General features: G+C 54.9%; 54 protein-coding genes (1 of these 54 running past the window's edge). 26 read left to right on the forward strand and 28 right to left on the reverse strand.

Going from position 1 to position 57,671, the window contains the following annotated elements; translation table 11 throughout:
• Positions 1-291: 291 nt before the first annotated feature.
• From fixX to OGY35_RS04345, 4 genes are read right to left on the reverse strand one after another with little or no spacing between them, the layout of a single operon-like run.
• The gene (fixX, locus tag OGY35_RS04330) at positions 292-579 is read right to left on the reverse strand and encodes a ferredoxin-like protein FixX (RefSeq protein WP_152405908.1); all 288 of its coding nucleotides are present in this window, start codon (positions 577-579) and stop codon (positions 292-294) included.
• Positions 576-1,862 (reverse strand): FAD-dependent oxidoreductase, encoded by a 1,287-nt coding sequence (locus OGY35_RS04335; protein WP_286631510.1) that lies wholly within the window; start codon positions 1,860-1,862, stop codon positions 576-578. The genes fixX and OGY35_RS04335 overlap by 4 nt, the downstream gene beginning before the upstream one ends.
• 22 nt (positions 1,863-1,884) lie before the next feature.
• Positions 1,885-2,826 carry an electron transfer flavoprotein subunit alpha/FixB family protein gene (locus OGY35_RS04340; RefSeq protein WP_286631511.1) on the reverse strand — a complete coding sequence of 314 codons (942 nt, stop codon included), beginning with the start codon at positions 2,824-2,826 and terminating at the stop codon, positions 1,885-1,887.
• Positions 2,827-2,838: 12 nt separating this feature from the next.
• Positions 2,839-3,612: an electron transfer flavoprotein FixA gene (locus tag OGY35_RS04345; RefSeq protein ID WP_286631512.1), complete on the reverse strand. Its 774-nt coding sequence runs from the start codon at positions 3,610-3,612 to the stop codon at positions 2,839-2,841.
• Positions 3,613-4,090: 478 nt separating this feature from the next.
• Here OGY35_RS04345 and caiT point away from each other — a divergent pair, with 478 nt between their 5' ends.
• The 6 genes from caiT to caiE all read left to right on the forward strand — a co-directional run bounded on the left by caiT (position 4,091) and on the right by caiE (position 11,537).
• The gene (gene caiT, locus OGY35_RS04350) at positions 4,091-5,608 is read left to right on the forward strand and encodes an L-carnitine/gamma-butyrobetaine antiporter (RefSeq protein WP_152405912.1); all 1,518 of its coding nucleotides are present in this window, start codon (positions 4,091-4,093) and stop codon (positions 5,606-5,608) included.
• 32 nt (positions 5,609-5,640) lie between these two features.
• Positions 5,641-6,783 (forward strand): crotonobetainyl-CoA dehydrogenase, encoded by a 1,143-nt coding sequence (gene caiA, locus OGY35_RS04355; protein ID WP_152405913.1) that lies wholly within the window; start codon positions 5,641-5,643, stop codon positions 6,781-6,783.
• A 143-nt stretch (positions 6,784-6,926) separates the two neighbouring features.
• Positions 6,927-8,144, forward strand: coding sequence for an L-carnitine CoA-transferase (gene caiB, locus OGY35_RS04360; RefSeq protein ID WP_286631513.1), 1,218 nt, complete (start codon positions 6,927-6,929; stop codon positions 8,142-8,144).
• A gap of 62 nt (positions 8,145-8,206) precedes the next feature.
• Entirely contained in the window at positions 8,207-9,760 is a 1,554-nt protein-coding gene (gene caiC, locus OGY35_RS04365; RefSeq protein WP_286631514.1) for a crotonobetaine/carnitine-CoA ligase, read from the forward strand.
• A 51-nt stretch (positions 9,761-9,811) separates the two neighbouring features.
• Positions 9,812-10,597: a crotonobetainyl-CoA hydratase gene (caiD, locus tag OGY35_RS04370; protein ID WP_286631515.1), complete on the forward strand. Its 786-nt coding sequence runs from the start codon at positions 9,812-9,814 to the stop codon at positions 10,595-10,597.
• Positions 10,598-10,940: 343 nt separating this feature from the next.
• Positions 10,941-11,537 (forward strand): carnitine operon protein CaiE, encoded by a 597-nt coding sequence (gene caiE / locus OGY35_RS04375; protein ID WP_286631516.1) that lies wholly within the window; start codon positions 10,941-10,943, stop codon positions 11,535-11,537.
• Between the two features lie 39 nt (positions 11,538-11,576).
• Here caiE and caiF read toward each other — a convergent pair whose 3' ends face one another.
• The 5 genes from caiF to OGY35_RS04400 form a co-directional block, all read right to left on the reverse strand.
• A complete protein-coding gene (gene caiF, locus OGY35_RS04380; RefSeq protein WP_152405918.1) occupies positions 11,577-11,966 on the reverse strand; it encodes a carnitine metabolism transcriptional regulator CaiF in 390 nt (129 codons plus the stop codon).
• Positions 11,967-12,215: 249 nt separating this feature from the next.
• On the reverse strand, positions 12,216-15,440 hold the full coding sequence (carB, locus tag OGY35_RS04385) for a carbamoyl-phosphate synthase large subunit (RefSeq protein ID WP_286631517.1): 3,225 nt from the start codon (positions 15,438-15,440) through the stop codon (positions 12,216-12,218).
• Positions 15,441-15,458: 18 nt separating this feature from the next.
• Positions 15,459-16,607 (reverse strand): glutamine-hydrolyzing carbamoyl-phosphate synthase small subunit, encoded by a 1,149-nt coding sequence (gene carA / locus OGY35_RS04390; protein WP_286631518.1) that lies wholly within the window; start codon positions 16,605-16,607, stop codon positions 15,459-15,461.
• 457 nt (positions 16,608-17,064) lie between these two features.
• Positions 17,065-17,886 carry a 4-hydroxy-tetrahydrodipicolinate reductase gene (gene dapB, locus OGY35_RS04395; protein WP_286631519.1) on the reverse strand — a complete coding sequence of 274 codons (822 nt, stop codon included), beginning with the start codon at positions 17,884-17,886 and terminating at the stop codon, positions 17,065-17,067.
• A 133-nt stretch (positions 17,887-18,019) separates the two neighbouring features.
• Positions 18,020-19,027: a LacI family DNA-binding transcriptional regulator gene (locus OGY35_RS04400; protein WP_152405922.1), complete on the reverse strand. Its 1,008-nt coding sequence runs from the start codon at positions 19,025-19,027 to the stop codon at positions 18,020-18,022.
• A 187-nt stretch (positions 19,028-19,214) separates the two neighbouring features.
• Here OGY35_RS04400 and OGY35_RS04405 point away from each other — a divergent pair, with 187 nt between their 5' ends.
• From OGY35_RS04405 to OGY35_RS04425, 5 genes are read left to right on the forward strand one after another with little or no spacing between them, the layout of a single operon-like run.
• Positions 19,215-20,960, forward strand: a complete 1,746-nt coding sequence (locus OGY35_RS04405) for a class I mannose-6-phosphate isomerase (protein ID WP_286631520.1) — start codon at positions 19,215-19,217, stop codon at positions 20,958-20,960.
• A gap of 4 nt (positions 20,961-20,964) precedes the next feature.
• A complete protein-coding gene (locus tag OGY35_RS04410; protein WP_152405924.1) occupies positions 20,965-21,393 on the forward strand; it encodes a PTS sugar transporter subunit IIA in 429 nt (142 codons plus the stop codon).
• 11 nt (positions 21,394-21,404) lie between these two features.
• Complete coding sequence (locus tag OGY35_RS04415; protein ID WP_042323970.1) at positions 21,405-21,899, forward strand: PTS sugar transporter subunit IIB; 495 nt, start codon at positions 21,405-21,407, stop codon at positions 21,897-21,899.
• A 10-nt stretch (positions 21,900-21,909) separates the two neighbouring features.
• Entirely contained in the window at positions 21,910-22,710 is an 801-nt protein-coding gene (locus OGY35_RS04420; protein WP_152405925.1) for a PTS mannose/fructose/sorbose/N-acetylgalactosamine transporter subunit IIC, read from the forward strand.
• The gene (locus tag OGY35_RS04425; RefSeq protein ID WP_152405926.1) at positions 22,710-23,528 is read left to right on the forward strand and encodes a PTS system mannose/fructose/sorbose family transporter subunit IID; all 819 of its coding nucleotides are present in this window, start codon (positions 22,710-22,712) and stop codon (positions 23,526-23,528) included. The genes OGY35_RS04420 and OGY35_RS04425 overlap by 1 nt, the downstream gene beginning before the upstream one ends.
• Before the next feature lie 39 nt (positions 23,529-23,567).
• Here OGY35_RS04425 and OGY35_RS04430 read toward each other — a convergent pair whose 3' ends face one another.
• The 3 genes from OGY35_RS04430 to rihC form a co-directional block, all read right to left on the reverse strand.
• On the reverse strand, positions 23,568-24,350 hold the full coding sequence (locus tag OGY35_RS04430) for a glucose-6-phosphate isomerase family protein (RefSeq protein WP_286631521.1): 783 nt from the start codon (positions 24,348-24,350) through the stop codon (positions 23,568-23,570).
• Complete coding sequence (locus tag OGY35_RS04435) at positions 24,343-24,906, reverse strand: glucose-6-phosphate isomerase family protein (RefSeq protein ID WP_286631522.1); 564 nt, start codon at positions 24,904-24,906, stop codon at positions 24,343-24,345. Before OGY35_RS04435 ends, OGY35_RS04430 begins: the two co-directional genes overlap by 8 nt.
• Positions 24,907-25,004: 98 nt before the next feature.
• Positions 25,005-25,922, reverse strand: coding sequence for a ribonucleoside hydrolase RihC (rihC, locus tag OGY35_RS04440; protein ID WP_286631523.1), 918 nt, complete (start codon positions 25,920-25,922; stop codon positions 25,005-25,007).
• Positions 25,923-26,016: 94 nt separating this feature from the next.
• Between rihC and OGY35_RS04445 the strand changes: the two genes are divergently transcribed.
• From OGY35_RS04445 to OGY35_RS04485, 9 genes are all read left to right on the forward strand, one after another.
• Positions 26,017-26,748 carry a FadR/GntR family transcriptional regulator gene (locus OGY35_RS04445; RefSeq protein ID WP_286631524.1) on the forward strand — a complete coding sequence of 244 codons (732 nt, stop codon included), beginning with the start codon at positions 26,017-26,019 and terminating at the stop codon, positions 26,746-26,748.
• 98 nt (positions 26,749-26,846) lie between these two features.
• Positions 26,847-27,749 carry a 2-dehydro-3-deoxygalactonokinase gene (locus tag OGY35_RS04450; protein ID WP_286631525.1) on the forward strand — a complete coding sequence of 301 codons (903 nt, stop codon included), beginning with the start codon at positions 26,847-26,849 and terminating at the stop codon, positions 27,747-27,749.
• A complete protein-coding gene (locus OGY35_RS04455) occupies positions 27,746-28,390 on the forward strand; it encodes a 2-dehydro-3-deoxy-6-phosphogalactonate aldolase (protein WP_286631526.1) in 645 nt (214 codons plus the stop codon). The genes OGY35_RS04450 and OGY35_RS04455 overlap by 4 nt, the downstream gene beginning before the upstream one ends.
• A 2-nt stretch (positions 28,391-28,392) precedes the next feature.
• Positions 28,393-29,259: an SMP-30/gluconolactonase/LRE family protein gene (locus OGY35_RS04460; protein WP_286631527.1), complete on the forward strand. Its 867-nt coding sequence runs from the start codon at positions 28,393-28,395 to the stop codon at positions 29,257-29,259.
• Positions 29,260-29,283: 24 nt separating this feature from the next.
• Entirely contained in the window at positions 29,284-30,717 is a 1,434-nt protein-coding gene (locus tag OGY35_RS04465) for a sugar porter family MFS transporter (protein ID WP_286631528.1), read from the forward strand.
• Complete coding sequence (locus OGY35_RS04470) at positions 30,714-32,069, forward strand: MFS transporter (RefSeq protein ID WP_286631529.1); 1,356 nt, start codon at positions 30,714-30,716, stop codon at positions 32,067-32,069. Before OGY35_RS04465 ends, OGY35_RS04470 begins: the two co-directional genes overlap by 4 nt.
• A 20-nt stretch (positions 32,070-32,089) precedes the next feature.
• On the forward strand, positions 32,090-33,802 hold the full coding sequence (gene ilvD / locus OGY35_RS04475; protein WP_286631530.1) for a dihydroxy-acid dehydratase: 1,713 nt from the start codon (positions 32,090-32,092) through the stop codon (positions 33,800-33,802).
• Entirely contained in the window at positions 33,799-34,707 is a 909-nt protein-coding gene (locus OGY35_RS04480) for a dihydrodipicolinate synthase family protein (RefSeq protein ID WP_286631531.1), read from the forward strand. The genes ilvD and OGY35_RS04480 overlap by 4 nt, the downstream gene beginning before the upstream one ends.
• Before the next feature lie 9 nt (positions 34,708-34,716).
• Positions 34,717-35,499, forward strand: a complete 783-nt coding sequence (locus tag OGY35_RS04485; protein WP_286631532.1) for an SDR family NAD(P)-dependent oxidoreductase — start codon at positions 34,717-34,719, stop codon at positions 35,497-35,499.
• A 29-nt stretch (positions 35,500-35,528) separates the two neighbouring features.
• On the opposite strand, the gene ispH is transcribed toward OGY35_RS04485, so the two are convergent.
• From ispH to OGY35_RS04515, 6 genes are all read right to left on the reverse strand, one after another.
• Positions 35,529-36,479, reverse strand: coding sequence for a 4-hydroxy-3-methylbut-2-enyl diphosphate reductase (gene ispH / locus OGY35_RS04490; RefSeq protein ID WP_178825938.1), 951 nt, complete (start codon positions 36,477-36,479; stop codon positions 35,529-35,531).
• A 1-nt stretch (position 36,480) separates the two neighbouring features.
• Positions 36,481-36,930, reverse strand: coding sequence for an FKBP-type peptidyl-prolyl cis-trans isomerase (fkpB, locus tag OGY35_RS04495; protein ID WP_042998001.1), 450 nt, complete (start codon positions 36,928-36,930; stop codon positions 36,481-36,483).
• Between the two features lie 397 nt (positions 36,931-37,327).
• Complete coding sequence (gene lspA / locus OGY35_RS04500) at positions 37,328-37,825, reverse strand: signal peptidase II (protein ID WP_152405931.1); 498 nt, start codon at positions 37,823-37,825, stop codon at positions 37,328-37,330.
• Positions 37,825-40,641, reverse strand: coding sequence for an isoleucine--tRNA ligase (gene ileS / locus OGY35_RS04505; RefSeq protein ID WP_286631533.1), 2,817 nt, complete (start codon positions 40,639-40,641; stop codon positions 37,825-37,827). The genes lspA and ileS overlap by 1 nt, the downstream gene beginning before the upstream one ends.
• 34 nt (positions 40,642-40,675) lie before the next feature.
• The gene (ribF, locus tag OGY35_RS04510) at positions 40,676-41,614 is read right to left on the reverse strand and encodes a bifunctional riboflavin kinase/FAD synthetase (protein ID WP_152405933.1); all 939 of its coding nucleotides are present in this window, start codon (positions 41,612-41,614) and stop codon (positions 40,676-40,678) included.
• A 7-nt stretch (positions 41,615-41,621) separates the two neighbouring features.
• Positions 41,622-41,819, reverse strand: a complete 198-nt coding sequence (locus OGY35_RS04515; RefSeq protein WP_052746862.1) for a DUF2575 family protein — start codon at positions 41,817-41,819, stop codon at positions 41,622-41,624.
• A gap of 124 nt (positions 41,820-41,943) precedes the next feature.
• Between OGY35_RS04515 and rpsT the strand changes: the two genes are divergently transcribed.
• The gene (rpsT, locus tag OGY35_RS04520; protein WP_003018940.1) at positions 41,944-42,207 is read left to right on the forward strand and encodes a 30S ribosomal protein S20; all 264 of its coding nucleotides are present in this window, start codon (positions 41,944-41,946) and stop codon (positions 42,205-42,207) included.
• Positions 42,208-42,267: 60 nt separating this feature from the next.
• Here rpsT and nhaR read toward each other — a convergent pair whose 3' ends face one another.
• From nhaR to dnaK, 4 genes are all read right to left on the reverse strand, one after another.
• A complete protein-coding gene (gene nhaR, locus OGY35_RS04525; protein WP_152405934.1) occupies positions 42,268-43,167 on the reverse strand; it encodes a transcriptional activator NhaR in 900 nt (299 codons plus the stop codon).
• A 66-nt stretch (positions 43,168-43,233) separates the two neighbouring features.
• Positions 43,234-44,400, reverse strand: coding sequence for a Na+/H+ antiporter NhaA (nhaA, locus tag OGY35_RS04530; protein ID WP_286631534.1), 1,167 nt, complete (start codon positions 44,398-44,400; stop codon positions 43,234-43,236).
• Positions 44,401-44,572: 172 nt separating this feature from the next.
• Complete coding sequence (dnaJ, locus tag OGY35_RS04535) at positions 44,573-45,706, reverse strand: molecular chaperone DnaJ (protein WP_061076371.1); 1,134 nt, start codon at positions 45,704-45,706, stop codon at positions 44,573-44,575.
• Positions 45,707-45,790: 84 nt separating this feature from the next.
• Positions 45,791-47,707, reverse strand: coding sequence for a molecular chaperone DnaK (gene dnaK, locus OGY35_RS04540; RefSeq protein ID WP_042323997.1), 1,917 nt, complete (start codon positions 47,705-47,707; stop codon positions 45,791-45,793).
• 379 nt (positions 47,708-48,086) lie between these two features.
• On the opposite strand from dnaK, the gene OGY35_RS04545 reads away from it, so the two are divergent.
• The 3 genes from OGY35_RS04545 to satP all read left to right on the forward strand — a co-directional run bounded on the left by OGY35_RS04545 (position 48,087) and on the right by satP (position 49,963).
• A complete protein-coding gene (locus OGY35_RS04545; protein ID WP_178826715.1) occupies positions 48,087-48,491 on the forward strand; it encodes a DUF2541 family protein in 405 nt (134 codons plus the stop codon).
• 41 nt (positions 48,492-48,532) lie between these two features.
• A complete protein-coding gene (msyB, locus tag OGY35_RS04550; protein WP_286631535.1) occupies positions 48,533-49,246 on the forward strand; it encodes an acidic protein MsyB in 714 nt (237 codons plus the stop codon).
• A gap of 150 nt (positions 49,247-49,396) precedes the next feature.
• Positions 49,397-49,963: an acetate uptake transporter gene (gene satP / locus OGY35_RS04555; protein WP_286631536.1), complete on the forward strand. Its 567-nt coding sequence runs from the start codon at positions 49,397-49,399 to the stop codon at positions 49,961-49,963.
• 34 nt (positions 49,964-49,997) lie between these two features.
• Here satP and OGY35_RS04560 read toward each other — a convergent pair whose 3' ends face one another.
• The 3 genes from OGY35_RS04560 to tal form a co-directional block, all read right to left on the reverse strand.
• Positions 49,998-51,305: an MFS transporter gene (locus OGY35_RS04560; protein ID WP_286631537.1), complete on the reverse strand. Its 1,308-nt coding sequence runs from the start codon at positions 51,303-51,305 to the stop codon at positions 49,998-50,000.
• Positions 51,306-51,428: 123 nt separating this feature from the next.
• Positions 51,429-52,016, reverse strand: coding sequence for a molybdopterin adenylyltransferase (gene mog, locus OGY35_RS04565; RefSeq protein WP_152405940.1), 588 nt, complete (start codon positions 52,014-52,016; stop codon positions 51,429-51,431).
• 120 nt (positions 52,017-52,136) lie between these two features.
• Positions 52,137-53,090, reverse strand: a complete 954-nt coding sequence (tal, locus tag OGY35_RS04570) for a transaldolase (RefSeq protein WP_152405941.1) — start codon at positions 53,088-53,090, stop codon at positions 52,137-52,139.
• Between the two features lie 407 nt (positions 53,091-53,497).
• Between tal and OGY35_RS04575 the strand changes: the two genes are divergently transcribed.
• A complete protein-coding gene (locus OGY35_RS04575) occupies positions 53,498-54,928 on the forward strand; it encodes an alanine/glycine:cation symporter family protein (RefSeq protein WP_286631538.1) in 1,431 nt (476 codons plus the stop codon).
• A 69-nt stretch (positions 54,929-54,997) separates the two neighbouring features.
• Positions 54,998-55,771, forward strand: a complete 774-nt coding sequence (gene yaaA, locus OGY35_RS04580; RefSeq protein WP_152405943.1) for a peroxide stress protein YaaA — start codon at positions 54,998-55,000, stop codon at positions 55,769-55,771.
• Positions 55,772-55,809: 38 nt separating this feature from the next.
• On the opposite strand, the gene OGY35_RS04585 is transcribed toward yaaA, so the two are convergent.
• From OGY35_RS04585 to thrB, 3 genes are all read right to left on the reverse strand, one after another.
• Positions 55,810-56,109 carry a DUF2502 domain-containing protein gene (locus OGY35_RS04585; protein WP_286631539.1) on the reverse strand — a complete coding sequence of 100 codons (300 nt, stop codon included), beginning with the start codon at positions 56,107-56,109 and terminating at the stop codon, positions 55,810-55,812.
• A gap of 201 nt (positions 56,110-56,310) precedes the next feature.
• Positions 56,311-57,597: a threonine synthase gene (gene thrC / locus OGY35_RS04590; protein WP_286631540.1), complete on the reverse strand. Its 1,287-nt coding sequence runs from the start codon at positions 57,595-57,597 to the stop codon at positions 56,311-56,313.
• Positions 57,598-57,600: 3 nt separating this feature from the next.
• Positions 57,601-57,671: the final stretch of a homoserine kinase gene (gene thrB / locus OGY35_RS04595; protein WP_152405946.1), read on the reverse strand. 859 nt of this gene lie beyond the right edge of the window; the window shows 71 of its 930 coding nt (coding positions 860-930); its start codon lies off the right edge, out of view; its stop codon occupies positions 57,601-57,603.

Genomic DNA, 57,671 nt, shown 5'->3' on the forward strand with positions numbered 1-57,671 from the left:
CGCTGCGCTTATCAGGCCTACTTATCCCCCGTAGGCCGGATAAGGCGTTTTCGCCGCCCTCCGGCAGTGGAGTGTCTACCTGTACTGTTTTATTTACCTTAATGCCTGATGACACTGCGCTTATCAGGCCTACATAATCCCCTGTAGGCCGGATAAGGCGAAGCCGCCCTCCGGCAGTGGAGTGTCTACCTGTACTGTTTTATTTACCTTAATGCCTGATGACGCTGCGCTTATCAGGCCTATTTATCTTCCGTAGGCCGGATAAGGCGAAGCCGCCATCCGGCACCCGGTTTAACCGTAACGGAACTCCACACCGAAGGTACCGCGCGGGTATTCCCACTTCTCCAGCGCCGTATCGAGTCCCAGGATCCGACAGGTGCCGCACTCCAGACATCCGGCGTAATCAAAGCGCACGCTGCCATCATCCTGCTTTTTGTATAACCCGGCCGGACAGGCCTTGATCAACACCTCCAGCACCTGTTTGTCCGGTACCGCCTTCATGATGATGTGCGGATGCTCTTCATCGACATTGAATTTGTTGACGCCCAGTTTGACGTCCACGTTGACGGGAGAAGTCATAATACGGTCACTCCTTTAATGCCATCCTTCATCAGGTTGATGAAGCCCACCTTCTTCGCATGGCGCAGGATCTTCTTACGCATCGGCACCGGCGCACTGCCGTCGACGGTAAAGAGGTCGCGTGCGATACCGACGACCATTTCCGGATAACGGGTAAACATGCGCGGGTTATCGAGGAACGCGGGCAGCCGCTGGTACATGCGCATATCGCGCATCGGACCGTTGTCGAGATGCTGGCGATACTCCGCCAGCCCCTGACGGCTAAAGTCGTTGCTTTGCATGGCGGAGAGCACCGTTTTCGCCGCCGCTTCGCCAGCCGCCACCGCGAGATCCATCCCGCGAATCGTAAAGCCGAGGTTCATACACATGCCCGCCGCGTCGCCGGCAATCAGCACGCCGTCGCCCACCAGTTCAGGCTGCATGTTCATCCCTGCTTCCGGCACCACGTGCGCGGCGTACTCCACCAGCTTGCCACCCGCGATCAGCGGCGCAACCGCCGGATGCTGCTTGAAATCTTCCAGCATTTGCGGGACTGATTTTTTCGCCTCTTTCAGGTGATGAAGACCGCACACCAGCCCCAGTGACAGGGTGTTTTCGTTGGTATAGAGGAAGCCACCGCCCATCAGGCCATCCGTGGGCGATCCGGCGAACAGACAGGCCGCCCCTTCGTTACCCTGCAACTGGAAGCGATCTTCAATCACCGACTTCGGCAGTTCGATCAGCTCTTTCACACCGACCGCCACGTGCGCCGCCTCAACGCGTTTCGCCATCCCCAATTTTTCTGCCAGCAGGGAGTTGACGCCATCGGCGAGGATGACCACCCTGGATTCAATGATGTCGCCGTCCGCTTCCACGCCAACCACGTTGCCATCGCGCTGAACGACGTTATCCACGCGGATCCCGGTGATCAACTGCGCGCCAGCGTCTTCCGCCTGCGCCATCAGCCAGGCATCAAATTTACTGCGCAACACCGAATAAGAGACCTGCGACGGGTCCGCCTTTTCACCGTTGAGATAGTCCACGGTCATCGCCCCGTTATCGGTCATAAAAGCAAGCTTTTCGTGGGTGATGACCCGCTCAACAGGGGCCTGCTCAGCAAAGCCTGGAATAATGCGCTCCAGGCTGTGGGCGTAAATGCGCCCACCGGTAACATTCTTCGCGCCAGCGGAATTTCCGCGCTCGATAACCAACACCTGGGCCCCTTCACGGGCGAGCACCAGGGCCGCGACGGAACCGGCAAGCCCGGCGCCCACGATGATGGCATCAAAGATATCTTCGGACATACGTACTCCCTGCCTGAATGGATTAGCGTGCCAGTGCGGTCGTCAGCGCGGGCAGGATCTTCAGCGCGTCGCCGACAATGCCGTAATCCGCATACTGAAAGATCGGCGCATTTTTGTCTTTGTTGATGGCAAAAATGGTCTGCGCGCCGTTCGCCCCCACCATGTGCTGGATCTGCCCGGAGATCCCCACCGCCAGGTACAGTTCCGGTTTGAGCATCAGGTTCGAGATCCCGACGTAGCGCTCATGCTCCATCCACTTCTCGTTTTCGGCGACCGGGCGCGAACAAGCCAGTTCTGCGCCAATGGCCTGGCACAGCGCTTGCGCCAGTGAGATATTCTCTTTGCTGCCTATGCCGCGTCCGACGCTGACCACCAGTCGGGCTTTATCGAGATCGACGCTGTTACTCTGACGTGGTTGGGTGGCGGTGCGCGTGACGGTAATCTCCGGCGCCTGCCATGCCACGCCGTGCGTCTCGCCGCTGCGTGCGGCATCCAGCTGCAGCGCCTCAAAGGTGCCGCTGCTGAGCGTCAGTACCGCAAACGGCGTAGAGAGCGTCTCTTCACCCATCGCCAGACCGCCATACACCATATGTTTGACCGTCGCCCGGCCATCCTGCTGCGTTACCGCGCTGGCGTCATTAGAGACCGCTGCCGCAAGGCGATAGCCCAGTTTTGCCGCCAGCAGTTTGCCGCGACGCGTGTTAGGCAGCAGCACGAGGCCAGAATCGCTCTGCTGACGAACGGTCTGTGCCATCACGTGCGCATAGTCTTCCACCATGCGATCGTCCGGTTTGCCGCTCAGTTGCCAGACGTGATGCGCGCCCAACTGAATGGCGGTGGTCGCCTCGTCGGCGTTTTGCACAAATGCGTTAACCTGTTCACCTAAAACCTGCGCGCCGCTCATCAGTTCCGGCAGACGAGACGCGGTATCGCTGAATACCCAGACGCTGGAAAACTTGCTCATAACATCCCCTTCTTAATTAATGATTTTGCGCAGGCTATCGGCAAACGCAGCAATCTGATCTTCACCATCGCCTTCAATCACAATGCGCTGGCGCTCACGTTGTTTTGGCGCGGCCACCGTTTGTGTGGACCACGCGTCCCCGCCGCTGAAGCCAATATCGGCCGCTGACCAGACCTGAACCGGTTTTTTCGCCGCCCCCAGAATGGCTTTCATGGACGGAATTTGTGGGGAGTTAATGTCGGTGGAGACGGCCACGACCGCCGGAAGAGGGATGCTCAGCGTTTCGATTTCATCCTCCAGTTCACGTTCAACGGTCAGCGTGCTTTCCGTCAGGGAGAGGATTTTACTCACGCCGTTGATGGCGGGAATGTTCAGTGTTTCACCCACCAGCAGGCTGACCTGCTGCGCGTAGAGATCGGAAGAGCCATCGCCGCAAATCATCAGGTCAAATCCCGACTTTTGTGCGGCAGCGGCCAGCGCCGCAGCGGTCTGCTGTGGCAGCGCCTGCTCGAACTGGTCGTCAATGACCACCACCAGTTCGTCCGGACCGCGGGAGAGGACATCCTTACGCCCTTTTGCGTTGGTTAACGCTTTGCCTCCTACGCTCAGGGCAATCACCTGCGCATCGCTGGCCTGCTGTTTCAACTGACAGGCCGCTTCAATCGCGTTCAAATCGTACTGGCTGATTTTGCCATCTGCTTTGCTGAAATCTAATGAACCATCTGCGTGATTGACGACAATATCCTGTTCATCAGGTACACACTTGTAGCAAGTAATTATCTTCATTGCATCTCCAGATATCATGAAGGAAACGTATTTATATCGGCGGTGTTAAATACAGATATCACGCTCTTTAATTCGGAAATAAAACCATAATCACCAATATTGAAAATGTCACACACTGATATTCGCAACTTTCAATATTGTTAAGCGCCTCACCAATATTGAAACCCAGCGCCAAAAAGAAAGATTTTCAATATTGCCTGGCAGATCACCAATATTGAACGACAAACGATGTAAAACCGAACAATCACATCATTAACCTAATGATTTATATTTATTTTATTGTAATTTTGGCGCCAAAACGCCCCAACCCAGAAGTGTGACGAACGTTACAGAATGCCGCAAAATGAATACCCATTATGAGTTACTTGCCAACGCGTCCTGAGGTTAAACGGGTATCAACAAATATTTAATAAAAATAAACAAAAATAAAACAAACGGGAACGCTAAATAAATTTCGTTTTCAACCTGGAATTCACTCATGAAAAATGAAAAAAGAAAGTCTGGAATTGAGCCAAAGGTTTTTTTCCCGCCGCTAATAATAGTCGGGATACTTTGCTGGCTAACGGTACGCGATCTCGATGCCGCAAACGTCGTTATTAATGCCGTCTTCAGTTATGTCACCAATGTCTGGGGATGGGCATTTGAGTGGTATATGGTCATTATGCTCATCGGCTGGTTCTGGCTGGTGTTTGGCCCCTACGCGAAAAAGAAATTAGGTGACGAGAAACCGGAGTTCAGCACCGCCAGCTGGATTTTCATGATGTTCGCCTCCTGTACCTCAGCCGCCGTGCTGTTCTGGGGATCGATAGAGATTTACTACTACATCTCCACGCCGCCGTTCGCGCTGACGCCGGGCTCAACGCCGGCGAAAGAGATAGGTCTGGCCTACAGTCTGTTCCACTGGGGGCCGCTGCCGTGGGCAACGTACAGCTTCCTTTCCGTGGCCTTCGCCTACTTCTTCTTTGTACGCAAAATGGACGTTATTCGCCCAAGTTCAACATTGGTTCCACTGGTTGGCGAAAAACATGCGAAAGGGCTATTCGGCACTATCGTTGATAACTTCTACCTGGTGGCGCTGATCTTCGCGATGGGAACCAGCCTTGGGCTGGCGACACCGCTGGTGACCGAGTGCATGCAGTGGCTGTTTGGTATTCCGCACACCCTGGAACTTGACGCTATCATCATCACCTGCTGGATAATTCTGAACGCCATTTGCGTGGCCTGCGGCCTGCAAAAAGGGGTCAAAATCGCCAGCGACGTGCGCAGCTATTTGAGCTTCCTGATGCTCGGCTGGGTATTCATCGTCAGCGGTGCCAGCTTCATCATGAACTACTTCACCGACTCCGTCGGGATGCTGTTGATGTACCTGCCACGCATGCTGTTCTATACCGATGCCATCGGCAAAGGCGGTTTCCCGCAGGGCTGGACGGTCTTCTACTGGGCATGGTGGGTGATTTACGCCATCCAGATGAGTATCTTCCTGGCGCGTATCTCTCGCGGTCGTACCGTGCGCGAACTGTGCTTCGGCATGGTGTTGGGCCTGACGGCATCGACCTGGATCCTGTGGACAGTGCTGGGCAGTAACACCCTGCTGCTGATGGATAAAAACATCATCAACATTCCGCAACTGATTGCCGATCACGGCGTGCCGCGCGCAATTATCGAAACCTGGGCCGCCCTGCCGCTCAGCACCGCCACGATGTGGGGATTCTTTATCCTCTGCTTTATTGCCACCGTCACATTGATCAACGCCTGTTCTTACACCCTGGCGATGTCGACCTGTCGTGAAGTTCGCGATGGTGAAGAGCCGCCGCTGCTGGTGCGTATCGGCTGGTCCGTGCTGGTCGGCGTGATTGGCATCGTGCTGCTGGCGCTCGGCGGCCTGAAGCCGATACAAACCGCGATTATCGCCGGGGGCTGCCCGCTGTTCTTCGTCAACATTATGGTGACGCTCTCCTTTATCAAAGACGCCAAAGTGCACTGGAAAGATAAATAAACCTAATTACCCCATGACATAGAGGTTAGAAGATGGATTTCAATTTCAATGATGAGCAGGAACTGTTTGTCGCCGGTATTCGTGAACTGATGGCCAGTGAGAACTGGGAAGCCTATTTTGCCGAGTGCGATCGCGACAGCGTGTATCCGGAGCGTTTCGTGAAAGCGCTGGCGGATATGGGCATCGATAGCCTGCTGATCCCGGAAGAACATGGCGGCCTGGAAGCCGGATTCGTCACCGTGGCTGCCGTCTGGATGGAGTTGGGACGCCTCGGCGCACCTACCTACGTGCTGTACCAGTTGCCGGGCGGTTTTAATACCTTCCTGCGCGAAGGCACCCAGGAGCAGATCGATAAAATCATGGCGTTCCAGGGAACGGGGAAACAAATGTGGAACTCCGCCATCACCGAACCGGGAGCGGGATCGGATGTTGGGAGTTTGAAAACCACTTATACCCGCAAAAATGGTAAGGTTTATCTTAATGGTAGTAAGTGTTTTATCACCAGTAGCGCCTACACCCCTTATATCGTGGTCATGGCAAGAGACGGCGCTTCCCCGGATAAACCCATCTATACCGAATGGTTTGTCGACATGAGTAAACCCGGCATCAAGGTCAACAAACTTGAGAAGTTGGGTCTGCGCATGGACAGCTGCTGTGAAATCAACTTTGACGATGTCGAGCTGGACGAAAAAGACATGTTCGGTCGGGAAGGTAACGGCTTTAACCGCGTAAAAGAAGAGTTCGACCACGAACGTTTCCTCGTCGCCCTCACCAACTACGGTACGGCAATGTGCGCCTTTGAAGATGCCGCGCGCTACGCCAACCAGCGCGTGCAGTTTGGTGAAACCATCGGTCGTTTCCAGTTGATCCAGGAGAAATTCGCCCATATGGCGATCAAATTAAACTCCATGAAAAACATGCTGCTGGAAGCGGCGTGGAAAGCAGACAACGGCACCATCACCTCGGGTGATGCGGCGATGTGCAAATACTTCTGCGCCAATGCCGCGTTTGACGTAGTGGACACTGCCATGCAGGTTCTTGGCGGCGTGGGGATTGCGGGCAACCACCGTATCACCCGCTTCTGGCGTGACCTGCGCGTTGACCGCGTATCCGGTGGCTCTGACGAAATGCAGATCCTGACGCTCGGCCGTGCCGTACTGAAGCAATACCGTTAAGACAGCGACATGCCCGGTGACGCTGCGCTTACCGGGCCCATGTTTTGTAGGCCGGATAAGGCGTTTACGCCGCCATCCGGCGTCGATTGCCTGATGGCGACCCTTGCGTCTTATCAGGCCTACAAATTATTCAGGAGTATTTTATGGATCGTCTACCAATGCCGGCTTTTGGGCCGCTTGCCGGGCTACGGGTGGTTTTCTCCGGGATCGAAATCGCCGGGCCGTTCGCCGGACAGATGTTTGCCGAATGGGGCGCTGAAGTTATCTGGATCGAAAACGTCGCCTGGGCCGATACCATCCGCGTTCAGCCAAACTATCCGCAATTGTCGCGGCGTAATCTGCACGCGCTCTCGCTGAATATTTTTAAAGATGAAGGTCGGGAAGCGTTTCTGAAGCTGATGGAAACCACCGATATCTTCATTGAGGCCAGTAAAGGGCCGGCATTTGCCCGTCGGGGAATTACCGATGACGTCCTGTGGCAACATAACCCGAAACTGGTTATCGCTCACCTGTCCGGCTTCGGCCAGTACGGTACTGAGGAGTACACCAACCTTCCGGCCTATAACACCATTGCTCAGGCCTTCAGCGGCTATCTGATCCAAAACGGCGACGTCGACCAGCCCATGCCCGCATTCCCCTACACCGCCGACTACTTCTCTGGCATGACGGCCACCACAGCCGCGCTGGCGGCATTGCATAAGGTGCGGGAAACCGGCAAAGGCGAAAGTATCGATGTCGCAATGTACGAAGTGATGCTGCGCATGGGTCAGTACTTCATGATGGATTACTTCAACGGCGGCGAAATTTGCCCACGTATGACCAAAGGTAAAGACCCCTACTACGCCGGCTGTGGGCTGTATAAATGCGCCGACGGCTACATCGTGATGGAGCTGGTCGGGATTACGCAGGTCACCGAATGCTTTAAAGACATCGGCCTGGCCCACATTCTCGGTACGCCGGAAGTGCCGGAAGGAACACAGTTAATTCATCGCGTCGAGTGTCCGTACGGACCGCTGGTCGAAGAGAAACTGGATGCGTGGCTGGGCGTACACACCATCGCGGAAGTCCAGGCGCGTTTCGCTGAGCTGAACATCGCCTGCGCCAAAGTGCTGACCATTCCTGAACTGGAAGGCAATCCGCAGTACGTTGCCCGCGAATCCATCACCCAGTGGCAAACGATGGATGGCCGCACCTGCAAAGGGCCAAACATCATGCCGAAATTCAAAAACAACCCGGGGAAAATCTGGCGTGGCATGCCGTCGCATGGCATGGATACGGCCGCCATTCTGAAAAATATCGGTTACAACGACGCAGACATTAAGGAACTGGTCAGTAAAGGTCTGGCCAAGGTTGAGAACTAAACGCGACGCGCTGACCGGGCAGTCTGGTTAGCGCATCGCCAGTGAAGATGGACAGGAGTGCAATGGATATCGTTGGCGGACAACACCTACGTCAGATGTGGGACGACCTGGCCGGGGTATATGGCAGTAAAACGGCGTTGATTTGCGAATCCAGTGAAGGGGTCGTGCGCCAGTACAGCTACGCCTCGCTTAACGAGGAAATCAATCGGACGGCAAACCTTTTCCACGCGTTGGGCATTCGCAAAGGCGATAAGGTTGCCCTGCATCTGGATAACTGCCCGGAGTTTTTCTTTTGCTGGTTCGGGCTGGCAAAAATTGGCGCGGTCATGGTGCCAATTAATGCCCGCCTGCTGCGCGACGAAAGCACGTGGATCCTGCAAAACAGCGAGGTTCAGCTGCTGGTGACCAGCGCGGCTTTTTATCCGATGTATCGCCAGATTCAACAGGAAAACGCAACGCTGCTTAACCATATCTGCCTGATTGGCGAGGCGTTACCTGTGGCTGACGGCGTAAGCCATTTTACGCCGTTGAAGGACCAGCAGCCGACGACATTGCGCGATACCCCAGCGTTGTCCACGGACGACATGGCCGAAATCCTGTTTACCTCCGGCACCACCTCCCGACCTAAGGGGGTGGTGATCACCCACTACAACCTGCGTTTTGCCGGCTACTACTCGTCATGGCAATGCGCCCTGCGAGATGACGACGTTTACCTGACGGTGATGCCTGCGTTTCACATCGACTGCCAGTGCACTGCCGCCATGGCCGCCTTTTCGGCAGGCGCAACCTTTGTGCTGATTGAGAAGTACAGCGCCCGCGCCTTTTGGGGACAGATACGTAAATACCGTGCGACCGTCACGGAATGTATTCCGATGATGATCAGAACGCTGATGGTTCAACCCGCCTCGCCGCTGGACAAAGAGCACCGCTTACGGGAAGTGATGTACTATCTCAATCTGTCGGTGCAGGAAAAAGACGCGTTTCTTGAGCGCTTCGGGGTGCGTCTGTTGACCTCGTACGGCATGACGGAAACCATCGTCGGCATCATCGGCGATCGCCCCGGCGATAAGCGACGCTGGCCCTCCATCGGACGTCCCGGTTTTTGTTACGAAGCGGAAATTCGCGATGAGCAGAACCGCGCGCTGCCCGCAGGTGAAATCGGGGAAATCTGCATCAAGGGCGTGCCGGGTAAAACGATTTTCAAAGAGTACTACGGCAAACCAGACGCGACGGCCAAAACGCTTGAACCAACCGGCTGGCTGCATACCGGTGATTCCGGCTATCGCGATGAGGACGGTTTTTTCTATTTCGTCGACCGTCGCTGCAACATGATTAAGCGCGGAGGGGAAAACGTCTCCTGCGTAGAGCTGGAAAATATTATTTCAGCACATCCTAAAATTCAGGACATTGTCGTTATCGGAATTAAAGATTCAATTCGCGATGAGGCAATAAAAGCTTTTGTGGTACTCAACGAAGGTGAAACGCTCAGTGAAGAGGAATTTTTCAGCTTCTGTGAAAAAAATATGGCGAAATTTAAAGTCCCTTCAATTATGGAGATTAGAACCGACCTGCCGCGAAATTGTTCAGGAAAAATAATCAAAAAAAATCTGAAATAACCCTACAGGCAGGAATAGCCCTGCCAGACATCCTATTTTTGGAGATGAACCATGAGTGAATCTTTACATTTAACCCGCAATGGGCCGATTCTGGAAATTATGCTGGACAGGCCAAAAGCGAATGCCATTGATGCAAAAACCAGTTTTCAAATGGGCGAGGTTTTTCTTAATTTCCGTGACGATCCCGAGCTGCGCGTGGCGATCGTCACGGGCGCAGGTGAAAAATTCTTTTCCGCCGGCTGGGATTTAAAAGCCGCCGCGGAAGGTGAAGCGCCGGACGCAGATTTTGGCCCTGGTGGATTCGCTGGTCTGACCGAAATATTCAATCTCGACAAACCGGTGATCGCCGCCGTCAATGGCTATGCCTTCGGCGGTGGTTTTGAACTGGCGCTGGCGGCAGACTTTATTGTTTGTGCCGATAACGCCAGTTTTGCGCTCCCTGAAGCCAAACTTGGCATCGTACCGGACAGCGGCGGCGTTCTGCGCCTGCCGAAAATATTGCCCCCGGCAATCGTCAACGAAATGGTCATGACCGGCAGACGCATGAATGCGCAAGAAGCTCAGCGCTGGGGGATAGTCAACCGCGTGGTCAGCCAGCAAGAGCTGATGGCCAGCGCACGTGAACTGGCACAACAGCTGGTGAACAGCGCCCCGCTGGCGATCGCCGCACTGAAAGAGATTTACCGCGCAACCAGTGAAATGCCGGTGGAAGAGGCTTATCGCTTCATCCGCAGCGGCGTGCTGAAGCACTATCCTTCCGTGCTGCATTCTGAAGATGCGTTCGAAGGGCCGTTGGCGTTTGCTGAAAAACGCGATCCGGTCTGGAAGGGACGGTAATGCCTGATGGCGCTGCGCTTATCAGGCCTACGCCGCCCATATGTTCACACCGCCATCCGGCAAAATATACGCAGCCCTGTAGGCCGGATAAGGCGTTCACACCGCCATCCGGCAAAATATACGCTGTCCTGTAGGCCGGATAAGGCGTTCACGCCGCCATCCGGCAAAACATACGCGGCCCTGTAGGCCGGATAAGGCGTTCACACCGCCATCCGACAAAACATACGCGGCCCTGTAGGCCGGATAAGGCGTTCACGACGCCATCCGGCAAAATATACGCTGCCCTGTAGGCCGGATAAGGCGTTTACGCCGCCATCCGGCAAAAAACAATTGAGGTATGTCGATGAGTTGCTACGCCTTTGAAGGCTTAATTCCCGTGGTCCATCCCGAGGCGTATGTGCATCCCAGCGCGGTACTGATTGGCGATGTGATCGTGGGGGCTGGCGTTTACGTCGGCCCGCTCGCCTCGCTGCGCGGTGACTATGGCCGCTTGATCCTCGAAGCGGGTTCCAACCTCCAGGACGGTTGCATCATGCATGGCTACTGCGATACGGACACGGTGGTACGTGAGAACGGACACATCGGACACGGCGCCATCCTGCACGGCTGTGTGATTGGCCGGGACGCGCTGGTTGGAATGAACAGCGTAATCATGGACGGTGCGATGATCGGTGACGAAAGCATTGTCGCCGCCATGAGCTTCGTCAAAGCCGGATTTACCGGTGCCGCGCGGCAGTTGCTGGTCGGCACGCCGGCCCGCGTCGTTCGTGACGTCAGCGAACAGGAACTGTACTGGAAACGGCTGAATACGCAGGAATATCAGGATCTCGCCGTGCGCTGTCGGGCATCGCTACGGGAAACGTCGCCGTTAACGGCGGTGGAAGCAAACCGACCGCGCCTGAAGGGCACGACCGAGGTGAAGCCCAAATCGGCAATGTAATCATGCCGGATGGCACTGCGCCATCCGGCAAACAAAAGATTACCGACGCATACTTTTTGACAGCATCATCTGCCATTTCTGCTCGCGGTTCAGTTCTGACGGCGGCACCGCCGACATCCGCGGCGATTTGTTGACCATCTTCTCCTGCGCGCTATGCCCCAGACGAGCATACAGTTGCGGATCAATGTGTGTCACTCTGACCAGTCGCTGGCACTGACATCCACGACCTTCCAGTTGATTAGGGATAGTCTTAGTCTCGCAATTAATTTCCCCGACCTCAGCGAGAATATAAGAGACGGTATTGATCGCTTTGCAGTGATCCATATTAAAGTGCTTCGCAATCTCTTTCGCACTCACCCAACGCTTTTCTGCCATCACCCAATCAGCGATCAACAGGTAAAGCGGTTTTTCAACATATTCTTCACACATAAGCACACCATTTCACAAATTAAAAATCTTGCTATGCCCTGTCCATCAAATACAAAACAAGACCATATTGAAATTGTGGGATTAAATAATAGTAAGCAACTTAGCGGCGCATTAGTGTGAGCCAAATCTTGCTTGTTACATTGAAAGTCGCCCTGGCGTGCAATATACCCCCAGGAATGAACTGAGTGCATAAAAAAACGGCTCCGTTTCCGGAACCGTTTTTAAAACAAAGGCTAATGCTGCCGCCGCTTATTTTTTAATTTGCGCGTGCATTTCCTGAACGGAGGTCACTTTCTCCGTCGCATCAGCATTCAGCGCCATCGCCGTGGCAAAACCCCCGTTCAGCGTGGTGTCGTAATGCACTTTGTATTGCAGCGCGCTACGGCGAATCACCCTGGAGTCTTCAATTGCACGACGGCCTGCGGTGGTGTTGATGATGTAGGTATATTCGCCATTCTTGATACGGTCCTGAATGTGCGGACGACCTTCGTGCACCTTGTTCACCAGACGCGGGTTGATTCCGGCTTCACCCAGCACAATCGCAGTACCGTGGGTAGCATCCAGCTCAAATCCCTGCTTCAGCAGTTTCGCGGCCAGGTCCACCACGCGCTCTTTATCACCTTCGCGTACGGAGAGCAGCGCTCGGCCCTGTTTCTTCATCGTGGAGTTGCTGCCCAGTTGCGCCTTGGCGAACGCTTCCGCAAAGGTACGGCCTACGCCCATCACTTCCCCGGTGGAGCGCATTTCTGGCCCTAACAGCGGGTCGACGCCCGGGAACTTGTTGAACGGCAGCACCACTTCTTTCACCGAGTAGTACGGCGGGATAATTTCTTTGGTCACGCCCTGCTCGGTCAGCGATTTGCCCGCCATCACGCGCGCCGCCACTTTCGCCAGCGGTACGCCGGTCGCTTTGGAGACAAACGGTACGGTACGCGCCGCACGCGGGTTAACTTCAATCAGGTAGACTTCGTTATCTTTCACCGCAAACTGAACGTTCATCAAACCGCGCACCTGCAGTTCGAAGGCCAGTTTCTGCACCTGCTGGCGCATCACATCCTGAATTTCCTGACTCAGCGTGTAGGCTGGCAGAGAACAGGCGGAGTCGCCGGAGTGGACGCCCGCTTGTTCAATGTGCTCCATGATGCCGCCAATCAGCACCATTTCGCCGTCGCAGATTGCATCCACATCCACTTCAATCGCGTCATCAAGGAAGCGGTCGAGCAGAACCGGCGCATCGTTGGAAACGCTGACTGCGGTCTGGAAGTAGCGGCGCAGGTCAGCTTCGTCGTAGACGATTTCCATCGCGCGGCCACCCAGCACGTAGGACGGGCGCACCACCAGCGGGTAGCCAATCTCTTTCGCCTTTTCAACCGCCATTTCAATCGCGGTCACGGTAGCGTTCGCCGGTTGTTTCAGCTTCAGACGGTCAACGGCCTGCTGGAAACGCTCACGGTCTTCCGCACGGTCAATCGCATCCGGGCTGGTGCCGATAACCGGTACGCCTGCCGCTTCCAGCGCACGCGCCAGTTTCAGCGGGGTCTGACCGCCGTACTGTACGATCACGCCCTTTGGCTTCTCGATGCGCACAATTTCCAGCACGTCTTCCAGCGTTACCGGCTCAAAGTAGAGGCGGTCGGAGGTGTCATAGTCGGTGGAGACCGTTTCCGGGTTACAGTTGACCATGATGGTTTCGTAACCGTCTTCACGCAGCGCCAGAGAGGCGTGTACGCAGCAGTAATCAAACTCGATCCCCTGGCCGATACGGTTTGGACCACCGCCGAGCACCATGATTTTGTCGCGGTCAACGGACGGGTTCGCCTCGCACTCATCTTCATAAGTGGAGTACATGTAGGCGGTATCGGTGGCGAATTCTGCCGCACAGGTGTCCACACGCTTGTAGACCGGGTGCAGGTTGTACTGGTCACGCAGTTTGCGTACTTCCGCTTCACGCACACCGGCCAGTTTAGCCAGACGCGCATCGGCAAAGCCTTTGCGTTTCAGGGCGCGCAGGAAGTCAGGGGTCAGGCCGTTGATGCCCAACTCCACGACTTTTTCTTCCAGACGTACCAGCTCTTCAATCTGTACCAGGAACCAGCGATCGATGTTGGTCAGGTTGAACACGCCGTCAACGGACAGGCCCGCACGGAACGCATCGGCGATATACCAGATACGCTCGGCGCCAGCATCTTTCAGCTCGCGGCGGATTTTGGTCAGCGCTTCCGGGTCATCCAGGCTTACTTTCGGGTCGAAGCCGGTGGCACCCACTTCCAGACCGCGCAGCGCTTTTTGCAGAGATTCCTGCTGGGTGCGGCCAATCGCCATCACTTCACCGACAGATTTCATCTGGGTGGTCAGACGGTCATTAGCGCCGACGAATTTTTCGAAGTTGAAGCGAGGGATTTTAGTGACCACATAGTCGATAGACGGCTCAAACGACGCCGGGGTACGACCGCCGGTGATGTCATTCATCAGTTCATCAAGGGTGTAACCCACCGCCAGTTTCGCCGCCACTTTTGCAATCGGGAACCCAGTCGCTTTCGACGCCAGCGCCGAGGAGCGGGATACGCGCGGGTTCATCTCGATCACAATCAGACGACCGTTTTTCGGGTTCACCGCAAACTGAACGTTCGAACCGCCGGTTTCAACGCCGATTTCACGCAGTACCGCCATCGAAGCGTTACGCATGATTTGAAATTCTTTGTCGGTCAGCGTCTGGGCAGGCGCAACGGTGATGGAGTCACCGGTGTGAATACCCATCGCATCGAAGTTCTCGATGGAGCAGACGATGATGCAGTTGTCGTTTTTATCACGCACCACTTCCATCTCGTACTCTTTCCAGCCAATCAGCGATTCATCAATCAGCAACTCGTTGGTTGGGGAGAGATCCAGACCGCGGGTACAAATCTCTTCAAACTCTTCGCGGTTGTAAGCGATGCCGCCGCCGGTGCCGCCCATCGTAAAGGACGGACGGATGATACACGGATAACCGACGTCGGCCGCTACCGCCAACGCTTCTTCCAGCGTATGGGCAATACCGGAGCGTGCTGTGTCGAGACCGATTTTTTTCATCGCGATGTCGAAACGGCGACGGTCTTCTGCTTTATCAATCGCGTCAGCCGTTGCACCAATCATGGTCACACCGAACTCGGCCAGCACCCCCTGACGCTCCAGTTCCAGCGCGCAGTTCAGCGCCGTCTGACCGCCCATGGTCGGCAGCACCGCGTCCGGGCGCTCTTTCTCAATAATCTTGCGGACCACTTCCCAGTGAATCGGCTCGATGTAGGTCGCATCGGCCATTTCCGGGTCGGTCATGATGGTTGCCGGGTTGGAGTTCACGAGGATAACGCGATAACCCTCTTCACGCAGCGCTTTACACGCCTGCGCACCGGAGTAGTCAAACTCACACGCCTGACCGATAACAATCGGACCCGCGCCCAGAATCAGGATACTTTTTATGTCTGTACGTTTTGGCATGGCTCTCTTAACTCCTGATTATTTCGCGGACTGACGGTAAAGCTCAATTAACTCGATAAAGTGGTCGAACAACGGCGCGGCATCGTGAGGTCCCGGGCTCGCTTCCGGGTGGCCCTGGAAGCTGAATGCCGGCTTGTCGGTGCGATGAATCCCCTGCAAGGTACCATCGAACAGCGACTTGTGGGTGACGCGTAGATTTGCCGGCATGGACGCTTCATCCACCGCAAAGCCGTGGTTCTGGGCCGTAATCATCACCGTATTGTTGTCGATATCTTTGACCGGATGGTTACCGCCGTGGTGACCGAATTTCATCTTCACGGTTTTCGCCCCGCTCGCCAGTGCCAGCAGCTGATGGCCTAAGCAGATGCCGAACACCGGAATATCGGTCTCGAGGAATTTCTGAATCGCGTCGATAGCGTAATCGCACGGCGCCGGGTCACCAGGACCGTTCGACAGGAAGATCCCGTCCGGATTCATCTTCAGCACTTCTTCCGCCGACGTTTTTGCCGGAACGACCGTCAGGCGACAGCCTCTGTCTACCAGCATGCGCAGGATGTTGCGCTTGGCGCCAAAATCGTAGGCAACAACGTGGAAGGGCAGCTCGCTTTCTGTCTTCGCTTCCGGCAGGTCATCGGCCAGCGTCCAGCTCCCCTGCGTCCAGTTGTATGATTCCGTGGTGGTCACTTCTTTCGCCAAATCCATTCCATTCAGGCCCGGGAACGCTTTTGCTTTTTCCAGCGCAAGCTGAGCATCCAGGTTATCGCCCGCGATGATGCAACCGTTCTGCGCCCCTTTCTCACGCAGCAGACGCGTCAGCTTACGGGTATCGATATCGGCAATCGCCACGATGTTATGGCGTTTCAGGTAAGAAGAAAGGTCTTCGGTATTGCGGAAGTTGCTGGCAATCAGCGGCAGGTCACGAATGACGAGGCCTTGCGCATGGACCTGGGAGGATTCTTCATCGGCGGCATTGGTGCCGACATTACCAATATGGGGATAAGTAAGAGTAACGATTTGGCGGGAATAGGAAGGATCAGTGAGGATTTCTTGATAACCGGTCATTGAAGTATTGAAAACGACTTCCCCAACCGCCGAACCTGTTGCCCCTATGGCCCGACCGTGAAACTGGGTTCCGTCTTCCAGAACCAATAGCGCTGACTTAATCAAAACACCCTCCAGAGAATATTCACTCACTTTATTTGCATATTAATGCACTTTCATAGCATAGATCAATGCAAATTTGCTTACCCGTGGATTTCTGGCAAACGGCGGCATTCTGGAGATAAGGCAGGCAAAAGTCAACTTAAAGGCGGTATTTTTTATATTCTTTTACGACTCAGGATGAATTCATCGAATTTAACAGGCAAAAAGATCACCTAACCCTGCCAGGAAAACGCTTGCGTGAACAATTATGCGTGAAAAACAGTCTTACGCTTTGAAAAAGTGGACCACATGGTCAAAATTTACAATCAGATAACGTAAAACAGCGAGAAAAGATGAATTTTATTGCCATTAATTAAGATAACAGACGTAAACGCGCAAAATAAAAGGGCAATAAAAATATTGCCCTATGTAATCAATGCATTGAGATTACAATAACCACATCACGAAAGGTAATAATTGACTATAAATTGTTGAGATCAAGCACATCTCGCATATCAAAAAGACCGTTTTGCTTTGCGCTCACCCAAAGTGCCGATCTGACGGCACCATTGGCAAAAGTCATACGACTGGACGCTTTGTGGGTGATTTCGATGCGCTCACCGATATCTGCAAACATGGCGGTATGTTCGCCCACAATGTCTCCGGCGCGCACGGCGGCAAAACCAATCGTTCCCGGTACACGTTCGCCGGTGTAGCCTTCACGACTGTAGACGGCGCACGCTTTCAGATCTTTATCCAGCGCATGGGCAATCGCCTCGCCCATCGCCAGCGCGGTGCCTGACGGCGCATCAACCTTATGGCGGTGGTGCGCTTCAATGATTTCGATGTCGGTGTAGTCACCCATCACCTTCGCCGCCTTTTCCAGCAGCTTGAGCATCACGTTGACGCCAACGCTAAAGTTCGCCGCGAAGACAATACCCATCTCCTGGGCGGCATCGCGAATCGCCTGTTTTCCCGCATCGTCAAAACCGGTGGTGCCAATGACCATCCCTTTACCATGCTGACGACAAAATGCCAGATGATTCAGCGTACCTTCCGGACGGGTAAAATCGATAAACACATCGAAATCCCCTTTTACCGCCTCAAGGCTACTTTGCACGGTAACGCCGGTCTTACCAACGCCCGCCAGTTCTCCGGCATCGCTGCCCAGCAGTGACGATCCCTCGCGCTCAAGCGCCGCACCAAGTGCAACGCCTTCCATCTGTAATGCTGCCTGAATTAACTGGCGGCCCATACGGCCACCCGCGCCCGCTATCGCGACACGGACCTGTGCATCATGCATAGTTATTCTCTTACGTTAAAATGATGTAAATCGTTTTCAGATTACCCAGCACATCGTTATGCCGCTAGCCAAAAACGTCGATAATTAGAATTTAATGATAAACACAGAGAGATATCAGTAAAAAGCATGACGGTCAGCGAAAACCACATGATTCTCTGACCACCAGCGCCGGCGGCAGAATAATGCGTTTCGCCGGCTCATCGTTTCCCTGAATACGACTGTAAAGTAACTCTCCCGCCTTACGACCGATCTCTTTTGCCGCCACCGATACGGTCGTGAGCGCAGGCTGAACCAACGCCGCTTCGGTAATATCATCGAACCCGACTAATGCAAAGTCACGCCCGGGTTCACGCCCCATTTTACGTAGCGCCTGCATCACCCCCAGCGCCACAATGTCCTGATAACACACGGCGGCGGTAATGTGCGGATGATGCACCAGCAGAGCCTCTGCGACTTTCGCGCCATCAATCTGGCTGGCCTCTGCGGCAACGATCCACTGCGGATTCGGCGAGATGCCATGTTCCAGTAGCGTGCTGGTAAATCCGCCAATACGTTGCGCCCGGCTTCCTGAATTTGGACTGCCGCCAATGAAGGCGATATTTTTATGCCCCATGTTGACTAAATGGGTCGTTGCCATCTGCGTCCCGAGAAAGTTATCGGTGCCGACAAAATCAAAATCCGGATCGCTGAGCGGGCGAACGACCATGATGGCGGGGATATTGCGCCGTTTTAGCGCTTCAAAAAATGAGCCCGGCGTTTCCCGCGCCGCGCAGAGCACCATGCCACAGGCATTGTTACGCATCAGCGAGTCAACAAACTTTTGCTGACGCTCACCTGACTCTTCGCTGTTCGCCAGAAACAGCAGCAGATCGTGCCGTTCCATCTCATGACTGAGCCCCGCCGTCATCTCGCCATAAAACGGGTTGGTAATATCATGCAACAAGAGCCCAACCTGATTACTGCTGCGATTACGCAAATTCGCTGCGGTCTGGTTATAGACATAGCCAGAATCATCCAGCGCTTTTAGCACGCGTTCGCGCGTTGCCTGTGAAATTCGCCCCCGATTGCGCAGCACCATCGACACGGTCGCCGTGGAGACGCCTGCGCGTTCCGCAACCTGCGCCAGGGTAATGGTTGTCATGACTTCTCCTGTTTTCCCTGAAGGTTAATCGAATAACCTCAATGTGGTCCCAATACGTGTGATTCTCATCACGCTGGTGTGCTTTTCACCACCCTGGTTTCTGATTATGGCGGGTTAATCGCGTTAACCACCCTATGAAAATCAGGTTAATCGATTAATCTTTAATTAGCCAATACGGAGACGGAAAATGCGTACAACCTACAATAAATTCCCTGAGGTTGATGTTCAGGGTTATGACGACGAGGCCTGGCAAGGCTGGGCGGCGATCCATTCGGTGCTTAACGCCCGGGTTTGCGAATCATCTAAAACCATACTGATTGTCGATTGCTATCCGGGCGTACGACTGGATGAACTGGAACAACGGCTCGTCACGACGTTTAACGCCGCCTTAGTGGTCAATATCGAATCCGCACGCCGTGATGAACAGGCACTGCATGATTTGCTGGCGCGTAATCTGACCGATGACCGCGTATTTGGCGTTCTCTCCTGCCACCATCTTGACGAGTTTTTTGATACCCACAGGCTCAACCTGTTGCGCCAACAGATTGATGCTATTCCCAGCGGTCTCGTGATCGTCTATGGGTCAGGCGCGGCCCTGGCGCATCCCGGCGATGTGCTGGTGTATGCCGATCTCCCACGCTGGGAGATTCAACAGCGAATGCGTCATGACGGTCTGGGGAACTGGGGAGCGGATAACGAGGATGAAGATATTCTTCGTCGCTATAAGCGCGCCTTTTTTATTGAATGGCGAGTCTTTGACCGACACAAAACGCCGCTGCTTAAACGCGCTGATTATTTGCTTGATACCACGGTTGCAGACGCGCCGGTGATGGTCAGCGGCGACGCGCTACGTGCCGGGTTGCAGCAAACCACCACACAACCGTTTCGCGTCGCCCCCTTCTTTGATCCGGGCGTCTGGGGAGGACAGTGGATGAAACAACAATTCGATCTCGATCCCTCAGCGCCCAATTACGCGTGGTGTTTTGATTGCGTGCCCGAGGAAAACAGCCTGTTACTGCGTTTTGGTCATGTGCGGATCGAGATCCCCTCTCAGGACCTGGTGCTAACCTACCCCCGCGCCCTGCTTGGCGAGAAAGTTCATGCTCGCTTTGGCGCGGAATTCCCGATTCGCTTTGACTTCCTCGACACTATTGGCGGTCAGAATTTGAGCTTTCAGGTTCACCCGGTTACCGAATACATCCAGCAGCAATTTGGTATGCACTATACCCAGGATGAGAGTTATTACATCCTCGAAGCAGAACCCGATGCGGTGGTCTATCTGGGCACGAAAACCGGGATCGCGCCTGAAGCGATGCTGGACGATTTGCGGGCGGCGGGACGAGGCGAGAAAGCCTTTGATGACGAACGCTTTGTCAATCAGATCCCCGCGCGTAAGCACGATCACTTTCTCATCCCCGCCGGAACCGTGCACTGCTCGGGGGCCGGGACGATGGTTCTGGAGATCAGCGCCACGCCCTATATTTTTACCTTCAAACTGTGGGACTGGGGGCGTCTGGGCCTGGACGGATTGCCGCGTCCCGTCCATCTGGATCATGGTCAACAGGTCATTGACTGGCAGCGCGATACGCAATGGGTTCACGACAATCTGATCAACCGCATTGAGCTCATCGCTGAAGGGGACGGCTGGCGGGAAGAAAGAACCGGGATGCATGAACGTGAGTTTATCGAAACCCGCCGCCACTGGTTTACGACGCCGGTGACACACCATACTCACGGCGGTGTTAACGTTCTGAATCTGGTCGAAGGCGCACAAGCGGTAGTTGACAGCCCGAGCGGCGCGTTTGCCCCGTTTGTCGTTCACTATGCAGAGACCTTTATCATCCCCGCCGCCGTTGGGGAATACCGAATTTCACCCTCAGGCGACAGCGTCGGTCAGCAACTGGCGACCATCAAAGCCTGGGTAAGAGGATAAGCCGATGATCCACATTATTGTCGCCAGCCACGGCCCTCTGGCACAAGCGCTTCTCGCTAGCGGACGAATGGTTTACGGCGAATTACCGCACGTTTACGCCGTGACGCTCAGCGAACAGGACGGTATCGAAGGGTTTAAAGCGCGCTTTTGCGAGGTACTGGCGGATGCGGGGCAACGCGCTGACGGTGTACTGGTGCTCTGCGACATGCAAAGCGGCACGCCGTGGAATGTCGCCTGCCAGCACGCCTTTTCGCCACAAACGGTTCCGCCCGTCGCCGTCGTGGCGGGGATGAATCTCCCGATGCTGCTGTTAAGCGAGGAGATAGTCCCGCTCACAGATGTTCATGCCGCAGCCGAAACGCTGCTGGCGTTAACCGCCCCCACGCTGACGAAGGCCGCCCCGGTTTTTTCCGTGCAGTCAGATGATTTTTAAAGGAAACCATTATGAGTATTTCTTTTGTCCGTATCGATGACCGCGTTATTCATGGGCAGCTCGTCACACGTTGGGCCAAAGAGCTGCCCTGCGACGGCATTGTCGCCATTGACGATGCCGTCGCGGCCGATCCGCTGCTCTCCTCGGTGATGAAAGGCGCGGTGCAGGACACTAAAGTCTGGTTATTTGATACCGCCACCGCGATTGAGAAACTGCCCAAAGTCATCGCCAGTGAGAAACGTTATTTCGTGATTGGCAAATCGCCGGTCACGCTGATGCGCATCGAAGAAGCGGGTATCAGCCTGCGCAATGCCAACGGCAAAATCAACGTTGGTCCGATGAGCGCGCGCGCCGATACCACGACAATTGGCCCCAATCAGTCAGTCAATGCGCATGAGATCGCCGCCTTTGACTGGTTGACGCAGCACGGGCACCAGGTTGAATTCCGGCTGGTGCCGGATGCCAGTTGCTACAGCTGGCAGGATGCGCGCCAGAAGCTGAAATAAGGAGCGGACGATGATTATCGAAGCGATGTTGATTGGCATTCTGTGTTATCTCGGCGCCCTCAGCAGTCCCTGGCTTCTGGGGCTGACGGGCGGCTGGTATCTGATCACCCGACCGCTGATTTCCGGCACGTTGGTCGGGATTATTCTTGGTGACATGAAAACCGGGATCATGATTGGCGTTGCGGTTCAGGCAGTATATATCGCCATGGTGACGCCCGGCGGTTCAATGCCCGCCGATCTCAACTTTGTGGCTTACCCGGCTATTGCGCTGGGGATCCTCTCAGGTAAAGGTCCGGAAGTGGCGGTCGCGCTGGCCGCCACCATCGGGATTGCCGGGACCATACTGTTTAATGCAATGATGGTACTAAACTCTTTCTGGAACCATCGCGCCGACACGGCGCTGGAACGGGGCGATGAGCGGGGCATTTATCTGAACAGTGCCATCTGGCCGCAGGTAACGAACTTTGTGCTGCGTTTTGTGCCCACCTTTATTGCGGTATACTTCGGCGCCCAGTACATCAGCGGCTTTATGGACAGCCTGCCGAAGATCGTTCTGTCGACGATGAACGTGCTGGGCGGCATTTTGCCCGCCGTCGGGATTGCGATTTTGCTCAAGCAGATCATCAAAAATTACACCATGCTGATCTACTTCCTCGTCGGTTTCGTCTGCATCGTCTTTTTAAAACTCAACATGGTCGCGCTGGTGATCGTCGGTTCACTGCTGGCGTTGATTCACTATAACTACAAGCCGGAACCGCCGCAGGCGACAAACGCGACGTCGGTTACCCGCGATGATGAGGATGAATTCTGATGGAAGAACGTACGCTTACCCGTAAAGATCTTCGCCGCTGCTGGCGAGCCTGGATGATGCATAACTTATCGTCAATGAGTTTTGAACGGCTGGAGTCTTTTGGCTTTTGTCTGAGCATGTTGCCCGTTGCGAGAAAGCTCTACCCCGATGCCGCACAGCGGACCGAAATGTTGCGTCGACACGCATCGTTCTACAATACCGAACCCCAGATTGGCGCCATCGTGAACGGGATGGCGCTGGGACTGGAAGAGAAAAAAGCGAACGGCGAACCGATCGACGGGGAGACGATCAACACCCTGAAGGTGGGTCTGATGGGCCCGATTGCCGGGATCGGCGACTCGATGATCCCCGGTATGCTGATCCCCATTCTGCTCAGTATCGGCATGGCGCTGGCGGCGGGCGGCAATATCCTGGGTCCGCTGTTTTATACCGTCGCCTGGCTCGCCATCATCATTCCCGGCTCATGGTTCTTGTTTCTGAAAGGCTACAAGATGGGCTCCGGCTCGGTGGAAATACTGGTGAGCAGCAAATCGACTCGTCTGCGCGAAGCCCTATCACTGCTGGGCGTTTTCGTCATGGGCGGCGTCGCGGCAAGCTACGTAAAGCTTGGAACCGGGATGGAATTTATTACCAAAGATGGCGTAAATATTCATGTTCAGCAGATGCTGGATGGTATCTTTCCGCAACTGCTCCCGCTGGTGGTCGTTCTCGGCACCTGGTATCTGATGGCGAAACGCGGCGTCTCGCCGGTGAAAGCAATGGTCCTGTTGCTGATCCTGGCCGCACTGGGCGTCGCAACGGGCCTGTTTGCAGGTTAGTGCCGATGAAACGGAACAACCGGGGCCATGCCCCGGTTTTCAGGGATGGAAGTTCTGCCACAGCCCTGCATACTTATCCGGACGAGAGATAAACTGAAAGCGTCCCGGGTCGGTAATAAATTGCTGATAGATTGGCGCGGAAGTGAGTGAAAATTCCGTATAGTGACGGGGCGTAACGGCCTGCAGTCTTCCGGGAATATAGCGCGGATTATGCTGCCAGATAACGTGGTTACCCTGCAGTAACGGATACCATGCCAGTCCTTTATGCGCCCGCACGGCCTCATACTCAAAGCCATATTCCCGATCGCACCACGCGCCAAAGGTTAATGGCGCATTCGGATCCGCAGATATCGTCGCATGTGCCCAACCGGGCGGCACCAGCACTTTTTCTCCAGGACCGGCAATCACCGCAAAGCAGCGACCGGGATCGTCACCGACATATTCCTGCATGTAGATGATTGCTTTCCCCTGCCAGATCTCATACAACTCCGGCGGAGACCAGCCGCTGTGCTGACTCACGCGATGCACATGTCCCTGACTGCGAATCGGTTCTTCGCCCAACCGACCCGCCGCATAGGTCACCACGCCAAACAGCAGCATGCGTTTTTTCAACTCTTCGCGATCCTGCATTCGCGCCACATCCATCGCGATAGCGTACACCTCTTCCGGCCCCTCACACTGCGGATCGCGCAGGGAAGGACGAATCTGATCGAGTCGGCGTATTTCCGGCATCGGCCCGGTCACATCATCCCCATAGCTGAAGCCAAGCGGATGACGATGCACGGTCATATCCAGACCATAAAGACGCGCTGAGTCACTCATTCTGCGCCTCCCTCACCTGAATCTGCTGGTTTTTCTCAAAGACCCTGAGAGTGAACCCCTTCGCCAGCGACGCATAATCATGCCCGGCCACACCTGGCCAGACGGCAAGCGCAGAAAGCACCTCACTTCCGGTGTTGATCAACCGGTGTGCGGTGAAACCTGGAATGATATGAATTGACCCGGCACAAACGCTTTCCAGTCGTGCTTGCCCCTGCTCATTTTGCAGCAGCAAAAGCCCATTCCCGCGCAGGCCAAAATAGACTTCGCCCTGTTCACGGCGCGCATGAAAGTGCCCGCGAGTCATGAAATATTCATCGCCGACGCGTCCGGGATAAAGATGAGTAACGCCCGTATAGAGTTCGCCTTCCGCCGGGGAGGTCGCCAGGATCTCAACGTCATACACCACATGTTCACCCGCCAGTCGTTGTCTGGCGGGATCGTCGGCAAAAATACCAATAAGATCCCGAATACGGGTTGATTTACGCAACAGCGGCCCTTTTGCCAACGCGCCGCTCGCCCATTCCACCTGCGGTGGCTGGATAAATGGATGATTCATATGTGTCTCCGGCCCGAGGAGAACAACAGAATCAGAATAGCAGATTAATCGATTAACCAGCCTGTCCTGTCAACAGAGTGCGGTGCGTATCACACTCCTTAGGGTGCCAGTGCCAGAACCTCCGCCACCCACTGCTGGAAACCGGAAACATTAATATCCAGAGCGACCTGCACGTTCGCCGGTTTGTTCATCCGTCCCTCAATATCCACCACGGTCGTCCCGGCGGTATATTCCCCCAGCGTTTCAACCGCGACGAAGCACGGCTTCACGGTAAACAGATCCGGTCGCACCAGCCAGGCGATGGCGCAGAGATCGTGCATCCGCACGCCGGTGCGCATTGTCCCGCTGCGATAGTGGCTGAACAGAGCATGCAACATCTTCCCGGTGTGATTGAGGGCGGGAAGCGCTGCCAGATAGTCCGGCGTCAGCATCGCCTGGTTCGTGACGTCCAGCCCGCACATCACAATTTCAATGCCGCTGCGAAATACGCGGGCGGCCGCTTCTGGATCGACCGCGATGTTAAATTCGGCGTTAGGGGTAAAATTCCCTCGTCCGGCAGAACCGCCCATGATCACCAGACGACGGATATTGAAGGTACATTCCGGATAGTGCATCAGCAGTAGCGCAATATTCGTCAGCGGACCGATCGCAACCAGCGTAATCGGCTTCGGGGCGCTCATCAGCGCGTCGCGAAGGGCAATAAACGCCGGTTTCGCCAGCGGCTGTCGGTCATGCTCGACAAAATCGTAGCCTTCCATGCCCGATTCGCCATGGACATAAGCCGCGTCGCGTAGCGAACGCAGCAGCGGCGTCGCGGCCCCCTGTGCGAGAGGGACATCAGCATTCCAGAAATGCAGCAGTTGCAGAGCGTTGCGGGTGGTTTTCTCCACAGAGACGTTACCGGCGACCGTGGTCATCAGTTGCAGGTCGAGCTGCGGGGCAAACAGCGCGGCGGCAATCGCCGCAGCATCATCAATGCCCGGGTCGGTGTCGAGAATAATGGGCAGACGTTCCATAAGTGATTCTCCCTTATGTGTTTATTAGCCATTTTGCTGACAATTAGCTTACTATATAGCCCATCACAGTGAAGGTATTTAGCCAGGAAATGCAATGAAAGTCGTGCAGGCCAGTCTCTCCGAATCCGTTACTCAGCATCTTGCCGGGCGCATTCTGCGTGGCGAACTGGCAGCAGGCAGCGCGCTGCCTGGCGAAAACGAACTGGCAACCGAGTACAACGTCTCGCGCACCTCGCTACGCAATGCATTGGCGACGCTGGCCGCCAAAGGGCTTATCTCTATTCAGGCGAAAAAGCGCAGTACCGTCAATGCCCGCGAACAGTGGAGTTTGCTGGATATCGATGTTCTGAACTGGCTGGCGACAGGTAAAGTCGATGCCGAACTGGTAGAACAACTGATGGTCACGCGTCTGATGTTTGAGCCAAACGTCGCTATGCTTGCCGCGCTGAATGCCAATGGCCACGATCTGGCGGCGATGGAAGATGCGCTCACGCTGATGCGAAGCGGTCAGCTTGACGCTGAAAAAGCCAAATTTGAAGCCGGAGATGTGGCCTTTCACCAGGCGCTGCTGCGAGCTACACACAACCCCTTCCTGGTGGCGCTGGGTAATGCGCTGAGCGCTGCAATGGTGCTCTCTTTCCGCCAGACGCTGGAAGAGGATCTGCATGAAACCAAAACGGCAGTGGACGAACATTTTCAATTGTTTGAAGCCATTCGTCTGCGCCAGCCAGATGACGCCAGAGCGCTTATGCGCAGCATTCTGCTGCATGCCGCCGGAAAAAGTATCTGGCAGGATCGTCCTGCCTGCGTTGAACACCTTCTTTGATCCCTCACTGACATAATTTCGATCTTTCTCACAGATCGCGATGCTTTTTTGCTCTAGCATTCTTGTATTACAAGATTAACATTGTTGTATTACATGAAATGACTAAACACTGGATCGCCATCGACTGGGGCACGACCAACTTTCGTGCATTTTTACTCAATGACCAGCAGGTTATTGCTTCAGTATCAAAATCTTGCGGGCTACTGGCTATCGCTAAAGGAGCGTTTGCCGACACGCTGCATCAGCATCTGGAGCCGTGGCTCGAAGAATACGGTGCGCTGCCAGTCGTGATGGCAGGCATGGTCGGTTCACAGCAGGGCTGGCAGGAAGTACCGTACGTTTCAGCCCCTGCCACGGCTCACACGCTGTGGGAAAGCGCCCTTCCCATTGCCACCCCCTGGGGTAGCCAGGCGTGGATTATTCCCGGCGTAAGTTCCGCCAGCGCGTTCGGTTTGCCCGACGTCATGCGCGGTGAAGAGGTCCAGCTCATGGGGCTGTATGCCCTTCATCCGGCTCTTGAACACTGCGCCATTTTACCCGGGACCCACAGCAAACACGCCCAACTGAACCGCGGTGAAATCACCCATTTCTCCACGCTAATGACGGGCGAACTCTTTTCACTGCTCAGTCAGCACTCGTTATTGGGCCGGGCATTGCCGGAACAACAGGACGACAGCGCTGCTTTTGTGAAAGGGGTGTTGACCGCCCAGGCGGGCGTCCCCTTCAGCCACCTGATTTTCTCTGCACGCACCCGCCGTCTGAACGGCGAACTGGAGCCCTCTTCGATCCACAGCTACCTCTCCGGACTGCTGATTGGCAATGAGCTCTCCGGCGTGTCCGCAGAAAAAGAGTGCTGGCTCGTTGGCTCACCTGCGCTTTGCGAACGCTATCTGTACGCCGCAAAAGCGTTGCAAATCCCATTACAAATTGCCGACGGCGACACCTGCTTTCTGCAAGGCATGGCCGCCCTTTATTCACAGCTACAGGAGACATATGCATGACCCCGGATCTTTTTCTTGAACACTGGCGCAAGGAACCGCTACCGCTGATCGCCATTCTGCGCGGCATCACGCCGCAGGAAGCAACGGCCGCAGCGGAGATTCTGATTGAGGCCGGATTTCGCTGGCTTGAAGTGCCGATGAACAGCCCGTCGGCTCTGGAATCCATCCGCCTGATGTGTGAATTTGCGGGTGATAACGCAAAGATTGGTGCAGGTACCGTGCTGACCGTCGGGCAGGTGGATGATGTGGCGGCGGCTGGCGGTCAGTTGATTGTCTCACCCAATGCCAATACCGCCGTTATTCAGCGCGCCTGCCAGCGCAATCTGGTGAGTCTCCCTGGCGTGATGACGCCAACAGAAGCATTCGCCGCGCTGCATGCGGGTGCCAGCGCCCTGAAGCTGTTCCCGGCAGAACAGCTTTCCCCGGAATTATTAAAAGCCTTCCGCGCGGTACTTCCCCGCAATGTGGCCTGTTTGCCTGTGGGCGGCATTCGTCCGGATGCAGACCAAATGCAGCGCTACATGCGGGCCGGGGCCAACGGTTTCGGGCTTGGCGGCGCGCTGTATCAGGCAGGAATGCCGCTGGATGAACTGGCAAACCGCGCCAACGCTTATCGTCAGTCCTGGAACCAGGTGCAATAACAATGAACCGTTTGCTGATCAACAGCCTGTCCTGCATTGGCGACTATCGAGCGCAGCTTGGCGAAACACCTGTCTGGTGCGAACGCAGCGCTTCTCTGCTATGGGTCGATATTCTGGCGGGGAAACTATTGCGCTACTGGCCGCAGGCACAACGCACGGAAATACGCGAAATGCCGGTTTTTACCAGCGCCGTGCTGTTGACAGACAAACCCGACCTATTTGTAGCGGTTAGCCAAAGCGGGATCTGGCGCTACGACTACGACACCGAGACAAAAACGCTACTTTGCCCGTGGCCGGAAGCAGAAAACGAGATGCGTCCCAACGAAGCGGCGATCGCCCCGGACGGCGCGCTGTGGTTCAGCGTGATGGATCCCAAAGCAATAGCGATCTCTGGCGCTTGGTATCGGCTGGATGCCATGGGCGGAGAAGCGAAAAAGATGCTTGGCGCGCAACACGTACCCAACACGTTGCAATGGCATGACGGTTACATCTGGTTTGCCGATTCCCTTCGCAGTCAGATTCACTGTGCCACAGAAACTGTTGATGCGCTGGACATTCAGCAGACGTACACCGTCAGCGGCATTCCCGATGGCTCCGCGCTGACCACTGACGGCAAGCTTATCAACGCTCGCTGGGGCTCATCCCTGCTGGCGGTTGCGGCACTTAGCAAAACCACCCTGATGCCGTTGTATGACCTGTCGCTGCCAGTTTGTCAGCCCAGCAGCTGTACTTTTGGCGGCCCTGAACTTTCCGATCTTTTTATCACTTCCGCACGCGACGGCCTGCTCAATCCAGGCCGTTTCGACGGTGCCCTTATCAGCATAAAAACCCGCTACACAGGCACGCCTGCAAATCGCTTCAGGCTCTGACCGGGTAATAAGAAAGGTATCGTTATGACTACATCGTCTTCCCTCAACCGGCAGGCGCTAATCGTCTGCTTCCTGGCCGCCCTGGCAGGCTTGTTGTTCGGTCTGGATATGGGCGTTATCGCAGGCGCACTGCCGTTTCTCGCTCAAGAATTTCAGCTCAACAGCCACCAGCAGGAAATCGTGGTCAGCATTATGATGTTCGGCGCGGCATTGGGCGCGCTGGGCAGCGGCCCGATGTCTTCCGCGCTCGGGCGTCGTAAAAGCCTGTTGCTGGGCGCCCTGCTGTTTATCATCGGCTCCGTCGGCTGTGCATTTTCCGCCAGTATGGAAGTGCTTGCCGTTTCCCGTTTTATTCTCGGTCTGGCGGTTGGCGTCGCCTCTTTCACTGCGCCGCTGTACCTGTCTGAAATCGCAGCAGAAAACATCCGCGGCAGCATGATTTCACTTTACCAACTGATGATCACCATCGGTATTCTGGCCGCGTTCATTTCTGACACGGTCTTGAGCAGCGGCGGGCACTGGCGCTGGATGCTCGGCGTGATTACCTTCCCGGCGATCGTTTTATTCATTGGCGTGCTGACGCTGCCGGAAAGTCCGCGCTGGCTGGCGATGAAAGACAAGCACGCGCTGGCAGAAAAAGTGCTGTGCCTGCTGCGTAACAGTCAACGCGAGGCGCGTGAAGAACTGGAGCAGATCCGCGAAAGCGTGAAGATGAAACAGCGCGGCTGGCAGCTGTTTCGTAACAACCGTCATTTCCGTCGCTCAACCGGTCTGGGGATTCTGCTGCAGTTCATGCAACAGTTTACCGGCATGACCGTCATCATGTACTACGCCCCGAAGATATTTGAGATCGCCGGTTTCGCCACCGTGCGCGAGCAGATGTGGGGCACGGTGATCGCCGGGCTGACTAACGTGCTCGCCACTTTTATTGCCATTGGCCTGGTGGATCGCTGGGGCCGCAAGCCAATCCTGAAACTGGGCTACGCCGTGATGGCGGTATGCATGGGGATCCTCGGTTATATGTTCTACAGCGGGATTGGCGGCCTGACTGAGCAATACGCCGCCGTTGCCGTACTGCTGATCTTTATCACCGGTTTTGCGATGAGCGCTGGCCCGCTGATCTGGGTGCTGTGCTCGGAGATCCAACCGCTTGCCGGACGCGACTTCGGCGTCACCTGCTCCACCATGGCGAACTGGATCGCCAACATGATCATCGGTGCCACGTTCCTGACGCTTATCGACAGCATCGGTAGCCCAAACACCTTCTGGCTGTACGGTGTGCTTAACGTTATCTGTATCGGCCTTACGATTCTGTTTGTCCCTGAAACCAAAAATATTTCTCTGGAACACATCGAACGCAACCTGATGAGCGGCGCGGCGTTACGCGACATCGGGCAGCGCGATGCCTCTCAACCTGAAAACCGCCCGGCAGTTAACGAAGCGAGACCACAAAAATGAGAACGACTTCCGAAGATAGCGTTTACCGCAAAGTGACCCGCAGACTGATCCCGTTCTTGATCCTCTGCTACTTCTTTGCCTACCTGGATCGCGTTAACGTCGGGTTCGCCAAACTGCACATGCAGGATGCCCTGAACTTTAGTGATACGGTTTATGGACTTGGCGCAGGCATCTTCTTTATCGGTTACTTTCTGTTTGAGTTGCCGAGCAACCTGCTGATGCAGCGCTTTGGCCCTCGCTTCTGGATAGCCCGCATTATGGTCACCTGGGCGGTGCTGTCAGCCGGCATGATCTTCGTCAGCACGCCCACGCAATTCTACGTGCTGCGTTTTCTGCTCGGTGTAGCAGAAGCGGGGTTCTTCCCGGGGATCGTGTTCTATCTGACGCTGTGGTTTCCGTCATGGCGATCGGCCCGCACGCTGGGGCTGTTTATCCTGGTCACGCCGCTGTCGACTATCATTGGCAGCCCGCTTTCCGGCCTTATTTTAAAACTGTTTGAAGGCGTAGACGGCCTTCACAACTGGCAATGGTTGTTCCTGGTGGAAGCCATTCCCTCCTTCGTGCTGGCCTTCGTGGTGTTGCGCTATCTCGACAACAACGTGAAGTCCGCCAAATGGCTGAGCGACGCTGAAAAGCAGATCATTCTCAGCGATTTGGCCCGCGACAATCACAACCGCGAACAGGCCAACGCTGGCCAGCCCAGCAGCACGCTCAGCGCCATGTTCCGCAACGGCTATGTGTGGCTGCTGGCGCTGATTTTCTTCAGCTTTAACATCGGCTACTACGGCATCAACTTCTGGCTGCCGTCGATCATCAAAAGCTCTGGCATCAGCGACGACCTGCAAATTGGTTTGCTCGCGGCTCTGCCGTACGTGTTTGGCGCGGCGTTCATGGTCTGGAACAGCCGTCACTCCGATCTCAGGCAGGAGCGCCGCTGGCATATCGCGATTCCGGCATTGATCGGCTGTGTGGGCCTGGCGCTCAGCGCTTATTGCAGCGGCTCGACCTTCTGGATGATGGCGTGGATCTGTCTTGCGATGTCCGGAACGCTGGCGCTTATCCCAACCTATATCAGTCTGCCGGGCTCGATGCTTTCGGGCACGGCCGCCGCCGCGGGTATTGCGTTGGTGAACTCTGTCGGCAACCTTGCCGGATTCTTCGGTCCTACCGTCCTCGGCTGGCTGAAAGACACGACCGGCAGCACCGATGGCGGGTTGTACATTCTCGCCGGGTTCCTGCTGTTAGTCGTACCGCTAATTCTATTGCTGCCTGCACGGCTGGCTAACCCAACCCGTCAACCGCGTCCTGTTTCTCCCCACGAGCCACTCGACGCTTCCCAACACACCAATTAATCATGATGAAAGAGAGTGCTATGAAGAGTGATTGTGGAGGATGTGCCCACTGCGGCACGCATTTCAGCCCCATCCTCGAGGGTGATGACGGCGCGTTAAAACGCGCCCTGTATAAATCCATGGGCCACACGGACGAGCAGCTGCGCCGCCCGGTCATTGCGGTGGTCAATAGCTACACCAATGCGACCGCCGGACACGCCAACCTCAACGAACTGACGGCAAACGTCCTGAAAGGCATTGATGAAGCGGGCGGTATAGGAATGGTTTTCGGCACCATTGCCCCCTGTGATGGCATTGCTGAAGGGCATCTGGGGATGCGCTATATTCTCGCGGCCCGTGAAGTGATCGCCATGTCGATTGAGAGCATGATGCGCGCTCACCGCTTTGACGGCATGGTGCTGCTTGGTTCCTGTGACAAAATCGTTCCGGCCATGCTGATGGCGGCAGCACGCCTGGATATTCCAGCCATCATGGTCAACGGCGGTCCGATGTACCCGGCAGAGTACAAAGGTAAACACTGGGACGGCAATATTGTCACTGAAGCCATTGGCTGGAAAACGCGGGGTGAAATAACCGAAGCGGAATTCGCCCACATCGAAAATATCGCTGAACCAGGCCCGGGTTCCTGCACCATGTACGGCACCGCAAACACCATGTGCTGTATCGCCGAAGTGCTGGGCATGAGTCTGCCGGGCAGCAGCACGCTGCCTGCCGTTTCACAGGAGCGTCGAATTTGCGCCGTTGAAACCGGGAAGCAGGCCGTGACGCTGGTGCGCGAAGGCATGAATGCTCGCCAGATTATTACGCCAGAATCCATTCATAACGCGATGGTCTATCTGCTGGCGACCGGCGGCTCCACCAACGCCATTCTCCATCTTCAGGCCATTCACTACGAAGCGGAATTGGGGCACCTGCCTCTCTCCGCTTTTGACAAGCTTAGCCATCAGGTGCCGCTGGTCGCGTCGCTCTACCCAGCGTCTGAACACGACATGATCGACTTCTGGGAAGCCGGTGGCGTTCGCGCCGTGGAGCAGGAAATTGCGACGCTGATGAATCGTGATGCGCTGACCGTCACTGGAAAAACCAAAGCTGAACTGTTGGCTGAAGGACACGAAACCTCCCGCCCGGAAGTGATTCGTTCGCTGGCAATCCCGGTGCGCAGTGAAGCGGGCGTAGCTGTTTTGCATGGCAACCTTTCACCACTGGGTTGCGTAGTGAAACCCGCCGCCGTCCCTGAAAATCTGATGACTTTCCGCGGTCCGGCAGTGGTGTTCAACAGCGAACAGGAATCGGTCGAGGCCATTATGTCAGGTGCTATTCAGCCAGGTAGCGTACTGGTATTACGCTACGAAGGGCCTAAAGGCGGACCGGGCATGCCGGAAATGTACAAACCGATGAAGTGCCTCGAAGGCATGGGGCTTTCCGACAGCTGCGCGCTGATCACCGATGGCCGCTTTTCCGGTTCTAATCGGGGGCTATTTGTCGGCCATATTTCTCCGGAAGCCACTGAAGGCGGGGCGCTGGGTCTGGTTGAGGACGGCGATGACATCTCCATCGATATTCCGACACGACAGCTCACTCTGCACGTGGATGACGCCACGCTCGCACAGCGACGTCAAAACTGGAAGCCGGTGTATAAAGAAGTGCCGCGCGGCTTTTTGCGCCTTTATCGCCGCTGGGCGCTGCCCGCTGCACAGGGCGCAGTGCTTGCGGACAGGGAGGACATGGAATGAAGAAGCATTTTACCGCCGCCGGGATTGTCGGCATAAATCCCATCGTGGCAATGCCATTTTCGCCACAGGGTGACATCGACGAATGCAGTTTCGTGCGCCTGCTCGAACACCTCGCCACTAGTGGTGCAAACGGCGCTACGCTGTTTGGTATCGCCAGCGAATTTCCTAAGCTTGATGATGGCGAACGGGACCGTCTGGCGCAGCTCATGGTCAGCACGCTGGCGGGCAGCCCGCTGTATCGCGCGTTTTCCGTCACCGACCACAGCACGGAAATCGCCATTAAGCGGGCGAAGCGCTATCAGGCGCTGGGCGCCGATGCGCTGATGCTGCTACCACCGTTCTTTTTATCACCCAGCCCACAGGCCGTTCAGGAACATATTTTTGCGGTGCTGGAAGCCGTTGATATTCCGGTGATGGTGCAATACGCGCCAGGCGAAACCGGGCTGCCCATTACGCCGGAACAACTCGCCGCCATTGCGGAACGTTACCCACATGCGGTGTTTAAAATCGAGTGCAACCCGCCCGTAGAGTACACCCGAGAATTCCTGCACCATGCGCCGCAGGCCAGCGTTCTGAACGGCTACGCGGGATTGTATATGTTGCAAATGCTGGAAGCCGGTGGCAAAGGCGTGATGCCGGGCTGTTCGTTTACCGAAGTGTATGTGCAGATTTATCACCACTGGCAGAACGGTGAAATAAAGCAGGCCCACGCGCTCCATCAGCGGCTGCTGCCGTTTATTCAGCGCTGGATGAGCCATTGCGAGTACATCATTCAGGCGGAAAAAACGCTGCTGATGCAGCGCGGGATTATTGCCAGCGACTACTGTCGCCGACCGGGCTGGACGCTGGACGCCGCCGATCGGCAGGCGATTACACAGCTGATCCATGATTTTAACTTAGCGTAAGGGATAAACATGACCACACAACATACGCCCCGGGTCGTGCTGGTAACGGGCACCAGCCAGGGTATCGGTGAAGCCATCGCCCGCACCTTTTTAAAAAATGGCGACATCGTCATTGGCTGCGCTTTTTCGTCACTGGAGAAAGCCGCCAACGCTCGCCAGATGCTGGAAGAATATGACGGACGCTACCACTACTTTTCAGTCGACGTTACGCAAACCGCTGATATCAAACGGTTCGTCGACGATGCAGAGAAACAGTATGGGCGCATTGATATCGTGGTATCCAACGCCGGGAAAAACGTCTTTAAAGGCATCGATTGCGACGAAAGCGACTGGTCGCATAATCTGGATTTGAATCTGCGCTCGCACTGGTATCTGGCGAAATGCGCCCGTCCTGCGCTGCAAAAGAGCCGCGGCGTGATTCTGGTGATCACCTCCAATCACGCGTTTTCCACGATGCCAGGCTGTGCACCGTACAACATCACCAAGCGCGCGCTGCTGTCGCTGGTGCAAAGTCTGACCATCGAATGGGGACCGGCGATCCGCACCGTCGGCATCGCGCCGGGCTTTATTGATACGGCAGGAAATCAGGCGTGGTTTGATGCGCATCCGGATGCGCGGATCGCCCGTGAGAAAACGGTGAAAAAGCATCCAGTTGGACGCATCGGCAAGCCGGAAGAAGTCGGTGAACTGTGTCTGTTTTTAAGCAGTGAAAAGGCCGGATTTATTGCGGGCACGACCATCGTGATGGACGGTGGGCGCAGCGCTATCATGCAGGATGAAGACGACGAATAGTCAAATGGGGAGCTTTCGCTCCCCATTTTTTAATCCACTTGTTGGATATCGAGCCGCAGTTCTTTCGGCACTTCGAAAACAATGTTCTCTTCACGCCCTTCCAGCGGGATAGCATCGCCGCCGCCCAGTTCCTGCAAACGCGCGATGACGTTTTGCACCAGAATATCCGGCGCCGACGCGCCAGCGGTGACGCCCACGCATTGTGCCTCTTTCACCCAGGCTTCCTGGATATCGGTCGCGTCGTCAATCAAAAACGCGGCTTTCCCCATCCGCTGCGCCAGTTCGGCCAGACGGTTGGAGTTAGACGAATTCTTTGACCCCACCACCAGCACGACATCCGCCTGCTCAGCCAGCGCACGCACCGCTTCCTGACGGTTTGTGGTGGCATAACAAATGTCATCTTTACGCGGCCCGACGATTTTCGGGAAGCGTTGACGCAGCGCGTCAATCACGTCTGACGTATCGTCCACGGAGAGCGTAGTCTGGGTCATAAAGGAGAGCTTGCCTTCGTTTTTCACATTAAGCGAAAAAACATCTTCCGGCGACTCAACCAGGTACATGCCCCCTTCCGGGTTGCTGTACTGTCCCATCGTGCCTTCGACTTCCGGATGCCCGGCGTGACCAATCAGGATCGACTCTTCACCGCGACGACTGGCGCGCGCCACTTCCATATGCACTTTGGTCACCAGCGGACAGGTGGCGTCAAAGACGGTGAGATCGCGGCCTTTTGCTTCGTTGCGCACCGCCTGAGAAACACCGTGAGCGGAGAAGATCAGGATCGCGCCGTCCGGCACTTCGCTGATCTGTTCGATGAAAATCGCCCCGCGCTCGCGCAGGCTGTCGACCACGTAACGGTTATGCACCACTTCGTGACGAACATAAATCGGCGCGCCATAAATGGCCAGCGCGTTTTCAACAATGCTGATAGCGCGGTCTACACCGGCGCAAAAGCCGCGCGGGTTGGCCAACAGGATCTGCATTTTACGCCTCCAGTGCCGGATCAACTTCCAGCACTTCAATATCAAAATGAACGGTATGCCCGGCCAGCGGATGGTTGAAATCAACGGTGATGGAGTCACCATTGATTTCACGGATCACACCAGGCATCTCACTGCCGTCCATTGCGGTAAAAAGCATAATAGCCCCGATTTCAGGTTCGCCTGCGTCCATAAATTCGCGACGCGAGAAGTACTGAATCAGGTCTGGCGTCGTGATGCCAAACGCGGCATCCGGCTCCAGGGAAAAGGTGGTTTTATCGCCGTCTTTCAGTCCGAGAAGATGTTGCTCCAGTCCTTCAGACAGAGAACCATCCCCCAGGCGGAAAAGCGCGGGCTTGCCGTTATTACGGGTTGACTCTGCGGTGGAGCCATCGTCGAGTTTTAAGGTGAAGTGCACCAGCACCGCACTGTTACTCTGTACTGATTTAGACATGCAGATTGCTCACTTGTTGTGACTCACCGGTTTGCCCGATGGCGCTTGCGCTTATCGGGCCTACACAAGGTTCGCGCTATGTTGTAGGCCGGATAAGGCGCTTGCGCCGCCAGCCGGCATATATTTGCCCGATGACGATACGCTTATCGGGCCTACACAAGGTTCGCGCTATTTTGTAGGCCGGATAAGGCGCTTGCGCCGCCATCCGGCACATGTTTGCCCGATGACGCTACACTTATCGGGCCTACACAAGGTTCGCGCTATTTTGTAGGCTGGATAAGGCGCTTGCGCCGCCATCCGGCATATGTTTGCCCGATGACGCTACGCTTATCAGGCCTACAAGGTTCGCGCTATTTTGTAGGCCGGATAAGGCGCTTGCGCCGCCATCCGGCAATTTTCATGCGGCTTTTTTCTCTCTGGAGGGCAAAAAACCTTCCAGCACAATCAACGCCGCACCGACACAAATCGCCGAATCGGCCAGGTTGAAGGTGGCAAAATGCCAGTCCCCGACGTAGAAATCGATCATGTCGACAACGAAGCCATGCCACAGGCGGTCGAACAGGTTCCCCAGCGCGCCGCCAATGATTAACGCATACGCGATGTTATTCAGCTTCTGCGTCGCTCTGGAGCGGTACATCATCACCGCCAGAATGACACAGATACCGATCGCAATACCGGCAAAGAACCAGCGCTGCCAGCCGCCGCTATCGGCGAGGAAGCTAAACGCCGCACCATAGTTACGCGCATAATGCAGATTAAGCGACGGGAACAGCGACACCGTATCCCCCAGAGCAAAATTCTGGAGGATCAGGTACTTGCTGCCCAAATCGATAATCAGCACGACTACTACCAGCCACAGCCAGCGTAGCCCTGTTGAACAAAGAGGCTTACTCATCAGGCAAACTTACGTTTTTCGCCGTCACCGGCGATGTTGCTGACACAGCGACCGCAGATTTCTGCGTGTTCCGCTACCTTGCCGACATCCGTCGTGTAATGCCAGCAACGCGGGCATTTATCACCTTCGGCTTTGCTCAGGGCGATCTTCAGCCCTTTGAGCACTTCGCTCTGCTGTGCGTCAGCAGAAGCCCCGGCATAGTCAGCGACTTTCGCCCCGGAGGTCAACAGGACAAATCGTAATTCATCGCCCAGCGCGGTCAGTTTAGCAGCCAGTTCAGGTTCCGCGTACAGGGTCACTGCCGCTTCCAGAGAACCGCCCACTTTCTTATCCGCACGCGCTTGTTCGATAACTTTATTCACTTCGCCACGCACTTTCAGCAGCTCGTCCCAGAAGTCATCGTTCATCGCTTCGCTGTCCGCCAGACCGAACAGACCTTCGTACCACTCGCCGGTGAAGACATACTTCTCACGGGAGCCCGGCAGGTAGCCCCAGATTTCATCCGCGGTGAAGGACATGATCGGTGCCATCCAGCGTACCAGCGCTTCCGCGATATGATACAGCGCGCTCTGGCAGCTGCGACGCGCCACGCTGTCCGCTTTCGCGGTGTACTGGCGGTCTTTGATGATGTCGAGATAGAACGACCCCATTTCCACCGAGCAGAAGCGCATCAGGCGCTGCACCACTTCGTGGAAATCATAGGATTCGTATGCTTTCAGGATATCTTCCTGTGCCGCTTTCGCGCAGCCGACCGCCCATCTGTCCAGTACCACCATCTCTTCCGGTTTCACCATGTCTTTAACCGGATCAAACCCGTTCAGGTTCGCCAGCAGGAAGCGCGCGGTGTTACGGATACGACGATAGCTGTCGGCAGCACGTTTGAGGATCTCATCCGAAACGGCCATTTCACCGGTGTAGTCGGTTGATGCCACCCACAAACGCAGAATGTCGGCGCCCAGTTTGTTCATCACATCCTGCGGCGAAACGGTGTTACCGATGGATTTGGACATTTTGCGGCCCTGACCATCAACGGTAAAGCCGTGCGTCAGTACCTGGCGATACGGTGCTTTGCCTTTCATCGCGGTGGAGATCATCAGAGAAGACATGAACCAGCCACGGTGCTGGTCGGAGCCTTCCAGATACATATCCGCGGCATGACCGGCGAATTCCGGACGCACGTCCACGACGGAAGCGTGAGTTGATCCGGAGTCAAACCAGACGTCCAGCGTATCCGGCACTTTCACGTACCGATCGGCTTCATCGCCCAGAATCTCTTTCGGATCGAGATCCCACCAGGCCTGAATACCGTCAACTTCAACGCGTTTCGCCACTTCTTCCATCAGTTCGATGGCGCGCGGATGCAGTTCTTCAGTGTCTTTGTGAACGAACAGAGACATCGGTACACCCCAGGTACGCTGACGAGAGATACACCAGTCAGGGCGGTTCGCAACCATCGATTCGATACGTGCCTGACCCCAGTCCGGGATCCACTGCACGCCTTTGATCTCTTTCAGAGACTGCTCACGCAGACCTTTCTGATCCATGCTGACGAACCACTGTGGGGTCGCACGGAAGATAATCGGCGATTTGTGACGCCAGCAGCACGGATAGCTGTGCTGCATTTTCTCAACGTGCAGCAGCGCGCCTTTTTCACGCAACAGCTCAACGATAAGATCGTTGGCTTTAAAGACGTTCACACCGTCCAGCGTCGGCCAGGTGCCCGGCAGATACGCGCCGTCCGGCCCCACCGGGTTAGCGACTTCCAGACCGTATTTCTGGCCGATGACATAGTCATCCGGACCATGACCCGGCGCGGTATGTACGGCACCGGTACCGGCATCCAGCGTCACGTGATCGCCGAGGATCGCCGGCACATCGAAGCCCATAAACGGATGCGTAAAGCGCAGCAGCTCAAGCTCCGCCCCTTTTACGGCTGCGAGAACGGTGTAGTCCGTCGCGCCAATGCGTTGCATCACGCTTTCAACCAGATCTTTCGCCAGGATCACCGCCTGACCGTCGATCTGTACCAGCGCATAGTCAAAGTCAGGCGCAATGGAGATCGCGCGGTTTGCCGGCAACGTCCACGGCGTGGTGGTCCAGATCACCAGCGAGATTGGGCCTTTGACGTTCGTCACGCCAAATTTCGCCTTCACCGCATCCTGATCCGCAGCAACAAAAGCCACGTCGATGGACGGAGAGGTTTTGTCGTAATATTCCACTTCCGCTTCTGCCAGCGCAGAACGGCAGTCTACGCACCAGTGCACAGGCTTCGCGCCTTTATGCAGGTGACCATTGCCAATGATTTTGCCCAGCGCGCGGATGATGTTGGCTTCCGTTTTGAAGTCCATCGTCAGATACGGATGGAACCAGTCGCCAAGCACGCCCAGACGGATAAAGTCTTTACGCTGACCGTCAACCTGGGTTGCGGCATATTCACGGCACTTCGCGCGGAACTCCGCTGCGGTAAATTTTTCGCCCGGCTTACCGAATTCCTGCTCCACTTTCAGCTCGATCGGTAGACCGTGGCAGTCCCAACCCGGAACGTAAGGCGAGTCATATCCCGCGAGTCCTTTGGACTTCACGATAATGTCTTTCAGAATCTTGTTAACCGAGTGACCAATATGAATGCTGCCATTCGCATAAGGGGGGCCATCATGCAGAATGAAGGTTTTTTTGCCTTTTTTGGCCGCACGAATGATGCCGTACAGGTCATCATCAGTCCAACGCGCCAGCATTCCCGGTTCGCGCTTGGCGAGATCGCCGCGCATCGGGAACCCTGTTTCCGGCAAATTCAGGGTTGATTTAAAGTCACTCATCAGATTCTCGGTTCCGTATTGATTACGTAGGCATTTAAGCCGGTTTTGTTAGCCCAAAAAAATCACGGGCAGTTAATTCATCTCGCGCAATCTGCGCTTTGAGTTCATCCAGCGAGGCAAATCGCTGTTCATTGCGTATTTTTTTACGCAGCACAACATCTATATGGCGACCATAGAGGTCCATTGCAACATCCAGCAGATGCACTTCCAGTTGCTGGCGCACGCCCGAAACCGTCGGACGGGTCCCGATGTTCGCTACGCCGGGCAATGGCTTTTCGCCAAGCCCCATCACTTCTACCGCATAAACCCCTTTTACCGGGGAAACCTGACGACGCAGCGGTAAATTTGCCGTCGGGAAACCAATGGTGCGTCCGAGTTCATCACCGTGCACTACGCGACCAGAGATGGTAAACGGATGGCCCAGCAGGCTTTCGGCGAGGGCCAGGTTGTCTTCTGCCAACGCCTGACGCACGGCGGTGCTACTGATACGAACACCACCTTCGCAGAAAGTTTGGGTGCTGGTGATATCAAAACCATATTCCACGCCGGCCTTCTGTAATAACAAGAAATCGCCTTCACGACCAGCGCCAAAGCGGAAATCATCCCCCACCGCGAGAAATTGCACGCCAAGACGATTCACCAACAATTCGCTGATAAAGGACTGTGCCGTGAGGGCAGCGAAACGGCGATCGAATCGCACGCACAGCACGTAGTCGACGCCGCATTGCGCGAGATAACGCAATTTTTCACGCAGGCGGGTCAGCCGCGCAGGGGCTTTGTCTGTCGCAAACAGTTCGAGCGGCTGCGGTTCAAAAATCATCACCATCACCGGTAAGCCACGCCTGCGCCCTTCTTCCTGCAAACCATGCAGCAGCGCACGATGACCACGATGCACGCCGTCGAAATTACCAATAGTCAGCACACACCCGTGCGGGGCCTGACTGAGATTATGTATGCCGCGTATCAGCTTCATGTCTGGCTCAAAACAGTGAAAATCGCCAAAGTATACCTTGTACGGCGGTCAAGGTTAACCGGCGATTGATGTGGCGAAACAGAAAGCAGATGGATTTCATTACCCTGAGGCAAATACCGACCACAAACTGACAAAGCAATTCAATTTTTATCGCTGAAAAGCTGTATTCACAGCCAGCAAGCTGGTAGAATCCTGCGCCATCAATACGTAACGTAGCGTCGCTAGATTAACGGCGCTTATTTGCACAAATCCATTGACAAAAGAAGGCTAAAAGGGCATATTCCTCGGCCTTTGAATTGTCCATATAGAACACATTTGGGAGTTGGACCTTGGCTAATATCAAATCAGCTAAGAAGCGCGCCGTTCAGTCTGAAAAGGCTCGTAAGCACAACGCAAGCCGTCGCTCTATGATGCGTACTTTCATCAAGAAAGTATACGCAGCTATCGAAGCTGGCGACAAAGCTACTGCACTGAAAGCATTTAACGAAATGCAACCAATCGTGGACCGTCAGGCTGCTAAAGGTCTGATCCACAAAAACAAAGCTGCACGTCATAAAGCTAACCTGACTGCACAGATCAACAAACTGGCTTAATCGCCTGTTGATTGTTGCTTTGTGAAGAAACCCGCGCAAGCGGGTTTTTTTATGTCTGGACTATTTGTTCTGGGGCGTGAATAACGCCGAATAGTTCGTATTGCAGATGCGCTGTACCGCCGGATGCTGAATCATCCTCTCGGCAAAGATGGCATGATATTCCTCCATCACATTTTCCACGCGACCAATTTCTACCACCGAATCGTCCGCGTAAAAATCATGCGCATAGAGCGTTGGAGCCACGAAAATCGCATTATGCGTCGCGCCAAAGGCTTTCATCAATGCGGCGTCGTCAAACTCCCCCAGAATCTCAATCTTCAGCCCCTGGGAATTAATCCAGTTCAGCAACTTGCGTCCTAGCATCGAACGCCGCCCGGGGATCAGCAAACGCCGCTCTTCCAGACAGGCCGGGAAGGGTTTTTCCGGTAACGGCTGAGTACACCAGAAGCTGACGCTACATTCGCCAATCTTCACCGAAAACAGCCCTTCCTGCTGCGTAGAATCAATCGGGCAGTCCGAGATAATCATGTCCAGCTTATGCTGACTGAGTTGCTCCAGCAGCATCTCATGGGTCGATTCAAAACAGCGCAGGTGGATCTGTTCACCTTCAACGACAGCCGCATCCAGTACGTTGCTGACCAGTCGTTTCGACAGCGCATCCGCCACGCCCACGTCAAATAGCAGATTGGACTCTTTGCGGTAGTTCACGATATCCAGCATCTCCTGGCTTAGGGTAAACATTTTATCCGCATAGCGAAAAACCAGTTCGCCGAGTTCACTGGGCTCCAGACCGCGCCCCTTACGCTTGAAGAGTTTACCCTGCAGGCGTTCCTCAAGCGCTTTAATCTGCCCGGTGATGGTTTGCGGCGTTAAATAAAGCGCCTCCGCCGCACCGACCACGGAGCCCTCTTTATAGACGTGCCAGAAGTAATAGAGATGGTTGTAATTAATGTGGGACATACACTCTCTCTGATAAAAGTCACAATAAGGGAAGCCGGAAAAAGCTTCCCTGCTAACTCGCCCCGATCAGACTGACGGGCGTAAACGTGCGCGCAGCAAGCTGTAGCCAATCACCGCCGACAGCAAGGAGCCAATCAGGATCCCCAGCTTCGCCCAGTTAATCAGCTCCGGATCCACGCTGCCAAAGGCCAGGCTGGCGATAAAGATCGACATCGTAAAGCCAATGCCGCACAGGATGCCGACCGCCATGATTTGCGGGAACGAGGTTCCCTCCGGCAGTTGCGCCAGCTTCAGACGCAACGACAACCAACAGAACAGGCTGATACCCAGCGGCTTACCCACCAGCAGGCCCGCAATGATGCCCAGCGGCAGGATGGAGGTCAGCCCGTCCATCGTCACGCCCTGCAAAGAAACGCCCGCATTGGCGAAGGCAAACAGCGGCAGGATCAGATATGCCACCCACGGATGCAGAACATGCTCCAGACGCTTCGCCGGAGAACGCCCGTACTTCTCTTTCAGCGGAATGAAAAAGCCGACGATCACACCCGCCAGCGTTGCATGAACGCCGGATTTCAGCACGGCGGTCCACAACACCACCCCAACAAGGATGTACACGCCCGTACGCCGGACGCCGCACAAATTAAGGAGCGCCAGAATCGCAATCGCAAATGCCGCCACACCCAATGACACCATCGACAGATCGTGGGTGTAGAAGACGGCGATAATAATGATCGCGCCCAGGTCATCGATAATCGCCAGCGCCATCAGGAAAATTTTCAACGCCAGCGGCACCCGACTGCCGAGCAGGGCCAGCACGCCCAGGGCAAAAGCGATATCCGTGGCGGCCGGGATCGCCCAGCCTTCGCGGGTGATCGGATCGGCATAGTTGAATGCCAGATACAGCAGCGCCGGGACAATCATTCCGCCAATAGCGGCAATCACCGGGAAAGCCGCCTGACGCAGACTCGCCAGAGAGCCCTGCATCAGCTCGCGCTTGACCTCAAGGCCAATCAGCAGGAAAAACACCGCCATCAGGGCGTCGTTGATCCACAGCAGCATGTTTTTATTGATTTCAAGCGCGCCAACGCGCAGTTGGACAGGCGTCTCGAGAAAGGCGCGATACCATCCACTGGTCACACCCATATTGGCCATCAGCATGGCCAGCACAGCGGCGATGATAAGAATGATGCCCCCAGAGGCATCACTGCTAAAGAAACGATGCAGATGTTTCACTTTTTATTCTCTCTATAGGGTGAATACTTCGTAATTACTATCATACTCCGCATGAATAATCGTTAAAATTAGATTATTAATGGCAAAACATTCGATTTTACCGAGTTATAGAGACATAAAAAAAGCCTGAGATCTCGCAATCCCAGGCTTTTGGTCGATACGGCAGACGTGATTAGCGGGTCAAATCATCAAAGAACTTTTTCACGCCGTCAAAGAAGCTCTTGGAGCGCGGGCTGTTCTTTTCACCGGTTGGGCCACCAAAGCTTTCCTGCAGATCTTTCAGCAGTTGCTTCTGTTTCTCGTTCAGACCAACCGGCGTTTCGACCACGACGCGGCACAGCAAATCGCCCTGCGCGCCGCCGCGAACCGACTTCACGCCTTTGCCACGCATGCGGAACAGTTTTCCGGTCTGCGTTTCGCTGGGTACTTTCAGCTTCACGCGGCCATCCAGCGTCGGAACTTCAATTTCGCCGCCGAGTGCTGCCATCGCAAAGTTAATAGGTACTTCACAGTACAGGTTGTTGCCTTCACGTTCGAAGATTGGGTGCTGTTTCACCTGAACCTGAACGTACAGATCCCCTGCCGGTGCGCCGTGCTCACCAGCTTCACCTTCGCCAGAGAGACGAATGCGATCACCGGTATCCACGCCTGCCGGTATTTTAACCGACAGCGTTTTGCTCTTCTCGACGCGACCATGACCGTGACACTTGTTGCACGGATCTTTGATCAGCGTACCGCGCCCCTGACAGTGTGGACAGGTTTGCTGAACCGCGAAGAACCCCTGACGCATCTGCACCTGACCGGAACCATGACAGGTCGGACAGGTCTGCGGCTGAGTCCCCGCTTTCGCGCCACTGCCGTGGCAAACATCACACTCTTCCAGCGTCGGAATGCGGATCTCTTTGGTCACGCCACGTACGGCTTCTTCCAGGGTGAGATCCATGTTGTAACGTAAATCGGCCCCACGCGCAGCACGTTGACGACCCCGACCACCGCCAAAGATATCGCCAAAAACGTCACCAAAGATATCGCTGAAGTCAGCGCCGCCGCCAAAACCGCCGCCGCCGCCCATCCCGCCTTGCTCAAACGCGGCATGACCGTACTGGTCATAGGCAGCGCGTTTCTGCGAGTCGGTCAGGACTTCATACGCTTCTTTGATCTCTTTAAACTTGGCTTCGGCCTCTTTATCACCCTGGTTACGGTCCGGGTGAAATTTCATGGCCAGGCGCTTGTAGGCCTTTTTGATTTCACGCTCTTCCGCTGATTTGGAAACGCCTAAAATCTCGTAATAGTCTTGCTTAGCCATCTCTTTTTTCTGCCCTTAACATGCGTGCACGGGCGGAGAGGAAACCTCTTCGCCCGTGCCAGTAATTACCCGTTCAAAGGGCGATTATTTTTTGTCTTTCACTTCTTCAAACTCAGCGTCGACAACATCATCATCTTTCGCGTTGTTTGCGGAAGCGTCAGCGGAGCCCGCCTGCTGTTGCGCATGCTGCTGCTGAGCGATTTCCATCAGTTTCTGGGAAACCTGCGCCAGCTCCTGCATCTTCGCTTCGATGGCCGCTTTGTCTTCGCCTTTCAGCGCCGTTTCCAGTGCGGTCAGCGCAGACTCAATGGCCGTTTTGTCGTCAGCCGGTAACTGCTCGCCTGCTTCTTCAACCTGCTTACGCGTGCTGTGCAGCAGATGGTCGCCCTGGTTGCGGGTCTGAACCAGCTCTTCAAACTTACGGTCAGACTCAGCATTCGCTTCGGCTTCGCGAACCATTTTCTGAATTTCTTCTTCATTCAGGCCAGAAGACGCCTTGATGGTGATCTTCTGCTCTTTACCGCTGTTTTTGTCTTTCGCGGAAACGTGCAGGATACCGTCAGCATCGATATCGAAGGTCACTTCGATCTGCGGCATGCCGCGCGGTGCCGGGTTGATCCCATCCAGGTTGAACTGACCCAGAGATTTGTTATCAGACGCACGTTTACGTTCACCCTGCAGCACATGGATGGTAACCGCAGACTGGTTGTCTTCCGCGGTAGAGAACACCTGGCTGTGCTTGGTCGGGATAGTGGTGTTTTTGTTGATCAGCGCAGTCATCACACCGCCCATGGTTTCGATACCCAGAGACAGCGGGGTAACGTCCAGCAGCAGTACGTCTTTCACATCACCGGTCAATACACCACCCTGGACAGCAGCACCAATTGCCACGGCTTCGTCCGGGTTCACGTCTTTACGCGGTTCTTTACCAAAGAACTCAGCCACTTTCTTCTGCACCATTGGCATACGCGTCTGACCACCAACGAGGATAACGTCGTTGATATCAGATACGGACAGGCCAGCGTCCTGCAGAGCGACTTTCAGCGGCTCGATGGAACGGTTCACCAGATCTTCGACCAGGCTTTCCAGTTTCGCGCGAGTCACTTTGATGTTCATGTGTTTCGGACCGGTGGCATCTGCAGTGATGTACGGCAGGTTCACGTCGGTCTGCTGTGCAGAAGAAAGCTCAATTTTCGCTTTTTCTGCCGCTTCTTTCAGGCGCTGCATTGCCAGCGGGTCGTTACGCAGGTCAATGCCCTGATCTTTCTTAAACTCTTCAACCAGATAGTTGATCATACGGCTGTCGAAGTCTTCACCACCCAGGTGGGTATCACCGTTGGTTGCCAGAACTTCGAAGGTTTTTTCGCCATCAACTTCGTCGATTTCGATAATAGAGATATCGAACGTACCACCACCAAGGTCATAAACCGCGATAGTACGGTTACCAACTTCTTTATCCAGACCATACGCCAGTGCAGCGGCAGTCGGTTCGTTGATGATACGTTTCACTTCCAGACCTGCGATACGGCCGGCGTCTTTGGTTGCCTGACGCTGAGCATCGTTAAAGTAAGCAGGTACGGTGATAACCGCTTCAGTTACCGGTTCACCCAGGTAATCTTCAGCCGTTTTCTTCATTTTCTTCAGCACTTCAGCCGAAATTTGCGGCGGTGCCATTTTCTGACCTTTCACATCCAGCCATGCGTCGCCGTTGTCGGCGCCGATGATTTTGTACGGCATGATGGAAACATCACGTTGAACTTCTTCGTCCTGGAAGCGGCGGCCAATCAGGCGTTTAATCGCAAACAGGGTGTTTTGCGGGTTTGTCACTGCCTGACGTTTAGCCGGCTGACCAACCAGAGTTTCACCATCCTGGGTATAAGCAATGATAGAAGGCGTGGTGCGATCGCCCTCGGCGTTCTCCAGCACGCGTGCAGTGGTGCCATCCATAATCGCTACACAAGAGTTGGTAGTACCCAGGTCGATACCAATAATTTTACCCATCTAAACGTCTCCACTAAAAATTCGGTCAACATGTGGTTGTGAGTCTGTAATAAGGGCGAAACGTGCGGTTTCAACTACCTTGATTCGTTTTTTTTCAGACTCACCACTGCGGTTGACTACTAAGTGGGGTCGCAACCCACTTCATCAAGGGGGGAATGAAAAAAAAATATTTATTCCCGCCGTCATAAAGGGTCATTAAAACCAGGACAGGTGGCCGACGACAGCATTTCCATGGGCTAAAACATTCACTGAAACCATAAAAACAAAGCAACAATTCACAGAAAAATTGTAATAAAAAGAAAAGATTACGCCCATTAATCAGCACAAGGAGAGGGGTAAGATAAAGAACATTTTGCTGACCTTCTGAAAGAGAAAGACCATGAAATCTGTTCTGACGATCTCCGCCAGCTTGCTTGTGGGCGTTTTGTTCACCACAAGCGCTCAGGCTAACGATCACAAAGTATTGGGGGTCATTGCAATGCCCCGTAATGAAACCAACGATCTGGCGCTGAAAATTCCCGTCTGCCGCCCGGTCAAACGAATTCAGTTAACTACCGATCACGGCGACGTTCAGCTCAGCGGCGCCTCCGTCTATTTCAAAGCATCACGCAGCGCCAACCAGAGCCTGAATGTTCCGCACTTGATTAAAGAAGGGCAGACCACTGCGTGGATAAACATCAATAGCGATAACGACAACAAACGCTGCGTATCAAAAATCACCTTCTCTGGCCACACGGTGAACTCTTCTGATATGGCAACGTTGAAAATTATCGGCGACGACTAAGCCGCTGCTTTTCAGGAATAATGATAAAAGTTGGGCCTAAGATGAATGTCACTTATTTAAATGACGAGGATTTAGATTTTCTTCAACATTGTAGCGAAGAGCAACTGGCCGAATTTACCCGCCTGCTGACGCATAATGAAAAGGGGAAAACCCGTCTGTCGAGCGTGTTAAACCACAGCGAACGATTTAAAGCGATGGAAGGACACCCGGAGCAGCACCGCCAGAACTGGCAACTGATCGCCGGCGAATTTCAGCATTTCGGCGGCGACAGCATCATCAATAAGCTACGGGGGCACGGAAAACGGTATCGTACCATTTTGCTTGATGTCTCCGGTCGGTTGTCGCTCAAGGCGGATAAAGAGATGTCCACTTTCGACATCGAGCAACAGCTACTGGAGCATTTTCTACGCAACACCTGGAAAAAAATGGACGTGGAGCAGCGGCAAACGTTCCTGCAAGCCGTCAATGCAAAAGTCTCTGAGCTGGAGGAGTTACTGCCGCTCCTCCTGAAAGATCATCAATTAGCAAAAGGGGTTTCACACCTCCTTTCTGGTCAGCTCACCCGTATTCTGCGCACCCATGCCGCGATGAGCGTACTGGGTCACGGTTTGCTTCGCGGCGCAGGTCTCGGCGGCCCGGTGGGCGCAGCGCTAAACGGCGTGAAAGCGGTAAGCGGCAGCGCCTATCGCGTCACGATCCCGGCAGTACTGCAAATCGCCTGTTTGCGCCGGATGATCAACGCGACAAGAGCGTGATGTCGGTCACAGGGGAAAATAATTCATTTTCCCCTCCTCAGATCATAGACAGCCCCTTCTCCCCTGATTATTATGCCGCGCCCCGAACGGTGTCATGTTTTAACGGGGATAACTATTTCACCATTCAATTAATGATGATTTTGAGGATTTATGGGCAACACTAAGTTGGCTAACCCGGCACCGCTGGGCCTGATGGGCTTCGGCATGACCACCATTCTGCTTAACCTGCATAACGCGGGTTTCTTCGCCATTGACGGTATTATTCTCGCGATGGGAATTTTCTACGGCGGTATTGCGCAAATTTTTGCCGGCCTGCTGGAATACAAAAAAGGGAATACCTTCGGTTTGACCGCATTCACCTCTTACGGCTCGTTCTGGCTGACGCTGGTTGCGATCCTGCTGATGCCGAAAATGGGTCTGACAGAAGCGCCTAATGCGCAGTTCCTCGGTGCCTACCTGGGCCTGTGGGGCGTATTCACTCTGTTTATGTTCTTCGGCACGCTGACTGGCGCACGTGCGCTTCAGTTCGTATTCCTGAGCCTGACCGTTCTGTTCGCCCTGCTGGCCGTGGGTAACATTGCGGGTAACGAAGCGGTGATCCACTTTGCCGGCTGGGTTGGCTTAGTGTGTGGTGCCAGCGCGATTTATCTGGCGATGGGTGAAGTGCTGAACGAACAGTTCGGCCGTACCATTCTGCCGATTGGTGATGCGCACTAATCATCAGTATCCCCCCGTTAAGGGGGGATTATTATTACGGCTGTTGTAGCTCAGCCTGCATTTCCGTATCGCGATAATACATATCCTGTCGCAGCCAAACACCCAGTCCCAATCCCACCAGCGACAACGCCAGCACATACCAGGCCGGTGCCATCGGCGAAACGCTCATTAGCAGTGTCACGGCAATCGGCGTCAGTCCACCGAAAATGGCGTAAGAAACATTGTAGGAAAATGAAATGCCGGTAAAGCGGACTTCCGCAGGAAACGCGCGCACCATCACGTATGGCACCGCGCCCACCACACCCACGCACAATCCCACCAGCCCATAGAGCAGGAATAAGTACTGCGAATGTGTGCCCGACAGGTGATAGAACAACCCGCTCGAACAGGCTAACAATATGCTGCCAACAATAAAGGTTTTGCTGGCACCAACACGGTCGACGATAAAGCCCGCTAACAGACAACCCAGGCAAAGCATAATGGTCGCCACGCTGTTTGCCTGCAACGTCAGGGCCGGTGACAGGCCGTACTGCTTTTGCAGCCAGACCGGCGACATTAAAATCACCACCACAATCCCTGCAGAAAGCAGCCAGGTCAGAAGCATGGAGATCACCACCGCCTTCTGGTGATTCACCACCACCGACTTCACCGGCAGTTCCTGAGCCAACGTCTTGCGCTGTTGCATCTCCAGAAAGATAGGCGTTTCCTGTAACCAGCGGCGTAAATACATCGCCACCAGCCCAAAAACTCCCCCCAGCAGGAACGGAATTCGCCAGCCATAGTCATGTACAGCCTGTTGCGTCAGGTGTGTGTTAATCTGCGTCGCCACCACCGAGCCTAACAGGATCCCCACCGTCAAACCTGCCGTCAGCGTGCCGCAAGCCATCCCAATTCGACGTTCAGGGACGTGCTCGGCGACGAACACCCATGCGCCCGGCACTTCGCCGCCAATCGCAGCGCCCTGCAGAATGCGCATCAACAGCAACAACAAGGGCGCGGCAATCCCAACAGCGGCATAGGTCGGCAACAACCCCATCGCCAGCGTCGGCACGGCCATCAGCAGAATGCTCAAGGTGAACATCTTTTTGCGCCCGACCAAATCGCCAAAATGCGCCATGATAATGCCGCCTAACGGACGCGCCAGATACCCGGCAGCGAAGATGCCAAAGGTTTGTACCTGACGAAGCCATTCGGGAATATCAGCGGGGAAAAACAACTCCCCCACCACGGCTGCGAAAAAGACGAAGATAATGAAGTCGTAAAATTCAAGCGCACCGCCAAGAGCGGCCAGCGTCAGCGTTTTGTAATCCTGGCGATTCAGGGGGCGTGTATGTTGTGACATAGTGAACCATAAGTCTGTGGAGCGTTGGATGTTATGAACGACACATGTAAAGCAAAACTTACTATACCGTAAACAAATCAACACGCCACTTTCACTATCACTTATCTTACGAAAAGACTAACTTCAGGCATTTGTATCGCGTCTGGCACTTTTCGGGCGAAAAGATGCTACGATTTCCGGCGCGGTCTCCACATACGGCCCGTCAAGGAGCTGTATACAATACGGTACACTTGCAAAGATACCCGCCACGACGACCTTACCTTCTGCATCCTTCACCCCTTCCAGGGTCTCTTTGATGGATTTCGGCTGGCCCGGTAAGTTGAGGATTAACGCCTGCTTGCGAATCACCCCGACCTGACGTGACAAAATCGCCGTCGGCACAAAGTGCAGACTAATCTGGCGCATCTGTTCGCCAAAGCCAGGCATCTGGCGATCGGCAACCGCGAGGGTAGCATCCGGCGTTACATCACGACGTGCAGGACCGGTGCCCCCGGTGGTCAGCACCAGATGACAACTCATCTCGTCTACCAGCTCACACAGTGTTTGTTCGATGATGACCTGTTCATCAGGAATCAAGCGTGTCAGCACCTCGAAAGGCGTGGTCAGCGCCGTCGATAGCCACTCTTCCAGTGCCGGAATGCCTTTATCCTGATAAACACCGCTGGAGGCGCGGTCAGAAATGGAAACTAAGCCAATACGTAAGGTGTTCATGATTATTCCGTTTAAACAGTCTCGTTAAACAGAATGATACACTGCGAAGGGAAGGACAGACAGGGTTCAGAAGAGGTAGCGTGACCGGTGTACCGACCACGCTACATAGGGCAAAAATGATTACAGCAGATCGCCGATCATTTTCTCCAGTTTTTCCTGGTCGACAGCAAACTTACGGATACCGTCCGCCAGTTTATCTACCGCCATCGGATCCTGGTTGTGCTGCCACAGGAACTCAGACTCGGTGATACGTTCCGGACGCGCTTTTACTTCGCCAGAGAAGGACAGTTTACGCTCGATAGCCCCTTCGCTTTCCGCCAGCTCTTTCAGCAGTGCCGGTGCGATGGTCAGGCGGTCGCAGCCAGCCAGCTCAAGGATTTCGCCGATGTTACGGAAGCTTGCGCCCATCACAACCGTCTCGTAGCCATGCTGTTTGTAGTATTCGTAGATCTCCGTAACGGAAACCACGCCCGGATCTTCAGCCGGGGCATACTCTTTCTTGTCGGTATTGGATTTATACCAGTCAAGAATACGACCCACGAACGGAGAGATCAGGAACACGCCAGCTTCGGCGCAGGCGCGCGCCTGCGCGAAGGAGAACAGCAGCGTCAGGTTACAGTTGATGCCTTCTTTTTCCAACTGCTCTGCAGCGCGGATGCCCTGCCAGGTTGAAGCCAGTTTAATCAGAATGCGATCGTTGCTGATGCCTGCATCGTTGTACAGTTTGATGATGCGTTTCGCTTTGGCAATAGACGCGTCAGTGTCATAGGACAGGCGAGCATCCACTTCAGTGGAGATACGACCCGGGACCAGTTTCAGGATCTCCAGACCGATGTTCACTGCCAGTTTGTCGGTTGCGTCAACAATCTGCTGCGCGCGGTCGCTACTCTGCTGCTTAGCCCAGGCAACAGCGTCATCGATCAGCTTACGGTATTCCGGGATCTGCGCTGCGTTAAGAATGAGAGAAGGGTTGGTTGTGGCATCCTGCGGCTGATACAGCTTCATTGCCGCGATGTCTCCGGTGTCGGCCACCACGGTGGTGAACTGACGAAGGGAGGTCAATTTGTCCGTCATGATAGTGTTTCTCTTTAAACAGCTTGTTAGGGGGATGTAACCGGTCTGCCCTGATGATAACACGACGTTGTGACAGCGCAACCGCAGACAATGCGCTTATCCCCTTGAGGGCACCTGCGGACAATTTCTGATCCGGCATTGATGTAGCGCGCCATTCAGGCACTCAACCTCATGTACACTACGCGGTCGCTATCAATTGCCTGGCGGTGTCTACACAAAAGCGTTCGGGTTGCCTCGAGACGGCAAACGATAAAATCCCAGGAACAGAGAAAACGATGTGACTGAGGTTTTAGCGTGCAGCCAACAAAGAGGCAGCCTGAAGGATGAAGTGTATATATACTATTCAACAATTGGTAACGCTTACACAGGGTTGTTACAGCGTACCGGCAGCAACAAGAGGGATGTTAATGCCTGATTTTTTCGCGTTTATTAATGATGTGCTCTGGGGGTCAGTGATGATCTACCTGCTCTTTGGGGCAGGGTGTTGGTTTACCTGGCGCACAGGCTTCGTACAATTTCGCTATATCCGCCAGGTTGGCAAAAGTCTGAGAAACAGCATTAACCCACAGCCGGGAGGGTTAACCTCGTTTCAGTCACTCTGTACCAGCCTTGCCGCCCGTATCGGTAGCGGCAACCTGGCGGGCGTGGCGCTGGCCATTACCGCAGGCGGGCCTGGCGCAGTGTTCTGGATGTGGGTCGCCGCCATCATTGGTATGGCAACCTCATTTGCCGAATGCGCCCTCGCACAGCTCTACAAAGAGCGCGATCGCCACGGTCAGTTTCGCGGTGGCCCCGCCTGGTATATGGCGCGTGGGTTAGGCATGCGCTGGATGGGCGTGTTATTCGCCATCTTTTTGCTGATCGCCTACGGACTGGTGTTCAACAGCGTACAGGCCAATTCCGTATCCCGCGCCCTCAAATTCGCGTTTGATTTCCCGCCGATCGCCACCGGTATTGTCATGGCGATTGCCGCCCTGTTGGTCATCGTTCGGGGGATCAAGGGCGTGGCACGGATGATGCAGTGGTTCGTCCCAGTGATGGCGCTGATGTGGGTGGTCACCAGCCTGGTGGTTTGTCTGATCAATATCGGCCAGTTGCCTGACATCATCATTTCTATCATCAAAAGCGCGTTTGGCTGGCAAGAAGCCGCGGGCGGCGTGGCGGGATATACGCTGAGCCAGGCGATCACCAGCGGTTTTCAACGCAGTATGTTTTCCAATGAAGCCGGGATGGGCTCAACGCCTAACGCCGCTGCCGCCGCATCATCCTGGCCGCCGCACCCTGCAGCGCAAGGGATTGTGCAGATGATCGGTATTTTTATCGATACGCTGGTCGTCTGTAGTGCAACGGCAATGCTGGTTTTACTGGCTGGCAACGGCACGACCTATGCGTCGATGGAAGGGATCCAACTGGTGCAGAAAGCAATGAACGCGCTGGTCGGTGACTGGGGGGCTGCGTTCGTCGCGGTTATCGTGATTCTTTTTGCCTTCAGCTCCATTGTGGTCAACTACATCTATGCGGAAAACAACCTGTACTTTCTGAACCTGGACAACAAACGCACCATCTGGATTTTACGTATTGTCACCTGCCTGACGGTGGTGGCCGGAACGTTGCTCAGCTTCCCGCTGCTATGGCAGTTGGCAGATGTCATCATGGCCTGCATGGCGATCACTAACCTGACGGCAATATTGCTGCTCTCTCCGGTGGTGCATACTCTGGCCAGCGACTACTTACGCCAGCGAAAACTGGGGGTTCGTCCGGTCTTTGATCCGCTGCGCTACCCGGATATTGAACAGCAACTGGCGCCAGATGCCTGGGACGACATACCGCGAGACTAATCGCAACTATCGATCAACTCAGTCGTGTTTTTTGCTACAGTCGCAGTAAATTTCCTGCAAGGACTGGATATGCTGATTCTGATTTCACCTGCAAAAACGCTCGACTACCAGAGCCCGCTGGCGACAACGCGCCATACGTTGCCTGAGCTGCTGGACCACTCCCAGCAACTGATTCATGTGGCACGCAAGCTCTCGGCCCCGCAGATCGGTAAACTGATGCACATCAGCGATAAGCTTGCTGACCTGAATGCCACCCGCTTTCACGACTGGCAGCCGGACTTCACGCCGGAAAACGCACGCCAGGCTATTCTGGCCTTCAAAGGTGATGTCTATACCGGATTGCAGGCCGAAACCTTCAACGAAGCCGATTTCGATTTTGCTCAGCAGCATTTGCGTATGCTCTCAGGCCTGTACGGTGTACTGCGCCCGCTGGATCTGATGCAGCCTTATCGTCTGGAAATGGGCATTCGTCTGGAGAACGCCAAAGGAAAAGATCTGTATCAATTCTGGGGCGATATCATCACGGATAAGCTCAATGAAGCGCTCGCCGCACAGGGCGACCAGGTGGTGATTAACCTTGCATCGGATGAATACTTCCGTTCCGTGAAGCCGAAGAAACTGAACGCTGAGCTGATTAAACCCGTCTTCCTCGACGAGAAAAACGGTAAGTTCAAAGTCATCAGTTTCTACGCCAAAAAGGCGCGCGGCCTGATGAGCCGCTACATCATTGAAAACCGTCTGACGAAGCCTGAACAACTCACCGACTTCAACAGCGAAGGTTACTTCTTTGATGAAGCCGCCTCCGGGAATGGCGAACTGGTGTTTAAGCGTCACGAACCGTAATGCGCTGCCGGGGGACGCGCGTCTGCCCGGCATAAGCATTAATGGTGTTTCCCGCCAGGACCTTGACGATGATCGCCATGACGACGGTCATCGTGTTTATCATAGTGCGGTTGCGGACGCGGTCCGTGCGACTGCCAGCGATTTCCGCGCCACTCATAGTGTTTATTCCACCAGCCATGGTCGCGCCAGTTTCCGCCATCCCAGTAGTTACCGTGATTATCGCGATCGCCAATCTGTAATTTAACGGCAGGAACCAGAGTGATTTCAGCCGCCTGTACTACGAGTGGAGTCACCAGCATCATGGAGAGTGCCAGAAGCACAGGTTTCAGTTTGTTCATGAGGTACTCCTTTCTGTCATTGCCCGTTTCGGGTCGATGAAAGGAGATTACGTGATGGGAACGTGAGTTGTTATTCTCCGCAATCCTAATCTCTAAGTGTCCGCATTTATTGAGAATTTCTGCTTTTTCTCTGCGTAATTTCTCCTTATTTTCTCCATAAAAAAGCCGGGTATCCCCGGCGTTTTCAACACGGCGACAAACTTAACCGCGCGTCATCATCAGCTTACGCAGAGCAGCGAAATCTGCCGGCAGATGTTGCGAAAGCAGCGGCAGATCCGCACGATCCGCCAGTTCTTTCGGCAGTTCCAGCGTTTCATTCAGGACAGCTTCCACGCTCTCTTTAAACTTCGCCGGGTGTGCGGTACCAAGGAACAGGCCGTATTCGCCCGGATTAAGCTGGTCACGCAGAGCGCGGTACGCCACTGCCGCGTGCGGCTCAGAGGTGTAGCCCTTCGCTTTTAGCTCACGCATCGTTTCCTGCGTTGTCTCATCATCCACGGCAGCATAACCAAGCTCATTCAGACGCCAGATTTTACGGCGGAACAGCTCCTCTACGCGCGGCCAGTTGTTCGGCTGACTCACGTCCATCGCGTTAGACAACGTCGCCTGGGTCGCTTTTGGCGCCCACTGCCCGTCCTGCAGGAAGCGGGGCACTGTGTCGTTAACGTTGGTGGCGGCGATAAAACGCTTCACCGGCAGGCCGAGGGATTTCGCCAGCAGGCCCGCTGTCAGGTCGCCAAAGTTGCCGCTTGGAACAGAAACAACCAGTTGATTCCGCGCTTCCTGCGGCAATTGTGCAACGGCTTCAAAGTAGTAACAAATCTGCGCCAGCAGGCGGCTGATATTAATAGAGTTAGCCGAGTTCAGCCCCAACGCCACTTTCAGCTCTTCATCATCAAAGGCCTGTTTGACCAGCGCCTGGCAGGCATCAAAATCACCGTCGATGGCGACAGTTTCAATGTTGCCGCCCAGCGTGCAGAACAGTTTTTCCTGCAACGGACTGATTTTGCCGTTCGGGTAGAGGATCACCACGCGCACGTTCGGCAGACCATAAAACGCATGTGCCACGGCCGCGCCGGTATCACCGGAGGTTGCCGTCAGAATGGTCACCGGCTTGTCGCCGCTGATGTGGGTCAGCATCTGCGCCATAAAACGGCCGCCGAAATCTTTAAACGCCAGCGTCGGGCCGTGGAACAGTTCCAGACAACCGGCGTCGCCCTCTACCTGGACAACCGGTGCCGGAAAAGCAAAGGCGGCACGTACGCGCGCTTCGAGGATCTCTTGCGGGATTTCATCGCCGATAAACGCGGACAGGATCTTCGCGCTGCGGCTGACGAAGTCCTGGTTCAGCATCTCATCCACTTCTGTCAGGTTGAATTCCGGCAGATCGTGCGGGAAAAACAGCCCCTGATTTTTGCCCAGCCCCTGCGTGACGGCCTGCGCAAAACTAACTTGTTCGTTGTGATCTTTAAGATTGTAGAGTTTCATCAATTATCCCAGTACTCGTGCGCCCGCCGTGTCCAGCCGGCAAATATGAACAAAGCCTTCCTGATTTTGCAGGT

The sequence above is a fragment of the Citrobacter sp. Ct235 genome, assembly GCF_030332305.1.
Classification (GTDB): domain Bacteria; phylum Pseudomonadota; class Gammaproteobacteria; order Enterobacterales; family Enterobacteriaceae; genus Citrobacter_A; species Citrobacter_A telavivensis.

What these genes read in the sequence shown, in the direction of transcription:
- ispH (WP_178825938.1), bottom strand. Translation starts at nt 36,479, where the DNA reads ATGCAGATCCTGTTGGCCAACCCGCGCGGCTTTTGCGCCGGTGTAGAC.
- ribF (WP_152405933.1), bottom strand. Translation starts at nt 41,614, where the DNA reads ATGAAGCTGATACGCGGCATACATAATCTCAGTCAGGCCCCGCACGGG.
- OGY35_RS04585 (WP_286631539.1), bottom strand. Translation starts at nt 56,109, where the DNA reads ATGAACAAACTGAAACCTGTGCTTCTGGCACTCTCCATGATGCTGGTG.
- OGY35_RS04400 (WP_152405922.1), bottom strand. Translation starts at nt 19,027, where the DNA reads ATGACAACCATTACCCTGGCGCAGGTTGCGGAACGCGCAGGCGTCTCC.
- OGY35_RS04465 (WP_286631528.1), top strand. Translation starts at nt 29,284, where the DNA reads ATGACTACATCGTCTTCCCTCAACCGGCAGGCGCTAATCGTCTGCTTC.
- OGY35_RS04480 (WP_286631531.1), top strand. Translation starts at nt 33,799, where the DNA reads ATGAAGAAGCATTTTACCGCCGCCGGGATTGTCGGCATAAATCCCATC.
- yaaA (WP_152405943.1), top strand. Translation starts at nt 54,998, where the DNA reads ATGCTGATTCTGATTTCACCTGCAAAAACGCTCGACTACCAGAGCCCG.
- mog (WP_152405940.1), bottom strand. Translation starts at nt 52,016, where the DNA reads ATGAACACCTTACGTATTGGCTTAGTTTCCATTTCTGACCGCGCCTCC.
- caiE (WP_286631516.1), top strand. Translation starts at nt 10,941, where the DNA reads ATGAGTTGCTACGCCTTTGAAGGCTTAATTCCCGTGGTCCATCCCGAG.
- lspA (WP_152405931.1), bottom strand. Translation starts at nt 37,825, where the DNA reads ATGAGTAAGCCTCTTTGTTCAACAGGGCTACGCTGGCTGTGGCTGGTA.
- OGY35_RS04435 (WP_286631522.1), bottom strand. Translation starts at nt 24,906, where the DNA reads ATGAATCATCCATTTATCCAGCCACCGCAGGTGGAATGGGCGAGCGGC.
- caiC (WP_286631514.1), top strand. Translation starts at nt 8,207, where the DNA reads ATGGATATCGTTGGCGGACAACACCTACGTCAGATGTGGGACGACCTG.
- tal (WP_152405941.1), bottom strand. Translation starts at nt 53,090, where the DNA reads ATGACGGACAAATTGACCTCCCTTCGTCAGTTCACCACCGTGGTGGCC.
- OGY35_RS04425 (WP_152405926.1), top strand. Translation starts at nt 22,710, where the DNA reads ATGGAAGAACGTACGCTTACCCGTAAAGATCTTCGCCGCTGCTGGCGA.
- nhaR (WP_152405934.1), bottom strand. Translation starts at nt 43,167, where the DNA reads ATGTCCCACATTAATTACAACCATCTCTATTACTTCTGGCACGTCTAT.
- caiB (WP_286631513.1), top strand. Translation starts at nt 6,927, where the DNA reads ATGGATCGTCTACCAATGCCGGCTTTTGGGCCGCTTGCCGGGCTACGG.
- OGY35_RS04485 (WP_286631532.1), top strand. Translation starts at nt 34,717, where the DNA reads ATGACCACACAACATACGCCCCGGGTCGTGCTGGTAACGGGCACCAGC.
- caiD (WP_286631515.1), top strand. Translation starts at nt 9,812, where the DNA reads ATGAGTGAATCTTTACATTTAACCCGCAATGGGCCGATTCTGGAAATT.
- OGY35_RS04335 (WP_286631510.1), bottom strand. Translation starts at nt 1,862, where the DNA reads ATGTCCGAAGATATCTTTGATGCCATCATCGTGGGCGCCGGGCTTGCC.
- OGY35_RS04420 (WP_152405925.1), top strand. Translation starts at nt 21,910, where the DNA reads ATGATTATCGAAGCGATGTTGATTGGCATTCTGTGTTATCTCGGCGCC.
- caiT (WP_152405912.1), top strand. Translation starts at nt 4,091, where the DNA reads ATGAAAAATGAAAAAAGAAAGTCTGGAATTGAGCCAAAGGTTTTTTTC.
- satP (WP_286631536.1), top strand. Translation starts at nt 49,397, where the DNA reads ATGGGCAACACTAAGTTGGCTAACCCGGCACCGCTGGGCCTGATGGGC.
- ileS (WP_286631533.1), bottom strand. Translation starts at nt 40,641, where the DNA reads ATGAGTGACTTTAAATCAACCCTGAATTTGCCGGAAACAGGGTTCCCG.
- OGY35_RS04410 (WP_152405924.1), top strand. Translation starts at nt 20,965, where the DNA reads ATGATCCACATTATTGTCGCCAGCCACGGCCCTCTGGCACAAGCGCTT.
- OGY35_RS04450 (WP_286631525.1), top strand. Translation starts at nt 26,847, where the DNA reads ATGACTAAACACTGGATCGCCATCGACTGGGGCACGACCAACTTTCGT.
- OGY35_RS04560 (WP_286631537.1), bottom strand. Translation starts at nt 51,305, where the DNA reads ATGTCACAACATACACGCCCCCTGAATCGCCAGGATTACAAAACGCTG.
- OGY35_RS04415 (WP_042323970.1), top strand. Translation starts at nt 21,405, where the DNA reads ATGAGTATTTCTTTTGTCCGTATCGATGACCGCGTTATTCATGGGCAG.
- OGY35_RS04340 (WP_286631511.1), bottom strand. Translation starts at nt 2,826, where the DNA reads ATGAGCAAGTTTTCCAGCGTCTGGGTATTCAGCGATACCGCGTCTCGT.
- rihC (WP_286631523.1), bottom strand. Translation starts at nt 25,922, where the DNA reads ATGGAACGTCTGCCCATTATTCTCGACACCGACCCGGGCATTGATGAT.
- caiA (WP_152405913.1), top strand. Translation starts at nt 5,641, where the DNA reads ATGGATTTCAATTTCAATGATGAGCAGGAACTGTTTGTCGCCGGTATT.
- OGY35_RS04345 (WP_286631512.1), bottom strand. Translation starts at nt 3,612, where the DNA reads ATGAAGATAATTACTTGCTACAAGTGTGTACCTGATGAACAGGATATT.
- fkpB (WP_042998001.1), bottom strand. Translation starts at nt 36,930, where the DNA reads ATGTCTAAATCAGTACAGAGTAACAGTGCGGTGCTGGTGCACTTCACC.
- caiF (WP_152405918.1), bottom strand. Translation starts at nt 11,966, where the DNA reads ATGTGTGAAGAATATGTTGAAAAACCGCTTTACCTGTTGATCGCTGAT.
- OGY35_RS04430 (WP_286631521.1), bottom strand. Translation starts at nt 24,350, where the DNA reads ATGAGTGACTCAGCGCGTCTTTATGGTCTGGATATGACCGTGCATCGT.
- dapB (WP_286631519.1), bottom strand. Translation starts at nt 17,886, where the DNA reads ATGCATGATGCACAGGTCCGTGTCGCGATAGCGGGCGCGGGTGGCCGT.
- thrC (WP_286631540.1), bottom strand. Translation starts at nt 57,597, where the DNA reads ATGAAACTCTACAATCTTAAAGATCACAACGAACAAGTTAGTTTTGCG.
- carB (WP_286631517.1), bottom strand. Translation starts at nt 15,440, where the DNA reads ATGCCAAAACGTACAGACATAAAAAGTATCCTGATTCTGGGCGCGGGT.
- OGY35_RS04575 (WP_286631538.1), top strand. Translation starts at nt 53,498, where the DNA reads ATGCCTGATTTTTTCGCGTTTATTAATGATGTGCTCTGGGGGTCAGTG.
- fixX (WP_152405908.1), bottom strand. Translation starts at nt 579, where the DNA reads ATGACTTCTCCCGTCAACGTGGACGTCAAACTGGGCGTCAACAAATTC.
- OGY35_RS04545 (WP_178826715.1), top strand. Translation starts at nt 48,087, where the DNA reads ATGAAATCTGTTCTGACGATCTCCGCCAGCTTGCTTGTGGGCGTTTTG.
- dnaK (WP_042323997.1), bottom strand. Translation starts at nt 47,707, where the DNA reads ATGGGTAAAATTATTGGTATCGACCTGGGTACTACCAACTCTTGTGTA.
- OGY35_RS04470 (WP_286631529.1), top strand. Translation starts at nt 30,714, where the DNA reads ATGAGAACGACTTCCGAAGATAGCGTTTACCGCAAAGTGACCCGCAGA.
- ilvD (WP_286631530.1), top strand. Translation starts at nt 32,090, where the DNA reads ATGAAGAGTGATTGTGGAGGATGTGCCCACTGCGGCACGCATTTCAGC.
- dnaJ (WP_061076371.1), bottom strand. Translation starts at nt 45,706, where the DNA reads ATGGCTAAGCAAGACTATTACGAGATTTTAGGCGTTTCCAAATCAGCG.
- msyB (WP_286631535.1), top strand. Translation starts at nt 48,533, where the DNA reads ATGAATGTCACTTATTTAAATGACGAGGATTTAGATTTTCTTCAACAT.
- OGY35_RS04445 (WP_286631524.1), top strand. Translation starts at nt 26,017, where the DNA reads ATGAAAGTCGTGCAGGCCAGTCTCTCCGAATCCGTTACTCAGCATCTT.
- OGY35_RS04455 (WP_286631526.1), top strand. Translation starts at nt 27,746, where the DNA reads ATGACCCCGGATCTTTTTCTTGAACACTGGCGCAAGGAACCGCTACCG.
- OGY35_RS04405 (WP_286631520.1), top strand. Translation starts at nt 19,215, where the DNA reads ATGCGTACAACCTACAATAAATTCCCTGAGGTTGATGTTCAGGGTTAT.
- OGY35_RS04460 (WP_286631527.1), top strand. Translation starts at nt 28,393, where the DNA reads ATGAACCGTTTGCTGATCAACAGCCTGTCCTGCATTGGCGACTATCGA.